The 57671-nt window shown below is 71.6% G+C and carries 50 protein-coding genes and 1 riboswitch (2 of these 51 only partly in view); of the genes, 37 read left to right on the top strand and 13 right to left on the bottom strand.

Features of this window, described 5'->3' with window-relative positions; all coding sequences use genetic code 11:
- Positions 1-2214 carry the 5' portion of a valine--tRNA ligase gene (valS, locus tag KSO98_RS14785; RefSeq protein WP_225286429.1) on the bottom strand. It extends 408 nt beyond the left edge of the window, so 2214 of the gene's 2622 nt are visible here — the first part of the coding sequence; its start codon is at positions 2212-2214; its stop codon lies off the left edge, out of view.
- Between the two features lie 76 nt (positions 2215-2290).
- Here valS and KSO98_RS14780 point away from each other — a divergent pair, with 76 nt between their 5' ends.
- From KSO98_RS14780 to KSO98_RS14720, 13 genes are all read left to right on the top strand, one after another.
- Positions 2291-3187: a GNAT family N-acetyltransferase gene (locus KSO98_RS14780; RefSeq protein WP_225286428.1), complete on the top strand. Its 897-nt coding sequence runs from the start codon at positions 2291-2293 to the stop codon at positions 3185-3187.
- A 168-nt stretch (positions 3188-3355) separates the two neighbouring features.
- The gene (locus KSO98_RS14775) at positions 3356-4729 is read left to right on the top strand and encodes a bifunctional folylpolyglutamate synthase/dihydrofolate synthase (protein ID WP_225286427.1); all 1374 of its coding nucleotides are present in this window, start codon (positions 3356-3358) and stop codon (positions 4727-4729) included.
- Positions 4726-5163 (top strand): DUF4233 domain-containing protein, encoded by a 438-nt coding sequence (locus tag KSO98_RS14770; protein WP_225286426.1) that lies wholly within the window; start codon positions 4726-4728, stop codon positions 5161-5163. The genes KSO98_RS14775 and KSO98_RS14770 overlap by 4 nt, the downstream gene beginning before the upstream one ends.
- A gap of 9 nt (positions 5164-5172) precedes the next feature.
- Complete coding sequence (gene ndk / locus KSO98_RS14765; protein ID WP_225286424.1) at positions 5173-5601, top strand: nucleoside-diphosphate kinase; 429 nt, start codon at positions 5173-5175, stop codon at positions 5599-5601.
- 350 nt (positions 5602-5951) lie between these two features.
- Positions 5952-6980 (top strand): rod shape-determining protein, encoded by a 1029-nt coding sequence (locus KSO98_RS14760; RefSeq protein WP_308012773.1) that lies wholly within the window; start codon positions 5952-5954, stop codon positions 6978-6980.
- A complete protein-coding gene (gene mreC / locus KSO98_RS14755) occupies positions 6980-7930 on the top strand; it encodes a rod shape-determining protein MreC (protein ID WP_225286423.1) in 951 nt (316 codons plus the stop codon). The genes KSO98_RS14760 and mreC overlap by 1 nt, the downstream gene beginning before the upstream one ends.
- Positions 7927-8448 carry a rod shape-determining protein MreD gene (gene mreD, locus KSO98_RS14750; RefSeq protein WP_225286422.1) on the top strand — a complete coding sequence of 174 codons (522 nt, stop codon included), beginning with the start codon at positions 7927-7929 and terminating at the stop codon, positions 8446-8448. The genes mreC and mreD overlap by 4 nt, the downstream gene beginning before the upstream one ends.
- A 22-nt stretch (positions 8449-8470) precedes the next feature.
- Positions 8471-10600, top strand: a complete 2130-nt coding sequence (gene mrdA / locus KSO98_RS14745) for a penicillin-binding protein 2 (RefSeq protein WP_225286421.1) — start codon at positions 8471-8473, stop codon at positions 10598-10600.
- Positions 10597-11772: a rod shape-determining protein RodA gene (gene rodA, locus KSO98_RS14740; RefSeq protein WP_225286420.1), complete on the top strand. Its 1176-nt coding sequence runs from the start codon at positions 10597-10599 to the stop codon at positions 11770-11772. The genes mrdA and rodA overlap by 4 nt, the downstream gene beginning before the upstream one ends.
- Positions 11773-11783: 11 nt before the next feature.
- Positions 11784-13526 (top strand): MDR family MFS transporter, encoded by a 1743-nt coding sequence (locus KSO98_RS14735; RefSeq protein ID WP_225286419.1) that lies wholly within the window; start codon positions 11784-11786, stop codon positions 13524-13526.
- Between the two features lie 24 nt (positions 13527-13550).
- Positions 13551-15512 carry a TIGR03960 family B12-binding radical SAM protein gene (locus tag KSO98_RS14730; protein WP_225286418.1) on the top strand — a complete coding sequence of 654 codons (1962 nt, stop codon included), beginning with the start codon at positions 13551-13553 and terminating at the stop codon, positions 15510-15512.
- Between the two features lie 8 nt (positions 15513-15520).
- On the top strand, positions 15521-15973 hold the full coding sequence (locus tag KSO98_RS14725) for an SRPBCC family protein (protein ID WP_225286417.1): 453 nt from the start codon (positions 15521-15523) through the stop codon (positions 15971-15973).
- Between the two features lie 367 nt (positions 15974-16340).
- Positions 16341-17060 (top strand): class I SAM-dependent methyltransferase, encoded by a 720-nt coding sequence (locus tag KSO98_RS14720; protein ID WP_225286416.1) that lies wholly within the window; start codon positions 16341-16343, stop codon positions 17058-17060.
- 43 nt (positions 17061-17103) lie between these two features.
- Here KSO98_RS14720 and KSO98_RS14715 read toward each other — a convergent pair whose 3' ends face one another.
- Positions 17104-18318 carry a CynX/NimT family MFS transporter gene (locus KSO98_RS14715; protein ID WP_225286415.1) on the bottom strand — a complete coding sequence of 405 codons (1215 nt, stop codon included), beginning with the start codon at positions 18316-18318 and terminating at the stop codon, positions 17104-17106.
- The gene (locus tag KSO98_RS14710) at positions 18305-19489 is read right to left on the bottom strand and encodes an MFS transporter (RefSeq protein WP_225286414.1); all 1185 of its coding nucleotides are present in this window, start codon (positions 19487-19489) and stop codon (positions 18305-18307) included. The genes KSO98_RS14715 and KSO98_RS14710 overlap by 14 nt, the downstream gene beginning before the upstream one ends.
- Positions 19490-19543: 54 nt before the next feature.
- On the opposite strand from KSO98_RS14710, the gene KSO98_RS14705 reads away from it, so the two are divergent.
- The 9 genes from KSO98_RS14705 (at position 19544) to KSO98_RS14665 (ending at position 29416) form a co-directional block, all read left to right on the top strand.
- The gene (locus KSO98_RS14705; protein ID WP_225286412.1) at positions 19544-20281 is read left to right on the top strand and encodes a TIGR03936 family radical SAM-associated protein; all 738 of its coding nucleotides are present in this window, start codon (positions 19544-19546) and stop codon (positions 20279-20281) included.
- A gap of 326 nt (positions 20282-20607) precedes the next feature.
- Positions 20608-23841, top strand: coding sequence for an Rne/Rng family ribonuclease (locus KSO98_RS14700; RefSeq protein WP_225286410.1), 3234 nt, complete (start codon positions 20608-20610; stop codon positions 23839-23841).
- A 186-nt stretch (positions 23842-24027) separates the two neighbouring features.
- Positions 24028-24330 (top strand): 50S ribosomal protein L21, encoded by a 303-nt coding sequence (gene rplU / locus KSO98_RS14695; RefSeq protein ID WP_225286409.1) that lies wholly within the window; start codon positions 24028-24030, stop codon positions 24328-24330.
- Positions 24331-24372: 42 nt separating this feature from the next.
- Positions 24373-24627, top strand: coding sequence for a 50S ribosomal protein L27 (rpmA, locus tag KSO98_RS14690; RefSeq protein WP_225286408.1), 255 nt, complete (start codon positions 24373-24375; stop codon positions 24625-24627).
- A 111-nt stretch (positions 24628-24738) separates the two neighbouring features.
- A complete protein-coding gene (gene obgE, locus KSO98_RS14685; RefSeq protein WP_225286407.1) occupies positions 24739-26322 on the top strand; it encodes a GTPase ObgE in 1584 nt (527 codons plus the stop codon).
- Complete coding sequence (gene proB / locus KSO98_RS14680) at positions 26319-27440, top strand: glutamate 5-kinase (protein ID WP_225286406.1); 1122 nt, start codon at positions 26319-26321, stop codon at positions 27438-27440. Before obgE ends, proB begins: the two co-directional genes overlap by 4 nt.
- A gap of 82 nt (positions 27441-27522) precedes the next feature.
- A complete protein-coding gene (locus KSO98_RS14675) occupies positions 27523-28779 on the top strand; it encodes an inorganic phosphate transporter (RefSeq protein ID WP_225286405.1) in 1257 nt (418 codons plus the stop codon).
- On the top strand, positions 28776-29099 hold the full coding sequence (locus KSO98_RS14670) for a hypothetical protein (protein WP_225286404.1): 324 nt from the start codon (positions 28776-28778) through the stop codon (positions 29097-29099). Before KSO98_RS14675 ends, KSO98_RS14670 begins: the two co-directional genes overlap by 4 nt.
- Positions 29096-29416 (top strand): DUF3349 domain-containing protein, encoded by a 321-nt coding sequence (locus tag KSO98_RS14665; protein ID WP_225286403.1) that lies wholly within the window; start codon positions 29096-29098, stop codon positions 29414-29416. The genes KSO98_RS14670 and KSO98_RS14665 overlap by 4 nt, the downstream gene beginning before the upstream one ends.
- Before the next feature lie 31 nt (positions 29417-29447).
- Here the strand turns inward: KSO98_RS14665 and ppk2 are convergent, their stop codons facing one another.
- On the bottom strand, positions 29448-30338 hold the full coding sequence (gene ppk2, locus KSO98_RS14660; protein WP_225286402.1) for a polyphosphate kinase 2: 891 nt from the start codon (positions 30336-30338) through the stop codon (positions 29448-29450).
- A gap of 74 nt (positions 30339-30412) precedes the next feature.
- On the opposite strand from ppk2, the gene KSO98_RS14655 reads away from it, so the two are divergent.
- The 4 genes from KSO98_RS14655 to KSO98_RS14640 are packed head-to-tail and all read left to right on the top strand — an operon-like array spanning position 30413 to position 34312.
- Positions 30413-31600 (top strand): cysteine desulfurase family protein, encoded by a 1188-nt coding sequence (locus KSO98_RS14655; protein WP_225286401.1) that lies wholly within the window; start codon positions 30413-30415, stop codon positions 31598-31600.
- A gap of 10 nt (positions 31601-31610) precedes the next feature.
- Positions 31611-32729 (top strand): tRNA 2-thiouridine(34) synthase MnmA, encoded by a 1119-nt coding sequence (gene mnmA / locus KSO98_RS14650; RefSeq protein WP_225286400.1) that lies wholly within the window; start codon positions 31611-31613, stop codon positions 32727-32729.
- Positions 32726-33718: a uroporphyrinogen decarboxylase/cobalamine-independent methonine synthase family protein gene (locus KSO98_RS14645; protein ID WP_225286399.1), complete on the top strand. Its 993-nt coding sequence runs from the start codon at positions 32726-32728 to the stop codon at positions 33716-33718. Before mnmA ends, KSO98_RS14645 begins: the two co-directional genes overlap by 4 nt.
- A gap of 54 nt (positions 33719-33772) precedes the next feature.
- Positions 33773-34312 carry a type 1 glutamine amidotransferase domain-containing protein gene (locus KSO98_RS14640; RefSeq protein ID WP_225286397.1) on the top strand — a complete coding sequence of 180 codons (540 nt, stop codon included), beginning with the start codon at positions 33773-33775 and terminating at the stop codon, positions 34310-34312.
- Positions 34313-34393: 81 nt separating this feature from the next.
- On the opposite strand, the gene KSO98_RS14635 is transcribed toward KSO98_RS14640, so the two are convergent.
- From KSO98_RS14635 to KSO98_RS14625, 3 genes are all read right to left on the bottom strand, one after another.
- Positions 34394-36040 carry an MFS transporter gene (locus KSO98_RS14635; protein WP_225286396.1) on the bottom strand — a complete coding sequence of 549 codons (1647 nt, stop codon included), beginning with the start codon at positions 36038-36040 and terminating at the stop codon, positions 34394-34396.
- Between the two features lie 3 nt (positions 36041-36043).
- A complete protein-coding gene (locus KSO98_RS14630; RefSeq protein WP_225286395.1) occupies positions 36044-36655 on the bottom strand; it encodes a TetR/AcrR family transcriptional regulator in 612 nt (203 codons plus the stop codon).
- A 110-nt stretch (positions 36656-36765) separates the two neighbouring features.
- Positions 36766-37080: a MerR family transcriptional regulator gene (locus tag KSO98_RS14625; protein ID WP_225286394.1), complete on the bottom strand. Its 315-nt coding sequence runs from the start codon at positions 37078-37080 to the stop codon at positions 36766-36768.
- Between the two features lie 86 nt (positions 37081-37166).
- On the opposite strand from KSO98_RS14625, the gene KSO98_RS14620 reads away from it, so the two are divergent.
- A complete protein-coding gene (locus KSO98_RS14620; RefSeq protein WP_225286393.1) occupies positions 37167-37625 on the top strand; it encodes an Hsp20/alpha crystallin family protein in 459 nt (152 codons plus the stop codon).
- Positions 37626-37710: 85 nt separating this feature from the next.
- Positions 37711-39915 carry an NAD-dependent DNA ligase LigA gene (gene ligA, locus KSO98_RS14615; protein ID WP_225286392.1) on the top strand — a complete coding sequence of 735 codons (2205 nt, stop codon included), beginning with the start codon at positions 37711-37713 and terminating at the stop codon, positions 39913-39915.
- Between the two features lie 54 nt (positions 39916-39969).
- On the opposite strand, the gene KSO98_RS14610 is transcribed toward ligA, so the two are convergent.
- The 3 genes from KSO98_RS14610 to KSO98_RS14600 form a co-directional block, all read right to left on the bottom strand.
- Positions 39970-41118 carry a hypothetical protein gene (locus KSO98_RS14610; RefSeq protein WP_225286391.1) on the bottom strand — a complete coding sequence of 383 codons (1149 nt, stop codon included), beginning with the start codon at positions 41116-41118 and terminating at the stop codon, positions 39970-39972.
- Positions 41111-41629 (bottom strand): SigE family RNA polymerase sigma factor, encoded by a 519-nt coding sequence (locus tag KSO98_RS14605; RefSeq protein ID WP_225286390.1) that lies wholly within the window; start codon positions 41627-41629, stop codon positions 41111-41113. Before KSO98_RS14605 ends, KSO98_RS14610 begins: the two co-directional genes overlap by 8 nt.
- A 223-nt stretch (positions 41630-41852) precedes the next feature.
- Complete coding sequence (locus KSO98_RS14600) at positions 41853-44621, bottom strand: FAD/NAD(P)-binding protein (protein ID WP_225286389.1); 2769 nt, start codon at positions 44619-44621, stop codon at positions 41853-41855.
- A gap of 102 nt (positions 44622-44723) precedes the next feature.
- Here KSO98_RS14600 and gatC point away from each other — a divergent pair, with 102 nt between their 5' ends.
- The 8 genes from gatC (at position 44724) to KSO98_RS14560 (ending at position 54494) form a co-directional block, all read left to right on the top strand.
- Positions 44724-45023, top strand: a complete 300-nt coding sequence (gene gatC / locus KSO98_RS14595) for an Asp-tRNA(Asn)/Glu-tRNA(Gln) amidotransferase subunit GatC (protein ID WP_225286388.1) — start codon at positions 44724-44726, stop codon at positions 45021-45023.
- On the top strand, positions 45020-46531 hold the full coding sequence (gatA, locus tag KSO98_RS14590) for an Asp-tRNA(Asn)/Glu-tRNA(Gln) amidotransferase subunit GatA (RefSeq protein ID WP_225286387.1): 1512 nt from the start codon (positions 45020-45022) through the stop codon (positions 46529-46531). Before gatC ends, gatA begins: the two co-directional genes overlap by 4 nt.
- Before the next feature lies 1 nt (position 46532).
- Complete coding sequence (gene gatB / locus KSO98_RS14585; protein ID WP_225286385.1) at positions 46533-48026, top strand: Asp-tRNA(Asn)/Glu-tRNA(Gln) amidotransferase subunit GatB; 1494 nt, start codon at positions 46533-46535, stop codon at positions 48024-48026.
- A 93-nt stretch (positions 48027-48119) separates the two neighbouring features.
- A riboswitch (cobalamin riboswitch) is annotated at positions 48120-48266 on the top strand.
- Positions 48267-48343: 77 nt separating this feature from the next.
- Positions 48344-50011: a prenyltransferase/squalene oxidase repeat-containing protein gene (locus KSO98_RS14580; protein ID WP_225286384.1), complete on the top strand. Its 1668-nt coding sequence runs from the start codon at positions 48344-48346 to the stop codon at positions 50009-50011.
- On the top strand, positions 50008-50898 hold the full coding sequence (locus KSO98_RS14575; RefSeq protein ID WP_225286382.1) for a hypothetical protein: 891 nt from the start codon (positions 50008-50010) through the stop codon (positions 50896-50898). Before KSO98_RS14580 ends, KSO98_RS14575 begins: the two co-directional genes overlap by 4 nt.
- A gap of 10 nt (positions 50899-50908) precedes the next feature.
- A complete protein-coding gene (locus KSO98_RS14570; protein ID WP_225286381.1) occupies positions 50909-52069 on the top strand; it encodes an energy-coupling factor transporter transmembrane component T in 1161 nt (386 codons plus the stop codon).
- Positions 52066-53700, top strand: coding sequence for an ABC transporter ATP-binding protein (locus KSO98_RS14565; protein WP_225286380.1), 1635 nt, complete (start codon positions 52066-52068; stop codon positions 53698-53700). Before KSO98_RS14570 ends, KSO98_RS14565 begins: the two co-directional genes overlap by 4 nt.
- On the top strand, positions 53697-54494 hold the full coding sequence (locus tag KSO98_RS14560) for an ECF transporter S component (protein ID WP_225286379.1): 798 nt from the start codon (positions 53697-53699) through the stop codon (positions 54492-54494). Before KSO98_RS14565 ends, KSO98_RS14560 begins: the two co-directional genes overlap by 4 nt.
- Here the strand turns inward: KSO98_RS14560 and KSO98_RS14555 are convergent, their stop codons facing one another.
- From KSO98_RS14555 to KSO98_RS14545, 3 genes are all read right to left on the bottom strand, one after another.
- Complete coding sequence (locus tag KSO98_RS14555; RefSeq protein WP_225286378.1) at positions 54495-55427, bottom strand: alpha/beta fold hydrolase; 933 nt, start codon at positions 55425-55427, stop codon at positions 54495-54497.
- A 56-nt stretch (positions 55428-55483) separates the two neighbouring features.
- Positions 55484-55630, bottom strand: coding sequence for a hypothetical protein (locus KSO98_RS14550; protein ID WP_225286377.1), 147 nt, complete (start codon positions 55628-55630; stop codon positions 55484-55486).
- 230 nt (positions 55631-55860) lie between these two features.
- On the bottom strand, positions 55861-56736 hold the full coding sequence (locus KSO98_RS14545; RefSeq protein ID WP_225286376.1) for an EamA family transporter: 876 nt from the start codon (positions 56734-56736) through the stop codon (positions 55861-55863).
- A 93-nt stretch (positions 56737-56829) separates the two neighbouring features.
- Between KSO98_RS14545 and KSO98_RS14540 the strand changes: the two genes are divergently transcribed.
- Positions 56830-57671: the 5' portion of a WD40/YVTN/BNR-like repeat-containing protein gene (locus KSO98_RS14540; RefSeq protein ID WP_225286375.1), read on the top strand. 253 nt of this gene lie beyond the right edge of the window; the window shows 842 of its 1095 coding nt (coding positions 1-842); it begins with the start codon at positions 56830-56832; the stop codon falls past the right edge of the window.

Genomic DNA, 57671 nt, shown 5'->3' with positions numbered 1-57671 from the left:
GATCGCCAGCGCGGCCTTCGCGGACAGGGTGCCCGGGTCGGACGGCTCGCCGTACGCGCGCTCCTTCACCAGCTCGACGTAGTCGTCGCAGAAGTCCCAGAAGAACTTCTCGGCCGACTCCAGCGCGGTGGTGTAGTCGTAGGCGTCGAAGGCCTCGGTCGCCTTGGTGACGACCCCGGCCAGGCGGCCCAGCAGGGCGCAGTCGACCGGCTCGGAGACCGCGAAGGTGTCGAGCGAGGTCGCCTCGAGGTTGCCCAGGACCAGCTTCGCCGCGTTGAGCACCTTCATCGCCAGTCGGCGCCCGACCTTCATCTGGGTCTCGTCGAACGGCGAGTCCATGCCCGGCCGCGACAGGGCCGCGCGCCAGCGGACGGCGTCGGCGCCGAACTTGTCGAGGATCTCGGTCGGGACGACCACGTTGCCCTTCGACTTCGACATCTTCTTGCGGTCCGGGTCCAGGATCCAGCCCGAGAGCATGGCGTGCGACCACGGGACGGCGCCGTTCTCGAAGTGGGCGCGCACCACGCGGGAGAAGAGCCAGGTCCGGATGATGTCGTGACCCTGGGTGCAGAGGTCCATCGGGAAGACCCGGTTGAACAGGTCGTCATCGGTACCCCACTTGGCCGCGATGTGCGGCGTCAGCGAGGAGGTGGCCCAGGTGTCCATCACGTCCGGGTCGCCGATGAAGCCGCCCGGCACGCCGCGCTGGTCCTCGGTGAAGCCGGCCGGTGCGACCGTCGACGGGTCGAGCGGCAGCTGCGCCTCGTCCGCGACGATCGGGTTCGCGTAATCGGGGTTGCCCTCGGCGTCGAGCGCGTACCAGACGGGGAACGGGATGCCGAAGTAGCGCTGACGGCTGACCAGCCAGTCGCCGTTGAGGCCGCCGACCCAGTTGTCGTAGCGGTGCTTCATGTGCTCGGGCAGCCAGGTGATCGAGGACCCGTCGTCGAGCAGCGCGTCGCGCAGGCCGGCGTCGCGGCCGCCGTTCTTGATGTACCACTGTCGGGTGGCGACGATCTCGAGGGGCTTGTCGCCCTTCTCGTAGAAGTTCGCCATCCGCTGGGTGGGCTTCGGGTCGCCGACCAGGTCGCCGGTCTCGCGCAGCCTGGCGACGATCGCCTCGCGCGCCGAGTGGGTGGTCTTGCCGGCGAGCTCGCCGTAGAAGTCGGCCTCGACGAGCCACTCCGGGGTCTCAGCGGTGAAGCGGCCGTCGCGGCCGATGACCGTCCGGACGGGAAGGTTGAGCTCACGCCACCACTGCACGTCGGTGAGGTCACCGAAGGTGCAGCACATCGCGATGCCGGCGCCCTTGTCGGGCTCGGCCGCGGCGTGGGCGAGGACCGGGATCTCGACGCCGAAGATCGGCGACTTCACGGTGGTGCCGAACAGCGGCTGGTAGCGCTCGTCGTCCGGGTGCGCGATCAGCGCGACCACCGACGGGATCAGCTCCGGTCGGGTGGTCTCGATGTGGATCGGGCCGGTGGCACCGTGGAACGCGACGCGGTGGTAGGCGCCCGGGTACTCGCGCGCCTCGAGCTCGGCCTGGGCGACGGCGGTCTGGAAGGTGACGTCCCACAGCGTGGGCGCCTCCTGGAGGTACGCCTCGCCGCGGCTGAGGTTGCGCAGGAACGCGCGCTGGCTGACGGCGGTCGCGTCCTTGCCGATGGTCGTGTACTGCAGCGACCAGTCGTAGGACATGCCGAGGGTGCGCCACAGCGACTCGAAGACCTTCTCGTCCTCGACGACCAGCTGAGCGCACAGCTCGATGAAGTTCGGCCGCGAGATCGGGATCTGCCGCTTCGGGTCCGGCTTCTCCGGCGGCGTGAAGTCGGCGTCGTACGGCAGCGACGGGTCGCAGCGCACGCCGAAGTAGTTCTGCACGCGACGCTCGGTCGGCAGGCCGTTGTCGTCCCAGCCGATCGGGTAGAAGACCGACTTGCCGCGCATCCGCTGGAAGCGCGCGACCAGGTCGGCGTGGGTGTAGCTGAAGACGTGGCCGACGTGCAGCGAGCCCGAGACGGTCGGCGGGGGAGTGTCGATGGAGTAGACGTTCTCGCGCGGCTGGGTGCGGTCGAACGCGTACGTGTCGTCGGCCTTCCACTGCTCCGACCACTTGGCCTCCAGCCCCTCCAGCGCCGGCTTCTCCGGTACCGATACGCCGGCGCTGCGCTGCGTCGACGCGTCGGGGCTCTGGCTGCTGGTGGGCTCACTCATGAGGAAATCCTAGGGTCGCCCGCCGACGGGCGCGAAATGGGTTGAGGATACGGCCCGTGGGCGGTGAGGATCGAGCATGCTCCCCGATGACTACACGGTCGCGATGTTCGACGATCCGCGCGCGTTCCTCGCGGCTGGGGAGGCGTACTTCCGCGAGCACCGGGTCGAGGCCGCCATGATCGCCGTCACCGCCGATCGCGCCGTCCGCGACGGCCGCCCGGAGCGCTCCCCGTACTTCTGGTTCGCCCTCGTGCGTGATCCCTCCGGAGACGCGGTGGGCGCGGCGATGCGGACCGCGGCGTTCGCGCCGTACCCGCTGTACGTCACCTCGATGCCCGACCCGGCCGCGAGGCTGCTCGGGAGCTGGGCGGTCGGGCTGGGGGAGGACCCGGGCGGCGCCAACGGCACCTTGCCCGCTGCCGGTGTCGTCGCCGAGACGATGGCCGCGGCGCTCGGTCGAGATGTCGAGATGACCATGGCGACCCGGCTGTGGGAGCTCGGGACGCTGGTCCCGCCGACCGGCGTCCAGGGCCGCGGTCGTCTCGCGACCGAGACGGACCTGGACCTGTGCCTGGCCTGGTTCAACGACTTCCGTCGCGCCGCCGACGAGCAGGCGGGCCGCCCCTCCGGCTCACACGAGGGCGAGGCGCTCACCCCCGCCGACATGCGGGCGCGGATCGATCAGCGTCGCGTCGTGCTGTGGGAGGCCGACGGCGTGGTCGTGCACCTGACGGGCCTCGACCATCCCGTTCTCGGAGTCGGGCACGTCGGCCCCGTCTACACGCCGCGCGAGCACCGCGGGTACGGCTACGCCGCCGCGGGTGTCGCGTACGCCTCGCAGCTGATCGTGGAGGCAGGGGGCCGGTCCACGCTGTACACCGATCTCGACAACCCGGTCTCCAACGGCGTCTACGCCCGGCTCGGCTACGAGCCGGCGTACGACACAGCCAACTTCGAGCTCGTCGCGCGCTGACGCCCGGCTCCCGCGCTCGCGGCCAGCGCCCGAGCTCGTCCCTCGCTCGCGCTGTCGCTCGCTTGGTCGCCTGGCCGCTGCGCGGCCGGCTCCCGCGCTCGCGGCCAGCGCCCGAGCTCGTCCCTCGCTCACGCTGTCGCTCGCTTGGTCGCCTAGACTCGCGGGGCGATGAGTGAGACCCCCCAGGCCCGTCCGGCCCACACGATCCAAGAGGCCGAGGAAGCACTGCTCTCCCGGTGGCCTGAGACCCGCCTCGAGCCGAGCCTCGACCGGATCCGCGCCTTCACCGAGCTGCTCGGTGACCCCCAGCACGCCTACCAGGTGGTGCACCTGACCGGCACCAACGGCAAGACCTCCACCGCCCGCATCATCGAGACGCTGCTGAGCACCCTCGAGCTGCGCACGGGACGGTTCACCAGCCCGCATGTGGAGCGGATCAACGAGCGGATCAGCATCGACGGTGAGCCGCTGAGCGACGACGACTTCGTCGCCGCGTTCAACGACGTCGCGCCGTACACGCACCTCGTCGATGAGGACCAGCCGCACCCGCTCTCCTTCTTCGAGACCGTGGTCGGGATGGCGTTCGCGAAGTTCGCCGAGACCCCGGTCGACGTCGCCGTCGTCGAGGTGGGCATGGGCGGCTCGTGGGACGCCACCAACGTCGCCGACGGTGCCGTGGCGGTGATCACCCCGATCGGCCTCGACCACGCCCAGTACCTCGGTGACACGCCCGTCGCGATCGCCACCGAGAAGGCCGGGATCATCAAGCCCGGTGCGGTCGTCGTGATCGCCAAGCAGCTGCCCGAGGTGCGCGAGGTGCTGCTGGCCCGCGCGGCCGAGGTCGGCGCCACCGTGGTGGAGGAGGACGTCGACTTCGGCGTGCTCAGCACCACCGCGGCCGTCGGTGGACAGCTCGTCAGCCTCCGCGGTCTGCGCGGTACGTACGAGGACCTCTTCGTCCCGCTCTACGGCGCCCACCAGGCCCAGAACGCCGCCCTGGCGCTGGCCGCCGTCGAGGCACTGCTCGGCGACCAGGACAGCGACCCGCTCGACGCCGAGCTCGTCACCGACGCGTACGCCCGGGTCAGCTCGCCGGGCCGCCTGGAGATCGTCCGCTCCAGCCCGACGATCCTGCTCGACGCCGCGCACAACCCGCACGGCGCGGAGGCGACCGCGGCCGCCCTGGAGGATGCGTTCAGCTTCGAGTCGGTCATCGGCGTCGTCGGCGTGATGGGCGACAAGGACGTCGAGGGGCTGCTGGCCGTCTTCGAGCCGCACCTGTCCCACCTCATCGTCACCCAGAACAGCACCGAGCGCGCGATGTCGGCCCGGCGTCTGGGCGAGCTCGCGATCGAGATCTACGGCGAGGACCGCGTCACCGTCGTGCCGCGCCTCGACGACGCCATCGACGCGGCATCGGCATTGGCGGAGGACACGGACGGCTCGGGGTCCTCCATCAGCGGGGGAGCGGTCCTGGTCACCGGCTCCGTCGTCACCGTCGGCGAGGCCCGTGTGCTGCTGCGCCGCAAGGGCGCGCGATGACGACCCCGGACGACCACGACGCGGAGGTGCCGATCGCGGTCCCGCAGATCGCCTACACCGATGACCGCGACAAGTCCCCGCGCCGGGGCATGGCGGCCGCCATCCTGGTCCTGCAGGGCATCACCCTCGGCCTGGTCGCCCCGGTGATGATCTCGGTCGGCGACGTCTCCGCGAAGGTCGCCGTCCCGCTCGCCGTCGGGCTGTGCCTGATCTGCATCCTGCTCTCCGGCATGCTCCGCCACCGGTGGGCCTACGCGGCGGGCTGGCTGGTGCAGGTCGCGACCCTGGCTCTGGCGATCTGGGTGCACCTGGTGCTCGTGCTCGCGATCGTCTTCCTGGCGCTGTGGTGGGGCGCGATGGCGCTCTCCACCAAGATCGAGCGGGAGAAGGCCGCCGCGTACGCGGAGTGGGACCGGCTCCAGGGCAACGGATAGCCTCACGCCATGACTGTCGAGCTTCAGCGCACTCTCGTCCTCGTCAAGCCCGACGGCGTCCGTCGCGGCCTCACCGGTGAGATCGTCCGCCGCATCGAGGCCAAGGGCTACACGCTCGCCGCCCTCGAGCTCCGCGCGGCGACCCCCGAGCTGCTCGCTGCGCACTACGCCGAGCACGAGGGCAAGCCCTTCTACGCTCCGCTGGTGGAGTTCATGCTGTCCGGTCAGGTCGTGGCCATGGTCGTCGAGGGCCACCGGGTGATCGAGGGCTTCCGCTCCCTGGCCGGCACCACCGACCCGACCACCGCCGCGCCGGGCACCATCCGCGGCGACCTGGGCCGCGACTGGGGCCTCGCGGTCCAGCAGAATCTGGTCCACGGCTCGGACGCGGTCGAGTCCGCCGAGCGCGAGATCGGCATCTGGTTCCCCAGCCTCTGACCTTCGGTCTCGGAGCCCTCAGGGCTCGCTGCCTCCACCGCCCGTCGGCTCTGCCGGCGGGCGGTTTCTCTCTCCCGCGACGTTCCGAAGTCTCGTTGAGAGACTCCGAGATTGCTCCTTCTCCACGCTCCGAGGACTCGTGCGAAGCACGGCGCGCCTCACAGACACCGGCGCATCGATCTGGCCACCGACCTCGTCGTGCGGGAGAGCACCGCCCCGCCCCGCTCCTGAGGAGGGCCCGCCGCGCCCGGCGTGCCTCACCAGAAACACCAGTCACGCCGCCTAGCCTCGTGATCGGGTAGGCCAGTGGGAGTCTGCCCGCTTCCCCAGCACAGCAGCGAGGCAGATCCGTGGCGAACAGCTTGATCGGTCGTGACATGGCCGTCGATCTCGGCACCGCCAACACGCTCGTCTACGTCCGGGGCCGCGGCGTCCTGGTCGACGAGCCGAGTGTCGTCGCGCTCAACCAGACCACGGGCGAGGTGCTCGCCGTCGGGCACGAGGCCAAGCGCATGCTCGGCCGTACGCCCGACAACATCACCGCCATCCGCCCGCTCAAGGACGGCGTCATCGCCGACTTCGAGGCGACCGAGCAGATGCTGCGCTACTTCATCCAGCAGGTCCACAAGCGCCGCTACTTCGCCAAGCCGCGGATGGTCATCTGCGTCCCGTCGGGCATCACCGCCGTCGAGACCCGTGCGGTCAAGGAGGCCGGCTACCAGGCCGGCGCCCGCCAGGTCTACATCGTCGAGGAGCCGATGGCCGCCGCGATCGGCGCCGGGCTCCCGGTGCACCTGCCGACCGGCAACATGGTCGTCGACGTGGGCGGCGGCACCACCGAGGTCGCCGTCATCTCGCTCGGCGGCATCGTCACGAGCCTGTCCGTCCGCACCGCCGGGGACGACCTGGACAACGCGATCGTGCAGTGGATGAAGAAGGAGCACGCGCTGCTCCTCGGCGAGCGCACCGCGGAGGAGGTCAAGATGAGCCTCGGCTCGGCCTGGCCCGCCGCCCAGGAGCCGGAGGCCGAGATCCGCGGCCGCGACATGGTCAGTGGCCTGCCGCGGACGGTCACCGTCTCCAGCGCCGACATCCGGCACGCCCTCGAGGAGCCGGTCAGCGGCATCGTCGACGCGGTCCGCGCCACCCTCGACCAGACCCCGCCCGAGCTCGCCGGCGACATCATGGACCGCGGCATCGTCCTCACCGGCGGGGGAGCGCTGCTCAAGGGCCTCGACGAGCGCATCCGCCACGAGACCGGCATGCCGGTCCATGTCGCCGAGGACCCGCTCACCTCCGTCGCGCACGGCGCCGGCCGCTGCGTGGAGGAGTTCGAGGCGCTGCAGAAGGTCCTCGTCACCGAGACCAGGCGCTGGTGATGACCCAGCTCCAGAGCCGCCCGGCCGCGGGACGCGAGGGCATCAACCGCCGCGGCAGCCTCGAGCCCCGCGACCCGCGCTCGCCGCGCCGCTCCACCGCGGTCGCGCTGCTGCTCGCCTGCGCCACCCTCATCACGCTCGACAAGACCGGCGGCGTGCTGGACCCCGTCCGCCGGGTCACCGGCGAGGTCCTCGGCCCCGCCGAGTCCGCCGTCTCCACGGTCGCGCGCCCGATCACCTCGGTCCCCGGCTGGTTCCACACCCGCGACGGGCTCAAGAGCCGCATCGCCGATCTCCAGGAGCAGAACGCCAAGCTCCAGGAGCAGGTCCGCACCAGCGACCTCGACCGCAACCGCCTGGCCGAGTACGACGGCCTGACCCGTACGGCCGAGAGCATCGGCTACGCCGTCGTGCCGTCCCGCGTGATCGCGCTCGGCCCCGCCCAGTCGTTCCACCGCACGGCGACCATCGACGCCGGCTCGGCCTCGGGCGTCCGGCCCGACATGACAGTGGTCGCGGCCCAGGGCCTCGTCGGCCGGGTCCTGCGGGTCACCAGCACCACCGCGACCGTCCTGCTGATCACCGATGGCGACTCGACCGTCGGCGGCCGCGTCGGCTCCTCGATGAAGGTCGGCTTCGTCCACGGCGACAGCGACCTGGGCGACGGCGGCGCCAACCAGCTCGAGCTGCAGCTCGTCGACCGCTCCTCGATCCCGCGCCGCGGCGACACCGTGGTGACCTGGGGCTCGGCCAAGGCCGCCCCGTACGTCTCCGGCGTGCCGATCGGTCAGGTGACCTCGGCCTACGCCAGCGTCCGCGACTCCTCGACCACCGCAGCGATCGCCCCGTTCGTCGACTTCGGCGCCCTCGACCTGGTCGGCGTCGTCGTGCCCAGCGGCACCAGCAGCGACCGCGCGATCATCGACGCGGACGGAAGGCTGAAGAAGTGAGCGCGCGACTGTGGGCGATGAGCGGGCTGCTCGTCGCGATCGGGCTGATCCTGCAGGTCAGCCTCTTCGACGCCTTCGCGTGGCAGGGCGTCGTGCCCAACCTCGTCCTGATGGTCGTCGTCGCCGGTGCGCTGTCGCGCGGCGGCCAGGCGGGCATGGTGCTCGGCTTCACGGCCGGCCTGCTGATGGACCTCGCCCCGCCCGCCGACACCGTGGCCGGGCGCTGGGCGCTCGCGCTGCTCGTCGCCGGGTACGTCGCCGGCCGCTTCCGCCAGGACACCCCGACCGGGCGACCGAGCGTCACCGCGGTGGTGGCCACCGTGGCGACCTGCTCCTTCGTGGCGACCAGCATCTTCGCGCTCACCGGCATGATCCTGCAGGACCCGGCGATCGGCTTCGGCGAGGTGCTGCGCGTGATCGGCATCGGCCTGTTCTGGGACGTGCTGCTCACGCCGCTGTTCCTGCCGGTGCTGCTGACCCTCTACGCCCGCGCCGACGCCGAGGCGCGCCGCGCCTGATGATGCCGATGAGCCGCTCCTGATGACGACCGCCACCCGTACCAACCGCACCAGCAAGCTGCGCCTGATCGTCCTGCAGGCGCTGGTGTTCTCCCTGTTCGCCACCCTCGGTGTCCGGCTCTGGTACCTGCAGGTCACGCACGGATCCACCTACCGCGCCGCCGCGGCCTCGCAGTCGGTCCGTGACGTCATCCAGCAGCCTACGCGCGGCCTGATCGTCGACGACATGGGCCGCCCGCTGGTCTCCAACCGCACCTCATGGGTGGTCAGCATCGACAAGACCACGCTCGCCGGGCTGCCCCCCGCGGACCAGGCGACCCTGCTCGACCGGGTCGCCACGGCGACGGGGGAGAAGGTCAAGGAGATCAAGCTCGCGCTCGCCGGCTGGAACGGCTCGCGCTACCAGCCCGTCCCGATCGCCGAGGACGTGCGCCAGCAGGTCGCGCTGCGCATCCTCGAGCAGCCCGAGGACTACCCGGGCGTCGTCGCCGACCAGCAGACGGTCCGCTCCTACCCCCGCCCCTACGGCGTCAACGCGGCCGGCGTCCTGGGCTACCTCAGCCCGATCACGGCCGACGAGTACGACCAGGCGAAGGCCGACAAGGACCGCTCCCTCAACGCCACCTCCGTCGTCGGGCGCGCCGGCGTGGAGAAGGAGTACGACAGGTGGCTGCGCGGGATGCCCGGCCACACGTCGGTCGCCGTGGACTCCCTCGGCCGCGAGCTGGGCGACACCGCCGAGGTGCCCTCGCAGCCCGGTGACACGCTCGTGACCAGCATCGATGCGAAGGTGCAGGCCACCGCCGAGAGCGAGCTGCACGACGCGATCATGACCGCGCGGGCCACCTACGACCCGGTCACCCACAAGAACTACGTCGCGGACTCCGGTGCCGTCGTGGTGATGGAGGCGAGGACCGGCCGCGTCGTCGCGATGGCGAGCGAGCCGACGTACGACCCGGCCGAGTGGGTCGGCGGGATCACCCAGAAGCAGCTCGACGCGCTCTACTCCAAGAAGTCCGGCGACCCGCTGCTCTCGCGGGCGACCCAGGGCCAGTTCGCTCCCGGCTCCACCTGGAAGCCGATCATGACCACCGGCGCCATCACCGGCGGGATGGGGCCCGACACCCACCTGACCTGCGGCCCGGGCCTGCAGATCGGCAACCGCTACTTCAAGAACTACGAGTCGGAGTCGTACGGCTCGATCTCCTTCGCCGAGGCGCTCAACGTCTCCTGTGACACGTTCTTCTACCAGGTCGGCCTGCACTACTGGAACAAGTACGGGTCCGACCCCGCGAACGCCCACGCCAAGGACCCGCTGGCCGCTGCTGCGCACTCCTTCGGCTTCGGCAAGCCCACCGGGATCGACATCCCGGGGGAGGCCGGCGGCCGCGTCGGCGACCGGGTCTGGCGTGCCGACTACTACCAGGCGATGAAGGGCTACTACTGCACGATGGACAAGAAGGGCACCGCGACCACGCCCTTCCTCAAGCTCTTCGCGCACGAGTTCTGCCTGCAGGGCAACTACTTCCGCCAGGGTGACGCCGCGAACTTCACCATCGGCCAGGGCGACACCATGGTCACGCCGCTGCAGCTGGCGCGGGCGTACAGCGCCTTGTCCAACGGCGGCACCCTCTACGCACCGACCATCGGCAAGGCGATCGTCGCCGCCGACGGCACCGTGCTGAAGAGGATCAAGCCGAAGGTCGTACGCCACGTCGCGGTCTCCAAGCAGGCCATCGACTACGTCGACACCGCCCTCCTCGGCACCCTGACTCCGCACGGCAGCTTCAACGGCACCCTGGCCTGGAAGTTCGGCGGCTTCCCGCTCGACCGGATCCCGCTGCGCGGCAAGACCGGCTCGGCCGAGGTCGAGGGCAAGCAGTCCACCTCGTGGGTCGCAACCTACGACAAGGACTACGTCGTGATCATGGTCGTCACCCAGGCCGGCACCGGCTCGGGCACGTCCGGCCCGGCGGTGCGCGCGATCTGGGAGAGCCTGTACGGCGTCCAGGGCGAGCAGACCACCACCCAGACCGTCGACGAGTCGAAGGCGATCATCCCCGGTGTCACCCCGCCGTCCGGGCTGCCGACGTTCGCGAAGGACGGCTCGATCCTGCCGCCCGTACGAGAGAAGAAGGGCGCCCACCGGTGAGCCGACTCCTGCTGCGCCCCTTCCTGCGGGTCGACCTCGTGCTGGCCGGCGCCGTCGCGGCGCTGCTCGTCCTGTCCACGCTGCTGGTGTGGTCGGCCACGGCCCACCACCCGGACCTCACCGGCGGTGACTCGAGCGCCTTCGTGCGCAAGCACGTCGTCAACATCGCGATCGGGCTGGGGCTCATGGCCGCCGTCTTCGCCACCGACCACCGCTGGGTGCGGATCCTGACCCCGCTGGTCTACGTCGCCTCGCTCGGAGGACTGGTCGCCGTCCTGGTCATGGGCAGCACGATCAACGGCTCCAAGTCCTGGATCAACCTCGGCGGGATGTCGATCCAGCCCAGTGAGTTCGCCAAGCTCGCGGTGGTGATCGGGATGGCGCTGGTGCTGGCCGAGCGCACCGAGGGCCGCTGGCGCACCCGGGTCGGCACCGGCGACGTGATCGCCATGCTGCTGGTCGCCGCCGTCCCGGCCGTGCTGATCATCCTGCAGCCCGACCTCGGCACCATGCTCGTGCTCTCGGCGACGGTCTTCGGCGTGCTCGCGGCGGCCGGTGCGCCGCGCCGGTGGCTGGCCGGCCTCGCGGTCGGCGGCGTCGCGGCGGCGACCGCCGTCGTGATGGGCGGGCTGTTGAAGGAGTACCAGATCCACCGGTTCATGGCCTTCACCGATCCCACCCTCGACCCCAAGGGTGCCGGCTACAACGTCCAGCAGGCGCGGATCGCGATCGGCGACGGCGGCCTCTTCGGGCAGGGCCTGTTCCACGGCACCCAGACCCGCGGCGGGTACGTCCCCGAGCAGCACACCGACTTCATCTTCACCGTCGCGGGGGAGGAGCTCGGCCTGGTGGGCGCGGGCCTCCTGATCGCACTGCTGGCCATCGTGATCTGGCGCGCGCTGCGGATCGCGTCGCGTACCGACGACCTCTTCGGTCGCGTCGCGGCCGCCGGCATCGCGTGCTGGTTCGGCTTCCAGGCCTTCCAGAACATCGGGATGTGCCTGGGCATCATGCCGGTCACCGGCGTGCCGCTGCCGTTCGTCTCCTACGGCGGCTCTTCGATGTTCGCCGGGCTGCTCGCCATCGGGCTGCTGCAGAACATCCACGCCCGGACGGTCGCGCCCGCCGCCGTGCGCCGCGCCAGCGCGCCGGGACTGCTCGCTGTACGGTAGATTGGTTGTCGATGACAACCAACACTGGCAACTCGGACACGGACTCCGTGTCGGCTGGCACCCACGCCGTACCGGGTGAGTACAGCCACAAGCAGGTCCTCACCATCCTCACCGGCCTGCTGCTCGGGATGTTCCTGGGCTCGCTCGACCAGACGATCGTGTCGACATCGATCCGTACGATCGCCGACGACCTGCACGGTCTGGCCGCGCAGGCCTGGGTCACGACCGCGTACCTGATCACGAGCACGATCACCACGCCGATCTACGGCAAGCTCGGCGACCTGTGGGGTCGCAAGAAGCTCTTCATGTTCGCGATCAGCGTCTTCATCGTCGGCTCGGTGATGTGCTCCTTCGCCACCTCGATGTACCAGCTGGCCGCGTTCCGCGCGTTCCAGGGCCTCGGCGCCGGTGGTCTCTTCACCCTGGTGCTCGCGATCATCGGCGACATCGTCAGCCCGCGCGAGCGCGCCAAGTACACCGGCTACTTCATGGCCACCTTCGCCACCTCGTCGGTGCTCGGCCCGGTCATCGGCGGCTTCTTCGCCGGCGCTCCCACGATCCTCGGCCTGACCGGTTGGCGCTGGGTCTTCATGGTCAACGTGCCGATCGGCATCGTGGCACTCATCGTCGTCTTCCGCACCCTGCACGTGCACCACGTCCGCCGCCCGGCGCCGATCGACTGGATGGGCGCCGCCGCGCTCGTCGTCGCGCTGGTGCCGCTGCTGACCGTCGCCGAGCAGGGCCAGAAGTGGGGCTGGGGCACCGGACGCTCGATCGCCTGCTTCGTCATCGGCGCCGTCGGCGTCATCGCCTTCCTCGCGGCCGAGGCCAGGATGGGACGCAACGCGCTGATCCCGCTGGGCCTCTTCAAGATCAAGGCCGCCTCCGTCACGGTGGTGGCCAGCGTCGTGGTCGGCGCCGCGCTCTTCGGCGGCATGATGATGCTCCCGCTCTACCTCCAGATCGTGCACGGCGCCTCGCCGACGAAGTCCGGGCTGCTGATGCTCCCGATGGTGCTCGGCATGATGACCGCCGCGCTGATCTCCGGAAAGATCACCTCGGTCACCGGCAAGCCCCGGATCTTCCCGATCTTCGGCTCGGCGATCTTCACGGTCGGCATGCTGCTGCTAGCCCAGATCACCGCCGACACGCACCTGTGGCTCGTGATGGCCTTCATGCTGATCCTGGGCTACGGCGTAGGCAACTGCATGCAGCCGCTGCTGCTGACCATGCAGTCCGCGGTCCCGCCGCAGGCGATCGGCATGGCGACCTCCTCCGCCACCTTCTTCCGCCAGATCGGCGGCACCATCGGCGTCGCGGTCTTCCTCTCGATCCTCTTCGGCACCGTCGGGTCGCACATCGGCGACGCCTTCGGCGACGCGGCCAGGACGCCGGCGTTCTCCGCCGCGATGCAGAAGTACGGCGAGCAGGCGCAGGCCGGTCACCAGAGCCCGAACACCGAGCTGGTCCGCGAGCTGAAGCTGCAGCAGGAGGGAAGGCCGCTGCCCTCGGACGGCATCTTCGCGACCATCACCGACGACTCCTCGGTCATCAACGGCCTCGACCCCGTCCTGGCGCACCCGTTCAAGGTGGGCTTCGCCCAGTCGATCGTGAAGGTCTTCTGGATCGTCAGCGGGATCGGCGTCCTCGCCTTCCTCGTCCTGCTGCTGATGCCGGACGTCGAGCTGCGCGACCAGTCCGCCGCCGCGGCCGCCGCGGCCCAGCGGGCGGCCGCCGCGGAGTCTGCCGGCTGAGCCCTGCGCGGGTAGCATCGTGGGGTGTCCAGCAGCGTCTTCCCCCGTCTCGAGCCCCGTCTGACCTCGGTCTCCAAGCCGATCCAGTACGTCGGAGGCGAGCTCAACTCCACCGTGAAGGATTGGGTGGGGCCGGAGGGGGAGGCAGGGACGGTCCGCTGGGCCCTCATGTACCCCGACGCGTACGAGGTCGGCCTGCCCAACCAGGGCGTCGCGATCCTGTACGAGGTGCTCAACGAGCGTGACTGGATCGTCGCCGAGCGCACCTACTCGGTGTGGCCGGACATGGAGCAGGTCATGCGTACGGGCGACGAGCACGGCCCGATCCCGCAGTTCACCGTCGACGCCCACCGCCCGGTCGGCGACTTCGACCTCTTCGGGCTGAGCTTCTCCACCGAGCTCGGCTACACGAACATGCTCAACGCGCTCGACCTGGCGCTGATCCCGCTGCACGCCGCCGACCGCGGCCTCGACGACCCGATCGTGGTGGCCGGCGGTCACGCGGCGTTCAACCCCGAGCCGATCGCGGACTTCATCGACTGCGCGGTCCTGGGTGACGGCGAGGAGATCGTGCTGGCGATCTCCGAGGTCGTGAAGGAGTGGAAGGTCGAGGGCCGGCCCGGCGGGCGCGACGAGGTGCTGCGTCGCCTCGCGGTCTCCGGAGGCGTCTACGTCCCGCGCTTCTACGACGTCACCTACGCCGAGGACGGCGCCATCGAGGCCGTCGTCCCCAACCGTCCCGGCATCCCGTGGCGGATCAGCAAGCACACGCTGATGGACCTCGATGCCTGGCCGTACCCGGCGAAGCCGCTGGTCCCGCTCGCCGAGACCGTGCACGAGCGTTTCTCGGTGGAGATCTTCCGTGGCTGCACCCGCGGCTGCCGCTTCTGCCAGGCGGGCATGATCACCCGCCCGGTGCGCGAGCGCTCGATCAACACCATCGGCGCGATGGTCGAGAACGGCATCCGCAAGTCCGGGTTCGAGGAGGTCGGGCTGCTCTCGCTGTCGAGCGCTGACCACACCGAGATCGGCGACATCGCCACCGGTCTGGCCGACCGCTACGAGGGCCAGAACGTCTCGCTCTCGCTGCCCTCGACGCGCGTCGACGCCTTCAACATCACGCTGGCCAACGAGTTCTCCCGCAACGGCCGCCGCTCCGGGCTGACCTTCGCCCCCGAGGGCGGGTCGGACCGGATGCGCGCCGTGATCAACAAGATGGTGTCGGAGGAGGACCTGATCCGTACGGTCTCCACCGCGTACGCGCACGGCTGGCGCCAGGTGAAGCTCTACTTCATGTGCGGCCTGCCGACCGAGACCGACGAGGACGTCCTGGCCATCGCCGACCTGGCGAAGAAGGTCATCGCCGAGGGCCGCGCGGTCACCGGCCGCAACGACATCCGCTGCACCGTCTCCATCGGTGGCTTCGTGCCGAAGCCGCACACGCCGTTCCAGTGGGCGGCCCAGCTCGACGTGGAGACCACCGACTCGCGGCTGAAGAAGCTGCGCGACGTGGTGCGTGAGGACAAGCGCTTCGGCCGCGCCATCGGCTTCCGCTACCACGACGGGAAGCCCGGCATCGTCGAGGGCCTGCTCTCGCGCGGTGACCGCCGCGTGGGCCGGATCATCGAGGAGGTGTGGCGCGACGGCGGCCGCTTCGACGGCTGGAGCGAGCACTTCTCGTACGACCGCTGGATGACCTCGGCCGAGAAGGGCCTCGAGGGCACCGGCATCGACCTCGACTGGTACACCACCCGTGAGCGTGAGTACGACGAGATCCTGCCCTGGGACCACCTCGACTCCGGTCTCGACAAGGACTGGCTGTGGGGTGACTGGGAGGACGCCCTCGCGGCCGCCCGCGGCGAGGACGTCGAGATCGAGGACTGCCGCTGGACCCCCTGCTACGACTGCGGCGTCTGCCCGGAGATGGGCACCGAGATCCAGATCGGCCCCACGGGCCAGAAGCTGCTCCCGCTCTCGGTCGTCTGAGGTCGTCCGTGGCTGGGCGAGAGTCGCTCGTCGTCATCGGCGAGCGCGCGATCCCCGCGACTGCGGCCGCTGTGTGGCGGGTCGTCGCCGACCCTGCGGTGCTGGCGAGCCTCGACCCTCGCCTGCGCCTCAAGGCATCGGTGGGGGAGCCGGCTGCCGTCGGCTCTGCCTACGACATGTCGGCCAGAGGCCCGCTGGGGATCCGGCTGACGACACACACGACCGTCACCGAGGCGGAGCCGGGGGTACGGATCGCGCACGAGTCGACCCTCCGCGGTCGCCCGGTGAGCAAGCAGCGCGGTGACATCCTGCCAGCCGGAGACGGCGTCGTCCTGCGCTGGACGGTCGAGCAGTGGCCGCCCCCGCGATCGCGCCGCGCGATCGAGCGCCTCGTCGGGCGTGAGCTGGAGATATGGCTCGAGGCCGTCGGGCGCGAGGCCCTCACGACCGCCGGCCGCTGACAGCCCACCCCGGAACAGGTGAGGAAGGCCTCCTGCCGACCGGACGGTCGAGGCCGTTCTCACCTGTTTCCGCCGGCCCTCACTCGTGCGCGTCCATGTTGCGGCCGCGCTTCGGCCGCCCGGTGTGCGGAGCAGCAGACGCTCGGTGCGCAGCGACTCGTTGGGAGCAAGGAATGGCGCCGGGTACGGCGTCGGTAGGCGGCCACGTGGGAATCTGCGAACGTCCCATCTGCGGCCGGAAACTGCTCCCGCTCTCGGTCGTCTGACGACTCACCGCGGCCCGAGCGCGCCTGGATCGCCGCCGCCGGAGGCGAGCCGCGGCTGACGGTGCCGGATCTGCAGCCGGAGCGGCGCTACCTTGGTCTGCGTGGTCCAGCTACTTGCGGAGTCCGAGCGCTCGCCGTCGCTGCAGTACCCCGACTACTGGTGGTACCGCGCGCGGTCCGAGATGCTGCGGACGGTCATCGCGCCCGTGATCGGCACGCCGGAGCGGATCCTGGACGTCGGGAGCGCGGACGGGCCGTCGGTGGACTGGATGTGCGATCTCGGGACCCGGACGGCGGTCGATCTCGACCCGGCCGCGCTCCGGCCGGGCGACGTGCAGGCCTCGGCGCTGGATCTGCCGTTCGGCGACTCGACGTTCGACGCGGTGACCGCGTTCGACGTGATCGAGCACTGTGCCCCGGAGAGCCGGGCGGTCGGCGAGCTCGCCCGGGTGCTGCGGCCCGGGGGCCGGATGTTCCTGACCGTGCCGGCCTACCAGTGGGCGTGGAGCGAGTTCGACAGCGAGCAGGGCCATCACCGCCGCTACACCCGCGCGCGGCTCCTGGCGGCGCTCGCCCCGCACGGGCTGGTCGTCGAGCGTGCGACGTACCTCTTCGCCGGCACGCTGCCGCTCTTCGCTGCCGAGCGGATCAGCCGCCGCTGGCGTCACCTCGACGCCGAGGAGGCGACGAAGCCTCCCGAGGTCTCGCCCCTCCAGGAGCGCATCCTGATGGGGCTGTGCCGCCTCGACGCGAAGGTCCTCGGTCGCGGCGACCTGCCGTTCGGCTCCTCCGTGCTCGCGATCGCGACCAAACCCGGCTGAGGCCGCTCCGCGCTCCGAGCCGCGGCAGGGCACAGGGGGAGGCTCAGCGCCCCGGGAGCTCGTCCTCGAGATACCGGTGCCGGCAGGCCACCAGCCCGACCACGTACTGCGGGACGCACAGAATGAGCAGCGCGAGGATCGGGACGTTCCAGCCACCGGTGGCGTCGTGCAGGACGCCCACCCCGAACGGGCCGACCACAGCGAGCAGGTAGCCGACCGACTGGGTGAAGCCCGAGAGCGCCGCGGTCCCGGCCGAGCTGCGGGCGCGCAGCCCGATGAGGGTGAGCACCATCGGGAAGGTCGTGGTGCCGGCGCCGATCAGGAGCGCCCAGGCGACCGCGCCACCGTGCGGAGCGACCAGCATGCCGACGTACCCGAGGAGGTAGCACAGCATCAGCGCGGTCAGCAGCCGGCTCGGGTCGCCCGACCGGGCGGTCATCCGAGGGACCAGCCACGAGAGCGGGATCGAGATCCCGGTCACGACGCCGAGCAGCAGACCGGCGGTGTGCGCGCTGTAGCCGCTGTCGCGGAAGATGTCGGCGAACCACCCGAAGATCGCGTACGCCTGCATCGACTGCAAGCCGAAGAACGCCGCCATCGCCCAGGCCAGGCGCGTGCGCGCCATGTCGGCGAAGCGCAGCGCCGCCGCCCCGGCGCCGTCCGTACGCTGATCGTGGGCGAGGAGGCCGACCCATGGCACCGCGGCGATCGCCGCGGTGATCGCCCACGCGACGAGCCCGCGGCGCCAGTCGATCTCGCCGTGGACGCGGTGATGCTCCGCGATCGGCACGCTGAGCGTCGAGGTGGCAGTGATGCCGATGGCGAGGGCGGTCGAGTAGAGCCCGGTGACCTGGCCGATCCGGTCGGGGAAGTGGAGCTTCACCAGCGAGGGGAGCAGGACGTTCGAGGCCGCCATGCCGGCAAGGGCCAGGAAGGAGAGCGCCAGGAACGTCCACACGCCGTCGACGTGGGCGCGGGCGTAGAGGCCGACCGTCATGGCGATCAGCCCCAGCATGATCGAGCGGTGCAGTCCGAGCGCCTTCCCCAGGCGCGGCGCCACGCCGCCGACGGAGGCGAAGCAGAGCACCGGCAGCGAGGTCAGCAGGGCGGCCTGGGTGCCGCTCATGCCGAGACCGTCGGTGATCTCGTCGAGCAGCGGGCCGACAGAGACCGCGGCCGGGCGCAGGTTGAACGCCAGGACGACGATGCCGATCAGGACGAGCGCGCGCTGGGCGCGCGACGACTCAGGCTGAGACACCGAGCTGATCCTCCACGGAGGCGGGCGAGGCCGCGCGGGCGGCGAGCAGCGGGATCGGCAGGGCGAGGATGAACAACGCGAGCATCGGCCAGCCCCACGACGAGAGGCGCAGGTGGAGCAGGCCGAAGCCGAGCACTCCGAGGCCGGCGACCAGGAAGCCCACGGTCTGCGCCACGCCGGCCAGCGAGAGCGCGACGTCCCGCGAGTGGGCGTGGCGGGCGATCAGCGACAGCGACATCGGGAAGCCGATGGTTGCGACGCCGAGCACGATCGCGGCCGGGACCGCGGCACCGCGCGGCGCCAGCAGGATGAGGGCGTCGGCGAGCGGGAAGCAGAGACCGACCAGCACCAGTGCGCGGCGAGGGTCACGCCGGGTGCCCACCAGGGCGGGCAGCCACAGCGTGAACGGCAGCCCGCACACCGCCAGCGCCGCCATCAGGACGCCGGCGCTGGCCGGATGGTAGCCGTGGCTGCGCCACAGGGTGGGCAGCCAGCCGAGCATCACCCAGGTCTGCAGCAGCTGCAGCGAGTAGAGGGCGGCGAGCTTCTGACACGACCGGGTGCGGATCATCTGCGCCAGCGTGATCGTGCGGGGGATCGGGGCGAGAGCCAGGTCCTGCCGGATCAGCGGGAGCCAGGGGATCGCCGCGAACAGCGCGAGTGCGCCCCAGAACCCGACGCCCGTACGCCATCCTCCGTCGCTGTGCGCGATTGGGACGGTGAAGGCGGCCGCGACCGCGAAGCCGATCGAGAGCATCCGCGAGTACGGGGCCGCCAGCGTGCCCAACCGGTCGGGGTAGTGCAGCAGCACCAGCACCGGGAGGAGGTTGCTGGCGGCCGCTGCGCCGCCCAGCGCGATCGTGGACAGGAGCAGGAAGACGCGGGCGTCGTCGGCCAGCACCCGGGCGAAGAGCCCGATCGCGATCGCGAAGAGCGCGAGCAGCGTCGCCCGGTGGACGCCGAAGCGCCGTGCGAGAGCCGGGCCGGTCATCGAGAAGAAGGCGAACGCGAAGGCCGGCAGCGCGACCAGGAGGGCCGTCTGGAAGTCGCCGAGGTCCATGCCGTGCCTGATCTCGGGCAGCAGCGGACCCACGCTGGCGGCGGCAGGGCGCAGGTTGAGCGCGAGCAGCACGATGCCGGCGAGGACCAGGGGGGATGGGCGACGGTTCACTTCCCGCATCTTTGCACTTCGTTCGCCGGGCGTGTCGGCGGGTAGCATCGCCGGGTGCGTGAACAGCCCGAACAGCAGGCCCCACCGGTCCAGCGCCTCCGTGTCCGGTACGCCAAGCGGGGACGGATGCGGTTCACCAGCCACCGCGACTTCAGCCGCGCCTTCGAGCGGGCGGTCTTCCGCGCCCGGGTGCCGATGGCGTACTCCTCGGGCTTCAACCCCCACCCGCGCATCTCGTACGCGGGCGCCTCGCCGACCGGCGCCGCCAGCGAGGCCGAGTACCTCGAGCTCGCGCTCGCCCAGGTCGTCGACCCGGCCGACATCCAGGCGCAGCTCGACGAGGTGATGCCCGACGGGCTGGACATCGTCGACGTGGTCACCTCGCCGGGTGGCGCGCTCGCCGACGTGCTCACCGCCAGCACCTGGATGATCGACATCCCGATCGACCCGGCCGTCGCCGAGAGCGCGGTCAGCACCTTCCTCGCCGCCGAGTCGGTGCCGGTCGAGCGGATGACCAAGCGCGGCCTGCGCGAGTTCGACTGCCGTGCCGCGGTGCTCGCGCTCACCGCCGGTCCGGCGCCGGAGGGCACCCCGGGCACCCGGCTCGCGCTCACCCTGCGCCACGTCGAGCCGGCCGTACGCCCCGACGACGTGATGACCGGCCTGCGGTCGGTGGCCGACCTCGATCTCGGATCGGCGGCGCCGCTGCTCACCCGCCTCGAGCAGGGCCTCCTCGATGAGGAGACCGGCGCGATCGGCGACCCGCTCAGGGCCGACGTCAAGCGGATTTGACGAATGGTGTGCGATACTCGCCACGGTTGCTGACGGGCCGGAGCGTGTGACAGACGCTCGCCGACAACGATCCGACGACGTTCTCGCCGGTGCACATCCACAAGATGGTGCTCCGGCACACCGGGACGGTGACGTGCACCAGCCCGCGACGCGGCCTCACAGCCTGCGACCGCGGTAGGTGGATGTTCCCCGTTGCGTTGACGCATACAGCGGAGGGGTCGCCGCCACCGACAAGCTTTGCGTCTCGTGTCCGACCTCTGGCCGGCGCGACGGCGTCCTGACACGTCCGGTGCGCGCGCCGCGCGACCCGGGCCGAGGAGTACGGCATGGCCGAAGAGTCCACCGTCGAGAACACCCCCACGACCGAGAGCGCAGCGCCCGCCAAGAAGGCAGCGAAGCGCGCTCCCGCCAAGAAGGCGAGCGCGGCAAGCAGCGCCGCCTCCGACGCCCCCGCGGCGAAGAAGGCACCCGCGAGACGGGCGGCCAAGAAGACCGCCCCTACCGCCGAGGCGCCGCTCGAGGCCCCGGCCGCCGACGTCGCCGCAGAGACGCTCACCGAGAGCGCCGCGCCGGCGAAGAAGGCCGCTGCGAAGCGGGCGCCCGCCAAGCGCACCACGGCCAAGAAGGTCGCGGCCGCCGAGGCGCCCGAGCAGACCCCCGCCGACGTCCCGGCGGACGTCCCCGCCGAGGTCGCCGAGACCGCGCCGGCGAAGAAGGCCGCGACGAAGCGTGCGCCCGCCAAGCGGACCGCGGCGAAGAAGACCGTCACCGAGACGCCGGAGCAGGCACCCGCCGAGGCATCCGATGAGGCGGCCCCCGAGGCCGCTCCTGCCAAGAAGACCACGAAGCGCGCGCCCGCCAAGCGGACCGCCGCCAAGAAGGCCGCCGCCCCGGCCCCCGAGGCCGCTGAGCCGGCTGCGGTCGAGGCCGCGGACGCCGAGCAGACCACCGAGGCCGCCTCGAGCGCGCCGGGCGTCCTGTTCCAGGCGCCGAAGAAGACCACGCGCACCCGCGCCCCCCGCAAGGCGAAGGTCGAGCCGGTGGTCGAGGAGCCCGCCGAGGACGAGGAGCTCGCCGAGGCCGCGGCCGACGCGGAGACCACGGACGAGATCGAGTCCGCCGACGCCGCCGAGTCCGCCCAGGGCGCCGACGAGGACGGCGACAGCGAGGACGGCGACGACAGCGACGAGTCCGGCACGCCGGCCCGTCGCCGCCGTCGCCGCGGCGGCCGCCGCCGCCGCAAGCCGGCCGGTGAGGGCAATGGCGACGCCGAGGGCGACGAGAGCAACGACTCCGACGCCGAGGGCGAGAGCGACGCCTCCGCCGAGAGCAACGACGAGCAGGCCGACGACAGCGACGAGCAGGGCGAGGGCGGGACCTCGCGCCGTCGCCGTCGCCGCCGCCGCGCCGGGGAGGCCGGCACCGACAACGACGACGAGCCCAACACCGTCGTCAAGGTGCGCGAGTCGCGCCCGCTGGATCAGCAGATCACCGCCGTCTCGGGCTCGACCCGCCTCGAGGCCAAGAAGCAGCGCCGCCGCGAGGGCCGCGAGGCCGGCCGTCGTCGCGCTCCGATCGTGAGCGAGGCCGAGTTCCTGGCCCGCCGCGAGTCGGTCGAGCGCGTCATGGTCATCCGCCAGCGCGACGACCTCACCCAGATCGGCGTCCTCGAGGACAAGGTCCTCGTCGAGCACTACGTCGCCCGCGAGTCGCAGACCAGCCTGATCGGCAACGTCTACCTCGGTCGCGTGCAGAACGTCCTGCCGAGCATGGAGGCCGCCTTCGTCGACATCGGCAAGGGCCGCAACGCCGTGCTGTACGCCGGTGAGGTCAACTGGGCCTCGCTCGGCTGGAAGGAGGGTCAGCCGCGCAAGATCGAGTCGGTCCTCTCCTCGGGCCAGACCATCCTGGTGCAGGTCACCAAGGACCCGGTCGGCCACAAGGGCGCCCGCCTGACCAGCCAGGTCAGCCTCGCCGGCCGCTTCCTGGTCTACGTCCCGGACGGCACCACCAGCGGCATCTCGCGCAAGCTGCCCGACACCGAGCGCAACCGCCTCAAGGCGCTGCTCAAGGAGATCGTTCCGGACACCGCCGGCGTCATCGTCCGTACCGCCGCCGAGGGTGCCTCCGAGGAGGAGCTCACCCGCGACGTCGAGCGGCTGAAGGCCCGCTGGGAGGACATCGAGGCGAAGACGTCCGGCAAGGGCAGCGGCAACCCGCAGCTCCTCTACGGCGAGCCCGACCTCACCCTCAAGGTCGTCCGCGACCTGTTCACCGAGGACTTCGCCAAGCTGGTCATCCAGGGCGACGAGGCCTGGGAGACGGTCAAGGGGTACGTCGAGCACGTCGCTCCCGACCTCGGCGAGCGGCTCCAGCGCTTCGTCCCGGGCCAGGACGGCCGGGACGCCTTCCAGACGTACCGGATCGAGGAGCAGATCTCCAAGGGCCTGGACCGCAAGGTCTGGCTCCCGTCGGGTGGCTCGCTCATCATCGACCGCACCGAGGCGATGACGGTCGTCGACGTCAACACCGGCAAGTTCACCGGCTCCGGGGGCAACCTCGAGGAGACCGTCACCAAGAACAACCTCGAGGCGGCCGAGGAGATCGTGCGCCAGCTGCGGCTGCGTGACATCGGCGGCATCATCGTCGTCGACTTCATCGACATGGTCCTCGAGTCCAACCGCGACCTGGTGCTGCGCCGCCTGGTCGAGTGCCTGGGCCGTGACCGCACCCGACACCAGGTCGCCGAGGTCACCTCGCTCGGCCTGGTCCAGATGACCCGCAAGCGGATCGGCACCGGCCTGCTCGAGGCCTTCTCCGAGACCTGTACGCACTGCCAGGGCCGTGGCGTCATCACCCACGAGCACCCGGTCGAGGAGGGCAAGAGCTCCGGCGTCCTGCCCGACGAGCCGCGACGCTCGCGCCGCCGCGGCGGCAAGGGCCGTGGCAACGGCGGCGACGGCGGCGACGAGCAGTCGACGCAGTCCTCCGAGCAGGCTGAGCACTCCCAGCCGTCCGGCCACGCCGAGGAGCACCACCACCCGACGCCGGCCGAGTTCGCCGCGATGGCGCGCCATGAGGAGGAGGCGGCCGCTCAGGCCGCCGCCGACAAGGCCGCCGAGGCCGATGAGGCTGCCGCGGCCATCGACGCCAGCGATGTGGTCGAGGCCGCTGAGCCGGCCGAGGCCGTGGTCGTGGAGGACTTCGAGGAGGCCCCCGTGGCCGCCCCGGAGGCGCCCGAGGAGCCCGAGCAGCCGGCCGAGCCCGCAGCGCCCTCGACGCCGACCGTGGTCACCCGTACGCGCGGCCGCCGGGGCGCCAGCCGCCCTGCCGGCGTCACGCCGGTGGTGACCGAGCCGGTGCCCGTGGCGATCGTCGTCGAGCCCGCTGCCGCGGCGCCCGCGGAGATCTCCACGCCGGAGCCCCCGAAGGTGATCACCCGGACCCGTGGCGGCGCCAGCCGTGCGGTGACGAGCGCGGAGCCGGACGCTGGCGCGTCCACCGACGAGCACCCGATGGAGCACGTCCCGGTCAAGAAGAAGGGCGCGCGCAAGCGCTGACCCTGCTCCAGAGCACGAACGGATGGCCGTCGCTCGCCGCGTTTTGCGGTGATCGGCGGCCATCCGTACTATTGCTCTTCGGCGTGTGTTGCACGTCTTCTGCGAGCATCCCACCTCTTTGTCGGGGTAGACGTGTGCCGCAGATCCCCAGGATTTGAGTTCGGCAAGCAGATGAAGGAGACCGCGGTGTACGCGATCGTGAAGGCTGGCAGCATCCAGCAGAAGGTTGCCGTCGGCGACGTCATCGAGATCGACCTGGTCGAGACCGGTGTCGGCGAGTCCCTGACCCTGCCGGTCGTGCTCGTGGTCGATGGCGAGAAGGTCAGCTCGACTGGCCTCGACAAGGCTTCGGTCACCGCTGAGGTCCTCGGCGGCACCAAGGGCCCGAAGATCATCATCCAGAAGTACAAGAACAAGACCGGCTACAAGAAGCGCCAGGGTCACCGCCAGAAGTACACCCAGGTGAAGGTCACCGCGATCAACGCCTGAGCGTTGCGCGACTCTTTCTTCGAGATCCCAAAGGACTGAATCATGGCTCACAAGAAGGGTGCGGCGTCCACCAAGAACGGCCGCGACTCCAACTCCCAGCGCCTCGGCGTCAAGCGCTTCGGCGGCCAGCTCGTCAACGCCGGCGAGATCATCGTCCGCCAGCGTGGCACCCACTTCCACCCGGGCGCCGGCGTGGGTCGGGGCAGCGACGACACCCTGTTCGCGCTGCAGCCGGGTGCCGTCGAGTTCGGCACGCGTCGCGGTCGCCGCGTCGTCAACATCGTCGCGCAGGGCTGATCCCAGCTCCGCTGACGCAGCACTTCCCCGCAGGGCGCCCCTAGGATTGGGGGCGCCCTGCGGCATTTCCGGCTGTCGCAGGCCGACTCATCACCACCGAAAGTTGAAATCATGGCTGTGCCCTCGTTCGTCGACCGCGTCACGCTGCACGTCAGCGGGGGACGCGGTGGCCACGGCGTGGCCTCGGTCCACCGGGAGAAGTTCAAGCCGCTCGGCGGCCCCGACGGTGGCAACGGCGGCCCCGGCGGCTCGGTGATCCTGCGCGTCGACGGCGACGTCAGCACGCTGATCGACTACCACCACAGCCCCAAGCGTCGCGCCGGCAACGGCGGCCAGGGCGCCGGCAACTTCCGCAACGGCGGCCACGGCGAGGACATCGTCCTGTCCGTGCCGGACGGCACCGTCGTCACCGACATGGAGGGCAACGTCCTCGCCGACATGGTCGGCCTCGGGACCGAGCTGGTCATCGCCGAGGGCGGCCGCGGCGGCCTCGGCAACGCCGCGCTGGCCTCGGCCAAGCGCAAGGCCCCCGGCTTCGCGCTGCTCGGCGAGCCGGGCGAGGAGCGCCAGATCGGCCTCGAGCTCAAGGTCGTCGCCGACATCGGCCTCGTCGGCTACCCCAGCGCGGGCAAGTCCTCGCTGATCGCCGCGATCTCGCGGGCGCGTCCCAAGATCGCCGACTACCCGTTCACCACCCTCGTCCCCAATCTCGGCGTCGTCCAGGCCGGTGACATGACGTTCACCGTCGCCGACGTGCCGGGCCTGATCGAGGGTGCCGCCGAGGGCCGCGGCCTGGGCCACGACTTCCTGCGCCACATCGAGCGCTGCGCCGCCCTGCTGCACGTCATCGACACGATCAACATCGAGCCGGGCCGCAACCCGCTCGACGACCTCGACGTGATGGAGGACGAGCTGCGCCGCTACGGCGGCCTCGACGACCGTCCCCGCCTGGTCGCGCTCAACAAGGTCGACGTGCCGGACGGCCGCGAGATGGCCGAGATCACCCGCGCCGACATCGAGGCCCGCGGCTTCCGCGTCTTCGAGATCTCCGCCGCCTCCGGCGAGGGCACCCGCGAGCTGATCTTCGCGATGGCCGAGCTCGTCTCCGCCGCTCGCGTCGAGAAGCCCGTCGTGGAGGCGCAGCGGATCGTCCTGCGCCCGCACGAGGACAAGCGCGGCGCCGAGTTCACCATCACCCGCACCAACGACGGCTACGTCGTGCGCGGCAACAAGCCCGAGCGCTGGGTGCGCCAGACCGACTTCAACAACGAGGAGGCCGTCGGCTACCTCGCGGACCGGCTCAACCGGCTCGGCGTCGAGACGGAGCTGGCCACGATGGGTGCCGAGGAGGGCGACGCCGTCATCATCGGCGACCCCACCGGCAACGCGGTCGTCTTCGACTTCAAGCCCTCCATCGAGGCCGGCGCCGAGATGCTCGGTCGCCGTGGCGAGGACGAGCGCCTGCGCGAGGACCGGCCCGCTGCCCGGCGCCGTCGCGACATCCAGGAGCTCATGCCCGAGCGCGGCGAGAACGAGACCCGTGCCGACGTCGCGCGCCGTCTCGACAAGAACAACTACGTCGATGGCACCTACGGCTACGAGATCGGCTCGGAGGAGGACCCGGACGTGGATCTGTTCGACCTCTCGGAGAGCGACCCCGGCGAGGCCCCCGAGGTTGCCGAGGGCCAGGAGTGAGCCTGCGCCCTGAGGTGACCGGCGCCAAGCGGGTCGTGGTCAAGGTCGGCTCGTCCTCGCTGACGACGGTCGACGGCGGCATCGACCCGGCCCGGCTCTCCGCGCTGGTCGACGTGCTCGCAGGCGTACGCGCTCGTGGCACCGAGGTCGTCCTGGTCTCCTCGGGCGCGATCGCAGCCGGCCTGGCCCCCCTCGGGCTCAGCAAGCGGCCCAAGGCGCTCGCAGCCCAGCAGGCCGCCGCGTCGGTCGGCCAGGGCCTCCTGGTGCACCGCTACACCGAGGAGCTGGCCCGGCACGGCCTCATCGCCGGCCAGGTGCTGCTCACCGTCGACGACGTGACCCGTCGGGGGCACTACCGCAACGCCACCCAGACGCTCTCCACCCTGCTCGAGCTCGGCGTCATCCCGATCGTCAACGAGAACGACACGGTGGCGACCTCCGAGATCCGGTTCGGCGACAACGACCGGCTCGCCGGGCTCGTCGCCCACCTGGTCCGCGCGGACCTGCTGGTCCTGCTCAGCGACGTCGACGGCCTCTACGACGCGCCGCCGTCCGAGCCGGGCTCCCGGCTGATCGCCGAGGTCGCCGACCTCAACGAGGTGGCCGGCGTCAAGGTCGGCGCCGCGGGCGCCGCCGGCGTCGGTACGGGCGGCATGGTCACCAAGCTGCAGGCGGCCCGGATCGCCGTGGCGGCGGGCATCCCGGTCGTCCTGACCGCGGCCCCGTACGCCGCCGATGCCCTGGCGGGGAAGCGGGTCGGCACCCTCTTCCACGCCACCGGCAGGCGCCGAGCCACCCGGCTGCTGTGGCTCGAGCACGCCACCGAGCCGACCGGCGCGATCACGCTCGACGAGGGTGCGGTGCGTGCCCTGCGCGAGCGGGGCGCGTCGCTGCTCGCCGCCGGCATCACCGGTGTGCGGGGCGAGTTCCATGCCGGCGACCCGGTCGACCTGGTCGGTCCCGACGGCACCGCCATCGCGCGTGGGCTGGTCAACTTCGACGTGGACGAGGTGCCCCGGCTGCAGGGCCGCTCCACCCAGGAGATCGCCACCGAGATCGGCTCCTCGTACGCCCGGGAGATCGTCCACCGCGACGACATGGTGGTCTTCTCCGCCTGAGCGGTGAACCGGAGTTGAACACTCGGCAAACTGGCCCTCCGCGATGTGGAGGTGGAGGCGCAGTGCCGTCACGCTCGTAGTCGTGAGCGCAGAGACTCTGGTGCTGGTGCTGGTCGTCGTGACCGCACTCGGCTTCGACTTCACCAACGGCTTCCACGACACCGGCAACGCCATGGCGACCTCGATCGCGACCGGGGCCCTCAAGCCCAAGGTCGCCGTCGCGCTCTCCGCGGTGATGAACCTGATCGGTGCCTTCCTCTCGGTCGCGGTGGCCCTCACGGTCACCAACGCGGTCGTCAAGACGTTCTCCGCGGCGGTGAAGGATCCCGCCACCGGGCAGGTGACGGCCCCGGCCCACCTCACGATGGGCGGCGACGCGCTGCTGATGATCGTCCTCGGCGGTCTCATCGGCGGCATCGTGTGGAACCTCCTGACCTGGCTCCTCGGCCTGCCGTCCAGCTCCTCGCACGCGCTGTTCGGTGGCCTCATCGGCGCCGCGATCACCGCGAACGGCTGGGACGGCGTCAACTGGGTCGGCGACGGCACCAAGCTCGACGGCGTCGTCGGCAAGGTGCTGCTGCCCGCGGTCGCCTCGCCGATCGTGGCGGCTCTCGTCGCCGGACTCGGCACGTGGGTGATCTTCAAGATCATCGCCGGCATCTCGCACCGCACCAGCGAGGAGGGCTTCCGCTGGGGCCAGATCGGCACCGCGTCGCTGGTCAGCCTCGCCCACGGCACCAACGACGCGCAGAAGACGATGGGCGTCATCACCCTCGCGCTGATCGCGACCGGCCACTGGAGCGCGGACGCCTCCACGATCCCGTTCTGGGTCAAGCTCGCCTGCGCCGTGGCCATCGCCGCCGGCACCTACCTGGGCGGCTGGCGCATCATCCGCACGCTCGGCAAGGGCCTGGTCGAGATCGAGTCGCCCCAGGGCATGGCCGCCGAGGCCTCGTCGGCTGCGGTCATCCTCGCCTCGAGCCACCTCGGCTTCGCGCTCTCCACCACCCACGTGGCCACCGGCTCCATCCTCGGCACCGGCCTCGGCCGTCCCGGCGCCGAGGTGCGCTGGGGCGTCGCCGGCCGGATGGTCGTCGGCTGGCTGCTGACCCTGCCCGCCGCCGGCTTCGTCGGCGGCGTGATGTGGAGCATCGGTCACGTGCTCGGCAACACCGGCGGTGCGATCGTCGAGTTCCTCATCCTGATCGGTCTGGCCGGATACATGTTCCAGCGCTCGCGGCACAACGCCGTCGGGGCGCACAACGTCAACGACGACTGGTCGGGCATGCCGGCCGCCTCGGGCGTCCCGTCCGAGCTCGCCACGGGAGGTGTCGCATGAGTGGAGGCTCCGCCTTCGTGAAGGACCTGCACTACGCCGGAACGGCGATCTGGCAGGTCCTGCTGGCCAGCGTCGTGCTGGGCGCCGGTCTCCCGGTGATCTTCGCGCTCGGCGTGCGCTCGTTCGCCTGGGGCTCCGGCGGCCAGAGCGCCGAGGGCGCTCCTCGTCCGGGCAACCCGGCCGGCAAGGCCCTCGCGATCCTGCTCTTCGCCGTCGTGCTCTACGTCCTGGCGCTCGGGATCTACTACATCGTCGTCGGCGGCCACGGCAAGGAGCTGGAGTTCCACGGCCTCTGGCCCGAGCAGGTGGCGAAGAAGTGACCTCGCCTGTCGGCCGGATCATCTCCTGGCTGAAGGCGGGCTACCCCGACGGGATCCCGCCGGGCGACTACCCGCCGGTCCTCGCGGTGATGCACCGCCAGCTCGGCGAGGAGGAGCTGATCGCGATCGCCGACGAGCTCGCGATGCAGTCGATCTCGCTGGGCGACGTCCCGACCACGGCGGACGACATCAAGACGCTGGTGCGCGAGCACGCCTACCAGCGCTGCACGCCGGACGACCTGACCCGCGTCTCCGCGCTGCTCGCCCGTGGCGGGTGGCCGCTCGAGGCCGACCTCGAAGCCGACCTCGAGGGCTGAGACGGCCGCTGCAGGCTCGCGCCGCGGCTGGTCAGTCGCCGACGGCCCGCTTGCCCCGCTTGACGATGAGCGGGTCCGGGCGACCCACGACGGCCTCGTCCTTGCCGTCGTACTCGACGGTGGACAGGAAGTGGCGCATCGCGTTGAGCCGCGCGCGCTTCTTGTCGTTGGACTTGATGGTGATCCACGGCGCCGAGCGGGTGTCGGTGCGCTGGAACATCTCCTCCTTGGCCCGGGTGTAGGAGTCCCAGCGGTCGAGGGACTCGAGGTCCATGGGGGAGAGCTTCCACTGCCGCACCGGGTCGATCTGGCGGATGATGAAGCGGGTGCGCTGCTCGGACTGGGTCACCGAGAACCAGAACTTCGTCACCGAGATGCCGGACTCGACCAGCATCTTCTCGAAGCGCGGCGCCTGGTCGACGAACTGCTCGTACTGCTCGTCGGAGCAGAAGCCCATCACGCGCTCCACCCCGGCCCGGTTGTACCAGGAGCGGTCGAACAGGACGAGCTCGCCGGCGGCCGGGAGGTGCTGGGCGTAGCGCTGGAAGTACCACTGGGTCTGTTCGCGCTCGCTCGGCTTCACCAACGCGACCGTGCGGGCGTACCGCGGGTTGAGGTGCTCCATGAAGCGCTTGATCGTGCCACCCTTGCCGGCCGCGTCACGTCCCTCGAAGATCACCACGTGCCGGTGACCGGTGCGCTGCTGCCAGTTCTGGAACTTGATCAGCTCGACCTGCAGCTCGTACTTCTGTAGGTCGTACTCCGTGCGGTCCATGCGCTCGTCGTACGGGTAGTTCTCGCGCCACGTGTCGACCGCCTTGCCGGCCGGGTCGATCAGGATCGGGTCGTCGTCGTGATCGTCGCCGATCGTGTGACCCTCCACCTGGAGACGGTCGATGTAGGCCCGCAGGTCGTCGATCATGCTCGGAGGCTAGAGGCATCGGTTGAACGCCGGGTTACAGAGCGTCACCCGGTGCGCCGTACCCTGGGGGCGTCATGAATCGTGCGCCGCGGACCGTCTACCTCGACCACGCTGCCACCACGTCGATGGTGCCCGCGGCCGTGGACGCGATGAGCGCCCACCTGCACGAGGTCGGCAACGCCTCCTCGTTGCACGCCTCCGGTCGCCGAGCGCGCCGGGTGGTGGAGGAGGCCCGCGAGTCGATCGGTGCCGCCCTGGGCGCGCGACCGGGGGAGGTGGTCTTCACCTCCGGTGGCACCGAGGCCGACAACCTGGCGCTCAAGGGGGCGTACTGGTCGCGGCGCGCTGCCGATCCCCGCCGGGTGCGGATCCTCAGCACCGGCATCGAGCACCACGCCATCCTCGACCCGCTCGAGTGGTTGGAGCGTCGCGAGCGGGCCGTCGTCGAGCTGCTGCCCGTCGAGCGCGACGGCCGGCTGTCGCTGACCGCTCTGCGCACGGCGCTGGAGACCCATGCCGACGAGATCGCGCTGATCTCGGTGATGTGGGCGAACAACGAGGTCGGCACGGTCCAGCCGATCGCCGAGGTGGTCGCGCTCGCGGCCGAGCACGGAGTCCCGGTGCACACCGACGCGGTCCAGGCCGTGGGCGCGGTCCCGGTCGACTTCGCCGGCGTCGGCGTCGACGCGCTCTCGCTGACCGGGCACAAGCTCGGCGGCCCGTACGGCGTCGGCGCGCTCATCGCCCGGCGCGAGCTGGAGCTGACGGCGCTGCTGCACGGTGGCGGCCAGGAGCGTGACGTGCGCTCGGGCACCGTCGACGTCCCCGCGATCGCGGGCTTCGCGGCCGCGGTCGAGCTTGCGGTCAAGGAGCAGAGCACGTACGCCGCCCGCGTCGGGACGCTGCGCGACGAGCTGATCCGCGGCGTGCTCGAGGTCGTCCCCGATGCCGTGCTCAACGGCGCCCGGCCGGGACCCGAGCGGCTCCCGGGCAACGCCCACTTCTCCTTCCCCGGTTGCGAGGGCGACTCGCTGCTGATGCTGCTCGACGCCCAGGGCATCGAGTGCTCCACCGGCTCCGCGTGCTCGGCCGGTGTCCCGCAGCCCTCCCACGTCCTGCTGGCGATGGGTCGCTCGGAGGCCGAGGCCCGCTCCTCGCTGCGCTTCTCCCTCGGTCATGGCTCGACGTCGGACGACGTGGCCGCGCTGCTCGCCGCCCTCGGGCCGTGCGTCGAGCGCGCTCGCGCCGCCGGGTCCCGATGAGGTCGCCGCGGTGAGGGTCATCGCCGCCATGTCCGGCGGGGTCGACTCGGCCGTCGCCGCCGCGCGCGCGGTCGAGGCCGGCCACGATGTCACCGGCATCCACCTCGCCCTCTCGCGCAACCCCGCCTCGTACCGCTCCGGCGCGCGCGGGTGCTGCACGATCGAGGACAGCAACGACGCCCGCCGCGCGGCGGACATCATCGGCATCCCGTTCTACGTCTGGGACCTCTCCGAGCGCTTCCACGAGGACGTGGTCGAGGACTTCAAGGCCGAGTACGCCGCGGGTCGTACGCCCAACCCGTGCCTGCGCTGCAACGAGAAGATCAAGTTCGAGGCCGTGCTCGACCGGGCGCTGGCGCTCGGCTTCGACGCGGTCGTCACCGGGCACTACGCGGAGGTGCGACCGGCCGCCGACGGCGACGGCGTCGAGCTGCACCGCGCCCAGGACGGCGCCAAGGACCAGAGCTACGTGCTGGGCGTCCTCACCCAGGACCAGCTCCGGCACGCCCTCTTCCCGCTCGCGGACACGCCCAAGCCCCTCGTGCGCGAGGAGGCGGCTCGTCGCGGGCTGCTCGTGGCCGACAAGCCGGACTCGCACGACATCTGCTTCGTCGCGGACGGCGACAGCGCCGGCTGGCTGCGCGAGAAGATGCCCGACATCGTGGGCACCGCGCCGGGCGCGATCGTGGACGAGAGCGGTGCGGTCGTCGGGTCGCACGAGGGGACGCTGGGAATGACGATCGGGCAGCGCCGCGGCCTGCGTCTCGGCGTGCCCGCTGCCGACGGGAAGCCGCGCTTCGTCCTCGACATCGAGCCGGTCTCCGGCGTGGTGACGGTCGGCCCGCGCGAGCACCTCGCGGTCGATCGGATCACCGGTATCAAGCCGCGCTGGTGCGGCACCGTCCCGACGCGCCTGGAGGGCGCGGGCGTCACCGTCCAGTTGCGCGCCCACGGCGACGAGCACCGCGCGGTCGTGGTGGTCGGTGGCGACGGCTCCGAGGTGGCGATCGAGCTGCTCGACCCCGCGTACGGCATCGCGCCCGGCCAGGCTGCGGTCATCTACGACGGCACCCGCGTCGTCGGCTCGGCGACCATCGCCGCGACCGGCCGCGAGCAGGGAGCGCGATGAGTGTCGTCGCCACCGGCATCGGGTCGCTGCCGGGCACCGACTTCGCCGAGTCCGTGAAGGTCGTCCTCGACGAGCTGCCCGACCTACCGCACCTGCCGGAGCTGCCCGCCCGCGGCGTCGGCGCCGACATGGTCGGACGGGCGCTCGCGATCCTCGACGGCCTGGACGCCGACCTGCAGCCGGCCGGCTGGCGGCTCACCGGCTCGGCCGGCTCGCCCGGCGTCGACCAGCGCCGCGCCCGGTCGCTGCTCGCACAGGACCTCGACGTCCTCGAGGAGCTCGCGGACGGCTACACCGGTGCCTTCAAGATCCAGGTCGCCGGGCCGTGGACGCTGGCCGCCACCGTGGAGCGCCCGCGCGGCGACCGGCTGCTGGCCGACCACGGTGCCCGCCGCGAGCTCGCCCAGGCGCTCGCGGAGGGCGTCCGCACCCACCTGCGCGACGTGCGCCGGCGCCTCCCCGGTGTCGAGGCCCTGATCGTCCAGGTCGACGAGGCCGCGCTGGACGCCGTCCTCAACGCGAGGATCCCGACGGCCAGCGGGTACGGCCGGCACCGCTCCATCGACCTCCCCGAGGCCTCCCAGGCGCTGCAGTGGGTGCTCGAGGCGATCGCGGACGAGGGCGCCGAGCCGTGGGTGCACTCCTGCGCGGCGGCGACCCCGTGGGACCTGGTGCGCGGCGCCGGGGCGAAGGGGCTGGCCGTCGACATGGCCCAGCTCACCGCGCGCGACCTCGATCACCTCGCGGCCGCGCTGGAGGCGGATGAGACGGTGGCGCTCGGCGCCGTACCGTCGCTCGACCCCGAGGACCGGCTCTCCGACAAGCAGGTCACCGAGCAGGTGCTGCGCTGGCTCGACATGGTCGGCCTCGACCCGCACGAGGTGTCGCTGGCGATCACTCCGTCGTGCGGCATGGCCGGCGCCAGCGTGGCGTGGAGTCGGCGTGCGATGGCGCTGGCGCGCACCAGCGCCGGATCCCTGAGCGGCTGAGCCGGATCGTGGGTACCTGAGGGCGTCACCCACCGACGACCCCAGGAGGTTGCCATGCCCGGCTTGGCCGGAAAGCGGATCGCCATCATCGCCACCGACTTCTTCGAGGAGGCGGAGCTCGTCGTCCCACGCGACCGGCTGCGCGAGGCGGGCGCCAGCGTCAGCGTCTACTCGACCAAACGCGAGGCGATCCAGGCGACCGAGGGCGACACCGAGCCGACCCGGAAGGTCGACGTCGACGGCACCTTCGACGACCTGGACATCGAGAGCACGGACGCGCTCGTCGTACCGGGTGGCACGGTCAACGCCGATCGGATCCGGGTGGAGGCCGCGGCCCAGGAGCTGGTCCGGGCGTTCGACGAGGCCGGTAAGCCCCTGGCGATGATCTGCCACGGCCCGTGGCTGCTCATCTCCGCCGGCCGCGCCCAGGACCGCCGGCTGACGAGCTGGCCGAGCCTGGCCGACGACCTGCGCAACGCCGGCGCGACGTGGGTGGACGAGGAGGTCGTCGTCGACGGCAACCTCATCACCAGCCGCAAGCCCGACGACCTCGACGCCTTCGTCGAGGCGATCCAGAGCGCCCTGGCCGCCTGAGCCGGCCGAGTCGCCCCAGACGCACGAGTGCCCCACGACCCGGTCGGGTCGTGGGGCACTCGGACGTACGAGCTGGGACGGTCAGCCGACGTGGACCGGGGCCTCCGGGCCGTCGGTGGCCAGCTCCTCCTTCTTGACGTTGAGGAAGAGCCAGACGATCGCCGAGGTGGCGAGCATCATGAAGCCGCCGACCAGGAACGCGTGGGTCGCGCCCTCGGTGAAGCTGGCCTGGAAGATCGAGCCCTGGAGGAACGTCAGATCCGTGCCGGGGATGACCTTGTTCGGGTCGATGCCCGCCTGGGTCAGACCCTGGCTGAGCGCCGGCGCGACCTCGGCGGTGCGGCTGTTGGTGAAGTGCAGGGCGACCGTGCTGAGCGTCGCCAGGCCGAGCGCGCCGCCGACCTGCTGCATGGTGTTCAGGACGCCCGAGCCGATGCCGGAGTCCTCGGTGCGGACGTGGTGGACGGCCGTCAGCATGAGCGGGACGAACACCATGCCCATGCCCACGGACATCAGCACGATGAACGGGAAGATGTGCGCCCAGTAGTTGACGTTGGTGCCGGCGGTCGAGCCCTTCGCCATGGCGGCGAGCACCTGGCTGGGGGCGTCGTGAGCGGAGATCCGCGAGAAGGCGAACAGCGCGACGGCCGCCATCAGGGTGCCGGTGCCGGCGATGAAACGGGCGTTGACCTTGGCCACGAGATTGGAGGAGATCGTGGCACCCGTGACGACACCGAAGGAGAACGGCAGGAACGCGAAGCCGGCGCGCAGCGGGCTGTAGCCCATGAGCTGCTGGATGAACAGGCTGAGGAAGTAGAACATCGCGAACATCGCGGCGGGGGCGATCATCATGGCGATGAAGCTCGTCGCGCGGGTCTGGTTGGCGAAGATACGCATCGGCAGCAGCGGGTGCTCCACCCGGGACTCGACCACCGCGAAGGCGACGAGCAGCAGCACGCCGGCGACGAGGGAGCCGATGGCCTGGCCGGAGCCCCAGCCGTAATCCGCCTCGCCGGCCCGGGTGAGGCCGAAGACGATCGCGAGCAGGCCGAGCGTGCCGGTGATCGCGCCGGGGATGTCCAGCTGTCCGTGGTGCGGCTCCGACTCGGTCAGCACCCGCGGGGCGAGCGCGGCCGCGACGAGGCCGATCGGGACGTTGATGAGGAAGGTCAGACGCCAGCCGTGGACGTCCAGCCCGGCGATCCCGTCGAGGCCGGTCAGCCAGCCACCGAGGATGAGGCCGACGGCCGCGCCGGCACCCGACATGGCGCCGTACATGGCGAACGCGCGGTTGCGCTGCGGGCCGGCGGGGAAGGTGGTCGTGATCAGCGCGAGCGCGGCCGGGGCGGCGAGTGCGGCACCGAGGCCCTGCAGGCCGCGGGCGCCCAGGAGGAGGGCCTCGTTCTGCGCGAGTCCGCCGAGCAGCGACGCGATCGCGAAGGTGCCGAGACCGAGCATGAACATCCGGCGGCGACCGTAGAGATCGCCGAGCCGGCCGCCGAGGAGCAGCAGGCCGCCGAATGCGAGCGAGTAGCCAGTGACGATCCAGGTCAGGTTCGCCTGGGAGATCTCCAGGTCCTGGCCGATGTACGGCAGCGCGATGTTGGCGATGGTGGCGTCGAGCACCACCATCAGCTGGGCGATGAGGATGAGGACGAGCGCGAACCCCAGGTTGCGGGAGCCGGTCGGCGCCTCGACAGGCGGGTCCGCCTGAGCGATGGAAGACATGGGTCAGTCCTTGTTGGTCGTGGTGATAGGGCCGGATGCGGCCGGAATGACGATCTGGTCGATCACGCGGGTGACGAGGTCCTCGGTAGCGGTCTCGCCGAGCATGAAGACGCGGTGCAGCACCACGCCGGGCATGGCGTGGCTGATGAGGTCGATGTCGAGGTCGGGACGGAGCTCGCCTCGGGCGGCGGCGCGGTCCCAGATGATGCGGCTGAGCTCGACCTTGGCGGCGATGAACTGCTCGCGGAACTCGCGGGCGAACTCAGCGTCGCGGCTGATGGCGGTGATGACGCTACCCATGGTGGCGACCATCTCCGGGTCGGTGAGGCCACCGAGCCCGCAGAACGCCGCCTGGAGGTCGCCGCGCAGACTGCCGGTGTCCTCCGGGATCGGCCCGTGGTCCTTGGTGGCGTGAAGCGCGTCGATGACGAGCTTGGCCTTGGTGGACCAGCGCCGGTACAGCGTCGCCTTGGAGGCCTTCGCCCGAGCGGCGACGGCGTCCATGGTGAGCCGGTCATAGCCGACCTCACCGAGGATGGTGAGGGCGGTCTGGAGGATCTCCTGCTCCCGGTCACCCTCGATACGAGGGCGGGCGAGGGGGCGTGGAAGGTTCACCGGAGACTCCTGGAGTTAACGTCGTGTTCACAATGAAACGAAACCGTTTCGTTTCATCCAAGACAGTACGACGACGTTTCATTCCCGCCAAGCCGGTTTTTCCGACTGGACTAGACCGGAGCGTCCCCGGCCTGCTCGCGCAGCTGCCGGATCTCCGCGCGCAGGAGGGCGTTCTCGCGCTCGAGGGCGAGCACCGACTCGACGCCGGCGAGGTTGTGGCCGGCGCCGAGGAGCTCGGTGATGCGACGCAGCCGGTCGATGTCCGCGGGTGCGTACAGGCGGGTGCCGCCCGGCGTCCGCTGTGGCTCGACGAGCCCGCGGCGCTCGTACGCGCGTAGGTTCTGCACGCCGGTGCCGACCAGGTCGGCAGCCACCGAGATGGCGAAGAGGGCGCGGCTCTCGGTCAGGGGATCGATCGACTCCATCCGACTTGCCTCCTTGTCTGCGGCGCGCTATAAGAAACCTATAGCGATCACTATAGATCGCCGACCCACTACATCGGAGGTGAACCATGTTGATGCGTACCGACCCGTTCCGTGACTTCGACCGGCTCGCCCAGCAGCTCCTCGGCACGGGCACGACCTCGCGACCCGCGATCATGCCGATGGACGCCTGGCGTGAGGGCGAGACCTTCGTGGTCGAGTTCGACCTGCCCGGCATCGCGCCCGACACGCTCGACCTCGACGTCGAGCGCAACGTGCTCACGGTCAAGGCCGAGCGCCCCGCCCGCAACGGCGACTGGGAGCTGCTCGCGTCCGAACGGCCTCGCGGCCTCTTCAGCCGCCAGCTCGTCCTGGGCGACAACCTCGACCTCGAGCGGATCGAGGCGGCGTACGACGCCGGCGTCCTGCGGCTCCGGATCCCGGTCGCGGAGAAGGCCCGCTCGCGCAAGATCACGGTCCAGGGTGTCAGCACCACGCCGCACCACACGGCCGAGCTCAACGCCTCGGAGGAGAGCGCCTCGGCCTGATCGGCGGCCTCGTCCGAGGCCTGATCGCACGCACAACCGCTTGCCGCGTCCCCACCTGTCGGTGGGGCGCGGCAAGATGTGCTCTATGAACGACGAGCGCGCCGTCCAGCACCCCGCGAGCATCCACGCCGAGCTCGCCGCGCAGATCGAGGCGGCCTCGGACGCCTACTACCGCGACGGCTCCACCCCGCTCTCCGACGCCGAGTACGACGCGCTGCTGCGCCGCCTCGGCGAGCTCGAGGAGCAGTACCCGGAGCTCGTCACGCCCGAGAGCCCCACGCAACGGGTGATGGGCAAGGGCACCTACGAGGGCACCGCCTTCGCCTCGATCGACCACCTCCAGCGGATGGAGTCGCTCGACAACGCCTTCTCCGCCGACGAGGTCACCGCCTGGCATGAGCGCGTCGTACGCGACGCCGGCACCACGCCGGAGCTGCTCTGCGAGGTGAAGTTCGACGGCCTCGCGATCAACCTGCTCTACGAGGACGGACGGCTGACCCGGGCCCTGACCCGCGGTGACGGCCGTACGGGCGAGGACGTCACCGCCAACGTGCTCACCATCGAGGGCATCCCGCAGCGCCTCACCGGCTCGGCCGAGCACCCGGTGCCGGCGCTGGTGGAGGTGCGCGGCGAGGTCTACCTGCCCACGAAGCGCTTCGAGGAGATCAACGCCGAGCAGGAGGCGGCCGGAAAGCCGCTCTACGCCAACGCGCGCAACACTGCGGCCGGCTCGCTGCGGCAGAAGGACCCGGCCATCACCGCATCGCGCCGCCTGCGGATGACGTGCCACGGCATCGGCGCTCGCGAGGGCTTCGAGGCCACCTCGCAGTCGGGTGCCTACGCCGCGCTCTCGTCGTGGGGCCTTCCGATCTCGCCGCTGGTCAAGGTCGTCCCCGACCTGGCGGGCGTCGAGGAGTTCATCGCCTACTTCGCGGAGCACCGGCACGACCCGGAGGTGCTCACCCACGAGATCGACGGCGTGGTGATCAAGGTCGACGACGTCTCGCTCCAGCGCCGCCTCGGCTCCACCTCGCGGGCGCCGCGCTGGGCGATCGCGTACAAATACCCGCCCGAGGAGGTCAACACCCTCCTCAAGGAGATCGCGGTCAACACCGGCCGTACGGGCCGGGTCACGCCGTTCGGCGTGATGGAGCCGGTCAAGGTCGCGGGCTCCACGGTCGAGATGGCGACGCTGCACAACTTCTACGAGGTGGCCCGCAAGGACGTGCGCCCCGGCGACACCGTCGTGCTGCGCAAGGCCGGCGACGTCATCCCCGAGATCCTCGGCCCGGTGCTGGCGCTGCGCCCCGACGGCCTGCCGGAGTGGACGCCCCCGACCGAGTGCCCCGCCTGCGGCACGCCGCTGGTCGAGCAGAAGGCCGGCGACAAGGACCGCCGCTGCCCCAACCACCAGTACTGCCGCGCCCAGGTGACCGAGCGGGTCAACCATGTCGCCGGCCGCGGCTCCTTCGACATCGAGGGGATGGGATACGAAGCCTGCGTCGCGCTGCTCGAGTCCGGTGCCCTGCGCAACGAGGGCGACATCTTCGACCTCGACGAGGCGAAGCTCGCCGCGACGCCGCTGTTCACCCGAGCCCCCAAGAAGGGCGAGGACGGGCCGCAGCTCACCGCCACCGCGCACAAGCTGCTGAGCAACCTCCAGGAGCGGAGGTCCGTGCCGCTGTGGCGCGTCCTGGTCGGGCTCTCCATCCGCCACGTCGGCCCGACGGCCTCGCGTGCGGTCGCGGGGGAGTTCGGCTCGATGGAGGCGCTGCGCGAGGTCGTGCGGGCGGCGGACCCGGCCGTCTCGGCGGAGGTCGATCCCGACGCGGACGAGGCCGCCGAGGTGAGCGGCGAGGCGGTGGAGTCGGCGTCGGCCGGCGCCCTGGCCGCCCGCGCCCGGCTCGCCGAGATCGAGGGTGTGGGCGGGGTGATCGCCGACTCGCTGATCGCGTGGTTCCGCGAGCCGTGGCACGCCGAGATCGTCGACAAGTGGGCAGCGGCCGGCGTGGTGATGGCCGACGAGCGCGACGAGTCGATCGAGCGCACCCTCGAGGGGCTGACGATCGTGGTCACCGGCTCGCTCGAGGGCTTCTCCCGCGACTCGGCGAAGGAGGCGATCATCAGCCGCGGAGGCAAGGCCGCCGGCTCGGTCTCGAAGAAGACCGACTACGTCGTCATCGGCGAGAACGCGGGCTCCAAGGCCGACAAGGCCGAGGAGCTCGGGCTCACCATCCTCGACGAGGCCGGCTTCGCGAAACTGCTCGAAGCCGGCCCCGACGCCCTCTGAGGTCGAGAGGTCACATATCGCGGGTCGAGAGGTCAGTTCCTGCGGGTCGAGTGGTCAGGACTCGTTGTTGTTCCCGCTGACCCGGATCGGGCCGGTGCCGTCCAGGGTGACGGGGGTGCTGGTGCACGCCATCGTGTCGGGATCGCACGACTTCACCGAGGCCCCATCGACGACGAGCAGGCGACCGGTCGCGGTCCACCCGAACGCGCCGTACTCCAGCGAGGTGGTGCGCGATGCACCGGTGGCGAGGTCGATGATCCTGGCCGACCTGCCCTCATAGCTGCAGGATCCGTCGTCGGTGCACATCGCGTACGGCAGCAGCGCCAGGTGGGTGCCGTCCGTGGAGAGTTGCGGGTAGCGCTCCACTCCGACGCTCGGGTCGTACGTGATGGTCTTGAGCACCGCGCCGGAGGCGAGGTCGACCACCTGGATCCTGCCCTGTGCGTCGTTGCTGACGATCTCGCGTCCGCCGCGCGTCTCGGGCATGTGCTCGGGCACGGTCGTCTCCTCGACCCGGCCGGTGCGCCAGCGCACGTCCAGCAGGGTGCCGTCGACACCGATGTACGCGTGGTCGCCGGACAGCGAGACCGGCGGAGCGGCCCAGCCGTTCCAGGTCGAGGTGCCTCGGAACGGGATCTCCCGCACCGTGCTGCCGTCGCGGACGTCGCGGATCACGAGCATCCAGTGCTCGTCGTCCGCGCCCTTGTCGGCATAGGCGAGGTAGGGGAGCGACGGATCCGAGCCCGGCACGCGGTCGTTGAGACTGAAGCGGAGGTCGGTCAGGGTCCCGTCCGGGCGCGCGAGCCAGTAGCTCGAGCCGCTGGTGTGCGGACCGTCGGTGTAGGGGGAGGCGCCGAACCGCAGCAGCGTGCCGGCCGACGTGTAGTACATCGACTTGACCTGACCCGGCACCTTCACCGTGGCGCCGGTGCCGAGGTGCACGACCGAGCCCTGCGCGACCGCCCAGTCGGTGGCGGCCGGCGCGGTCGCGGGGTCGAGGACGACGGGCGTACGAGCCCTGGCGCCGGCGACGTGCACCAGCGCGCCACCGGTGATCACGGCGGCAGCCGCGATCGACACGACGGCGGTGCGCCGGCGGCGGACGCGCCGGCGGCCCGCGGTCAGGATCGCGCCCGTCGGGGCGTCGGGGATGGCGAGGTCGTGGGCCTCGTCGTGCAGGAGAGTGCTCAGGCGGTCAGTCATGGAGGGCTCCTTCGGGAAGGATGGCGTCGCCCAGGAGGCGGCGCAGCTTGGTCGGTCCGGCGGAGGTCTGGCTCTTGACCGTGCCGGCGGAGCAGTCGAGGAGCGCTGCGGTCTGCTCGACGTTCAGGTCCTCGTAGAACCGCAGCGCGATCACGGCCCGCTGCCCCGCAGGCAGCTCGCGCAGCGCCGCCAGCACGGTCGGACGGTCGGACGGATCGACACCGTCCGCGGGCGGTGGCTCGGGGAGGTCGCCGGAGGCGAGCTCGCGTCGCCACGACGCCTTGCGGAAAAGCGTGCGGGCCTCGTTGAGGAGCGTGGTGCGGGCGTAGCCGTGGGCGGCCGCGGTCTCACGGATGCGCGGCCATGCCGCGTACGTCTTGGTGAGGGCGGCCTGCGTCAGGTCCTCGGCGGCGGTGTGCTCGCCGAGGAGCAGGTACGCCGTCCGGTAGAGCGGTCTCCAGGCGTCGGTGACGAACGCGTCGAACTGCTCGTCGGTGGGTCTGCGGGTCATCCACACTCCCTGTCTCGGTGGTCACCCTGACAGATGCGGTGAGGTCGCGTCCGGTTGGTCGCAGGTTTTCAGAGTCCACTCGGATGGGGGCGATCACGCGGGTCACGGTCGCGACGATGAACGCGCCACGTCCGACTACTCCTGCAAGCTCGTGCACGGCGACAACGTCTGCAAGAGCGCCATGCACCGGGCGATGGGTCGCCGCGGTCGATGCCGCAGTCGGTCACCGGGTGAGCAGCTCGGCCCGGTCGGCATCCAGCTTGCAGGAGCGGCGTTCGAGACGGGCCTCCAGCAGGGTGCGGGCCTCCGCGACCAGGCCGGCGCGCTGCTCGCACAGCAGCAGCGACTCCTCGATGACCTCGCGCTGAGCGGCCGAGCCGCCCACCGTCACCAGCGCCGGGATGACACCGGACAGGATCTCGGCGGCGTCGGCCCAGCGGTCGTCGGCGGCAGCGACGAGTGCATCGACGATCGGAGCGACGACCTCCCGGGTCGGGGACTCCGCGGCCGAGCGGCACCACTCGCCGAGCGCGACCAGACGGGCCCGGTCGCCGGTGGCGGCGATCGCCAGCGCGGCGTGCAGCGCGATGAACGGCGTGCCCGGTCGATCGAGCAGCTCCTCGCCGACCGCGGCGAGCACCGGCTCGATCGGCGGCGGGTCGGTCTCGGCCGGGTCCCACGAGGAGATCGTGATCCGCCAGCGCCACAGCAGCGAGGCGGAGTCGACCAGCGCGCGTACGCCCGTGACCGCCGGCGGCGCGAGCTGGGAGTAGTAGCGGGCGCGGACGGCCTCGGTGTCGCCGAGCGCGAGCTCGTGCAGCGCGGCGTGCCAGGAGAAGTGCGCCCGGTGGCTGGCCGAGCGACCGCTCGCCGCCACCCAGTGGTCGAGCCACTCGCGGCCGGTCTCGTGCTGCCCGGTCTCGTAGAAGACGTGGGTGAGCGCGTGCACGGCGTGCCCTGACGAGGGCTCGCACGACAGCGCGCTCTCGGCGAGCAGTCCGGCCTCCTCGTACCGGCCCTGGTCCTGGCGGATGAAGGCGAGCAGCGAGATGTACCACCAGTGGTCGCCATAGGCGGGCGCGAGCCCCTCGACCAGGTCCCAGGCCTCCTGCTGGACGTCGATGAGGCCGGAGAAGGCGATCGTCGGCACGGCTGCGGAGACCGCGAGGACGTCGCGCGGGTGCTCGGCGACGTGGCGGCGCAGCGCGATCGCGCCCTCGTGCCGGGCGTCGCGGACGCGCTGGGCGACCATCTCGACGAAGCTGCGCTCGCGGTCGTCGCCACGGCGCCTCGCTGCGCGCTGGGCCGCGCGCAAGGAGGCCTGTACGTCGGCCGACGCGCCCGCCTCGTGGCCGAGCATCGCCAGCGCGGCATGAGCGATCGCGAAGTCCGGGTCCAGGCGAGTGGCCTCGCGGATCAGGTCCTCGCCGCCGGACTGCAGCCGCATGACGCGCTCCAGGCCCGCGTTGTAGGCGGCGGCGGCCTCCGCGGTGGTCGACAGCGGGAGGCCGAGCGGGTCACGCGGCCGGGCCGCCGGGTGGGTGCCGGGCACGACGGTGCCGTCGGCGAGGCGACGGGGCAGCGGTGCGACGGCGTCGAGCACGCCGGTGGCGAGCGCCAGGGCCTGCGTACGGATCTCGGGCACGGCTGTCGACTCCCACAGCTCACCCTTGCGCAGCGCGCCCAGCGTCCATAGCGGTGCGGCGGTGGAGCCGACCTCGTCGACGAGACGGCCGTGATCGGTCCGGACGCCCATCCCGGCGGTGGCCAGCGTTGCGAGGGCGCCGCCCTTGCGGTCACGGAGGAGGTCGTCGAGCAGCGGGTTGCCGAGTGTGCGGATGTCGAGCCGCGGGCCGGTGCAGTTGACCACCCAGCCGACGTCGAGGGTGCGGTCGTCGCTGAGCGTCACGCGCAGGCCGCCGCGCGGCAGCGGCTCGGCGCTGCGGACCTCGCCGACCAGCTGGTCGAGCCGGCCGACGTGGGTGAGCTCGCGGATGACGACGTCGCTGGAGGGCGCCATCCGGTGACGGACGACGTTCCACTCGCCGGCGTCGGTGGCCAGGAACGCCGCGCGGTCCTCCTCGGTGAGCCGGCCCCAGAGGGTGGCGAGCTGGAAGCGGAGGCCGTCGACGGCGGGGCGCCAGTCGCCCGCGCTCTCCCAGACGCGGTGGAGGTGCTCGTGGGTGCGCTCGCGGATCGACGCCAGGTCGGCGCCCCAGTCGCTGACGTCGGGGATCGCGGCCGGCTTGAGGGCCGGGGCGTGCGGGTGGGGGAGCCGGCCCGAGCGGGAGAGGGCGTGCAGGACCCGGTCCGTACGCGCGTCCTCCCCGGTGAGGCTCAGGGTCAGGTCCACCATGGTCAGGCCGGCGCCGACCAGCAGGACGTCGGCGGGGCCGGTGCGGTCGCGCCGGACGACGTCGATGGCGCCGGGCGCCCACGGATCCGGGACGAAGAAGGGCGAGTCCGCCAGCTCGGGCGGCGCCCAATGGTGGCCGGCGGCGGGCAGGCCGGTGGCGACGATGACCGCCTGACACGCGATCTCCTCACCGTCCGAGGTGGTCACCGCTGCGCCGCAGGTGTGGCGTCGTACGCCCACCGCCCGGGTGCGGCGATGCTCGACGGTGACCTCACCGCCCGCCTGGCGCACGGCCTCGGAGAGGGTCTCGTCGAGGTAGCGCGCCCACTCCCGGCGCGGGGCGAAGACGTAGCCGTCGGGCGAGCCGCCGTTGCGGCGCCGCCAGGCGACGAAGTGGGTCGGGTCCTCGGGCAGGGCACTCATCCCGGAGGCTGGCACGTTGAGGAGGTGCTGGTCGTCGGCGGTGCCGAAGGCGGTGCCGCGCGCCCAGCGGTCGGCGGGGTCGAGAAGGACGATCTCGACGGCCGTCGAGCGCCGGCCCGCCTCGCGCGTCAGGTGCAGGGCGCTGAGCGCGCCGGCGGCTCCCGCGCCGACGATGACGATGCGCGGCTTGTGCGTGGCGTTCGCTCGGGTCATGGCCACCCCTCCGATTAAGTCAAGTAAGTAACATGACTATATCCACGGAGGTGGGTGACGGGCGGCATCGGCGCGCAGATCCGGCCCACTAGACTCAGCGCTATGCCTGAACTCTCCCGTGACGAGGTGCGCCATCTGGCCGACCTCGCCCGGATCGACCTGAGCGACGCCGAGCTGGAGCACCTCGCTCCACAGCTCAACGTGATCCTCGAGTCGGTCGCCTCGATCCAGGGCGTGGCCGGCCCCGATGTGCCCGCGACGTCCCATCCCATCCCGATGACCAACGTCTTCCGTGAGGACGTCGTCGTGCCGGGCCTGACGCCGCAGCAGGCGCTCGCCGCCGCGCCGGCGCAGGAGGACGACAAGTTCTCCGTGCCGAGGATCCTGGGGGACGAGCAGTGAGCTGGATCCACAGGACCGCCGCCGAGCAGGCCGCGGCACTCGCCTCCGGTGAGGTCACCTCGGTCGAGCTGACCCAGGCGCACCTCGACCAGATCGCCGCCACGGATGGCGAGCTGCACGCCTTCCTGCACGTCGACGCCGAGGGCGCGCTCGCCCAGGCCCGCGCCTCCGACGAGCGTCGCAAGGCGGGCAACCCGCTGCACGAGCTCGACGGAGTCCCGATCGCGATCAAGGACGTCCTCACCACCGAGGGTCTGCCCACCACCGCGGGCTCCCGCATCCTCGAGGGCTGGATCCCGCCGTACGACGGCACCGTCACCGCGAAGATCAAGGCCGCCGGCCTGCCGATCCTCGGCAAGACCAACATGGATGAGTTCGCCATGGGGTCCAGCACCGAGAACAGCGCGTACGGCCCGACCCGCAACCCGTGGGACCACGACCGGATCCCCGGCGGCTCCGGTGGCGGCTCCGCGGCCGCGGTCGGAGCCTTCCAGGCCCCGCTCGCGATCGGGTCCGACACCGGCGGCTCGATCCGCCAGCCCGGCGCCATGACCGGCACCGTCGGCGTGAAGCCGACCTACGGCTCGGTCTCGCGCTACGGCGTGATCGCGCTGGCCAACTCGCTCGACCAGCTCGGTCCCTGCACCCGTACGGTCCTCGACTCGGCGCTGCTGCACGAGCTGATCGGCGGCCACGACCCGCGCGACTCCACCTCGGTCCCCAACGCCGTCACCGGCCTGGCCGACGCAGCCCGTGCCGGTGCCGCCCGTGACCTCAACGGACTCCGGGTGGGCATCGTCAAGGAGCTCCAGGGCGATGCGTGGAACGCCGACGTCGTGGAGCGCTTCGACGAGTCGGTCGCCCTGCTCAAGGAGATGGGCGCCGACGTCGTCGAGGTCAGCCTCCCGAGCTTCGTGCACGCGATGGCGGCCTATTACCTGATCCTCCCGGCGGAGTGCTCCTCCAACCTCGCCAAGTTCGACGCCATGCGGTACGGCCGCCGAGTCACGCCCGAGGGCAGCCCGAGCGCCGAGGAGGTCATGAAGGTCTCCCGCGACGCCGGCTTCGGCGACGAGGTCAAGCGCCGCATCATCATCGGCACGTACGCCCTCTCGAGCGGCTACTACGACGCCTTCTACGGCCAGGCCCAGAAGATCCGGACCCTGATCATCGAGGACTTCAAGAAGGCCTTCGAGCAGGTCGACGTGCTGGTCAGCCCGACCGCGCCGTCCACCGCGTGGCCGATCGGTGAGAAGGCCGACGACCCGCTGGCGATGTACCTGCAGGACCTCGCCACCATCCCGGCGAACCTCGCCGGCGTCCCGGGCATCTCGATCCCCTCGGGCCTCTCGTCCGCCGACGGTCTGCCGACCGGCATCCAGTTCCTCGCGCCCGTGCTCGAGGACGCCCGCCTCTACCGCGTGGGTGCCGCGCTCGAGTCGGCCCTGTTCGAGCAGTGGGGCGGCCAGATCACCCCGGCCGCGTACGCCCCGAAGGGAGCGAACTGACATGACGGAGACGCTCATCGACTTCGACGAGGTCCTGGAGAAGTTCGACCCGGCCATGGGCCTCGAGGTCCACGTCGAGCTCAACACGAACACCAAGATGTTCTGCGGCTGCCCGGCCGTCTTCGGCGGTGCGCCCAACACGAACGTCTGCCCGACCTGCCTCGGCCTGCCCGGCGCCATGCCGGCGGTCAACGCCAAGGCGGTCGAGTCGGCCATCCGGATCGGTCTCGCGCTCAACTGCGAGATCGCGGAGTGGTGCCGCTTCGCGCGGAAGAACTACTTCTACCCGGACATGCCGAAGAACTTCCAGACCAGCCAGTACGACGAGCCGATCGCCTTCGAGGGCTACCTCGACGTCGAGGTGGAGGGTGAGACCTTCCGCATCGAGATCGAGCGCGCGCACATGGAGGAGGACACCGGCAAGGCCACCCACGTGGGTGGCTCCACGGGTCGCATCCAGGGCGCCGACTACTCGCTGATCGACTACAACCGCGCGGGCATCCCGCTGATCGAGATCGTCACCAAGCCGATCCTGAACACGGGCGCGAAGGCGCCGCTGGTGGCCAAGGCGTACGTCTCCGCGCTGCGCGACCTGGTCAAGGCCCTGGGCGTCTCCGACGTCCGGATGGACCAGGGCTCGATGCGCTGCGACGTGAACCTGTCGCTGGCCCCGAAGGGCTCGGACAAGCTCGGCACCCGCTCGGAGACGAAGAACGTCAACTCCCTGCGCTCGGTGGAGCGCGCGGTGCGCTACGAGATGTCGCGGCACGCCGGCATCCTGCTCTCCGGCGGCTCCGTGCTGCAGGAGACGCGCCACTTCCACGAGTCCGACGGCACCACCTCGTCGGGCCGCGAGAAGTCCGACGCCGAGGACTACCGCTACTTCCCGGAGCCCGACCTGGTGCCGGTCGCGCCGTCGCGCGAGTGGGTCGAGGAGCTGCGGGCTACCCTGCCCGAGCCGCCGGCCGAGCGCCGGGTCCGCCTTCAGGCCGACTGGGGCTTCACCGATCTCGAGATGCGCGACGCCATCAACGCCGACGCGATCGACCTGATCGAGGAGACCGTCGCTGCCGGCGCTGCTCCGCAGGCCGCCCGCAAGTGGTGGCTCTCGGAGATCTCCCGCCGGGCCAACGAGGCCGGTGTGGACCTGGTCGATGCGGGCGTCTCGCCGGCCCAGGTCGCCGAGGTCCAGAAGCTCATCGACGCGGGCACCCTCAACGACAAGCTGGCGCGCCAGGTCTTCGACGGCCTCTTCGCCGGCGAGGGCACACCGGCCGAGATCATCGAGAAGCGCGGTCTCGCGCTCGTCTCCGACGACGGCCCCCTGCTGGCCGCCATCGAGGACGCGCTCGCCGCGCAGCCCGACATCGCCGAGAAGATCCGCGGCGGGAACGTGAAGGCCGCCGGCGCCATCGTCGGCGCGGTCATGAAGGCCACCCGTGGCCAGGCCGACGCCGCTCGGGTGCAGCAGCTGATCGTCGAACGGCTGAGTTGAGCCGCCGCGCGTAGCGCGGCAGAAGCTCAGCTGACGTACCGACTCTGACGGTCACGACCGCCGCACTGTGGGATTCCCCATGGTCGCGGCGGTCGTTCCTCTGCGGGCACGGGTTAGGCTGCGCCGTACTCAAATTCCATATGCGCCCGTAGCGGGGGAAGCCGGTGAGACTCCGGCGCTGACCCGCAACCGTGACCCCCTGAGGGAAGCCGGAGCACCTGCCACGGAGCGTCTTGACCACATCGCTGCCGAGGTTACGCAGCGGGTCGACCACGTCTGAGGACCGGTCCACCCGCCGCACGCAGCGGGAAGGACCCATGAACACCCTGCTCCGGCGCACCAGCGCCCTCGCCGCCGCGGCTCTCGCCGCCGGCGCCCTCACCCTCCCGGCCGGTACGGCCCAGGCCGCGACGGCTCAGCCGGCCGGTCTGAGGGATGCGATCTCCTGGCTCCACGGCAACCTGGGCCAGACCGGCCTTCTGCCGGGCTTCGACGGCACGACGCCCAGCATCAGCGCCACCGCCGACTTCGCCAAGGGCCTCTCCGAGGTCGGCTCGCCGGAGCTTTCGACGGTCGCGGGGTCGATCACGACCGCCGCGGCGGCCGCGCTCGGTGACGACCACCGCTCCGCGCAGGAGACGGCCGAGGGTGCCTGGGCCTCCACGCTGGGTGGCGCGGCGAACGCGCAGCTCACCAGCGACCTCGAGGCGCACATCGCGCAGGGCGGCGAGACCGTGCAGGTCGCCACTACCACCTACGGCCCGGGGCCGGACTACACGCCCACGACCACGGTGACGCCGACGACCTCCGCGCCTGCCGCGAAGGGCCGTCTCCTCGACCAGACGTTCAGCGAGTGGACCGGCACGGACGCCCAGTCCTGGGCCGTGGAGGCTCTCGGTGCGACCGGTTCAGCTTCGCTCGGTGATGCGCTGGGCTATCTCCTCCACCAGCAGTGCGCCGACGGTGGCTTCCGGTCGAAGTTCGACGCGGTGGACGCCGCGACCCAGGACTGCGTCGGTGCGACGGGGAGCACCGAGCAGACCGCGTCCAGCCCCGACGCCACCGCCAGCGCGGTGATCGCGCTCAGCACCCTCGCGACGCCGAGCACCGCCGTCACCACCGCGATCGGCAAGGCGGCGACCTGGCTGTCGACGCATCAGAAGGCTGACGGCAGCTACAGCGAGCCGTCGAGCTACGGCGACTACACCAGCACCAACTCCGCCGGTCTCGCTGCGCGCGCTCTCCTCGTCAGCGGCCACGCCTCCGCGGCAGCGCCGACCGTGGCGCTGCTGCGCTCGCTGCAGATCGCCCCGATCGCCGGCTGCGCGAGTGGCCTCGCTGCGGACCGCGGCGCCGTCCTCTACGCGAGCGACAACTACGACGCCGCGTTGGCCTCAGGCATCGGCACCGGCCAGAAGCTGGGCTCGGCGCTCTCGGTCACCTCGCAGAGCCTCGGTGCGCTCACCGCCCTGCCGGCCGCGACGGCCCTCAAGATCAGCCAGACGCCTGCCGCGGTGAAGCCCGGCGCCAAGGCGACGCTCAGCCTCGCCGGCGTCGCGGCCGGTGAGCGCGTCTGCGTCACCGGCGCCGGTGCTGCCCGCCTCCTGGCCCCGGGCACGACCTCCTTCACGGTCACGGCTCCGGCCAAGGGCGCCGCGGCCTCCGTGACGGCGTCGACCGCCTCGGGCACCACGGCGACCGCCGCGCTGAAGATCGACACCGCCACGACCCTCAAGGTCGCCGCCCCGAAGAAGGCTCACCGCGGCCAGCGGATCACGGTCCGGATCAAGGGCCTCTGGGCGGGGGAGAAGGTGACCCTCAAGCTCGCCAAGGCGAAGCTCGGCAAGGCCACCGCGAACGCCAACGGAACCGCCGTGTTCAAGGGCCGGGTCGCGAAGCGGAACGCACCGGGCAAGAAGAAGCTCGTCGCCACCGGCGCCTTCGCCGATCGCACCGGCGCGACCGCGCTCAAGGTCGTCCGTTGATCCAGCGTTGTGCCGGCCTGATGGCGGCGGCGGTCCTCCTGGCCACCGCCGCCATCGGCCTGTCCGTTCCGTTCGGCCCGGCCGCGCAGGCCGCCTACTGCTCGAGCTCCGGGGTCGGCGTCGTCGTCGACTTCGGCGCTCTCGGCGGCGGGGTCGGCACCGGGTGTGGGAGCGGCTCCGATGCGGCCGCCGCGTTCGACAGCGCCGGAGTCACCCTGACCAACGACCCCAACAACCCCGGTTTCGTCTGCCGCGTGCAGAGCATGCCGGCCCCGGGCTCCCCGTGCATGGCGACGGATGCGTACTGGGGACTCTTCATCTCCAAGCAGGGCGGCGCCTGGGCCTACGCAAGCCAGGGCGTCTACACCCAGCCGGTCCGCGCTGGGGACAGCGTCGCTTTCGTCTGGCAGTCCTCCAACACCCGCAAGCAGCCCGGCACCGCTCCGCAGCCCGTCCGGGTGACGCAGCCCAGCCCGACCCCGAGCGCGAAGACGGCATCGGCCCCGGCGAAGTCGGGCACCAGGAGCACGAAGGCGACGAAGCCAGCCCCGAAGGCGGCCCCTGCGCCCTCCGCCTCTGCGAACGCGGTGAGCACTGCGACGAGCACGACGGCCTCGGCCTCGTCGGCTGCCACGTCGAGCGCCTCCGCCAGTGCCTCCACCAGTGCCTCCGCCAGCGCACCGGCTGCATCGCCGAGCGCGTCGGCATCTGCCCAGGCCGCGACGTCGTCCGGCGGAGCGACCCCGGGGACCGGTGACATCACGCCCGTGACCTCGACCGAGGCCGCTGACACCGGCGGCCTGCCCGGGTGGGTCCCGCCCGCCGTCATCGCAGTCCTCGCGGTCGTGGCCGGCGGCATCGCGCTGGCCCGGCGCCGGAAGGTCTGACCCGTACGACATGGCGCGACTGGCACGCGACCTCCACCCGATCGCCTGGTGGCTCTGGGCGATCGGGCTGGCGTCGTACGCGTCGCAGACCACCAACCCGTACCTGCTCCTGCTGCTGATCGGGGTGGCTGCGCTCGTGGTGAGCGCGCGCCGCTCCGATCAGCCGTGGGCGCGCACCTTCCGCCTCTACGTCGCGGCCGGGGTGGTGATCGTGGTGATCCGGGTCGGGTTCCGGATCCTGCTCGGTGGCGGCTTCGGCGGCACGGTCCTCTTCACGCTGCCGCAGATCCCGCTGCCCGACTGGGTCCTCGGGATCACCCTGCTCGGCCCGGTCACGCGCGAGTCGCTGCTGGCCGGGCTCTACGACGGCCTGCGGCTGGCCGCGATCGTGATCGCGGTCGGCGCCGCGAACGCGCTGGCCAACCCGAAGCGCCTGCTCCGCTCGATGCCGAGCGCGCTCTACGAGGTCGGCACCGCCGTGGTCGTGGCGATCAGTGTCCTGCCGCAGCTGGCCGAGAGCGCCCAGCGCGTGCGTCGCGCCCAGCGGCTGCGGGCGGGGGAGACCGGCCGTCGCGGCCGGTTGCGCCGCTTCGTGGTCCCCGTGCTCGAGGACGCCCTCGAGCGCTCCCTCAGCCTGGCCGCCGGCATGGACACGCGCGGGTACGGCCGCGCCGGCACCGCCACCCCACGCGAGCGACGGGTCACCGGCGCGCTGATGATGCTCGGTCTGTTCGGCGTCTGCGCCGGGGCGTACGCGCTGCTCGACCAGACCTTCCTCGGCGGGCCCTGGCATCCGGCGGTCGCCGGCATGCGACTGCGCATCAACCGTGGCGCCGTGGTGATCGTGGTCAGCGTCACGGTCTGCGTCGCCGGGATGGCGGCCGCGGGTCGCCGCGTCGGACGGACGGTCTACCGCCCCGACCCGTGGCGCTGGCCCGAGACCGGGGTCGCGCTGGTCGCGGTCGCCCTCGGCCGCGTCGGCTCGTGGGTCGCGCAGAACCAGTACGCGATCGCCGGGCCGGACCTCGGGCTTGCCCCGCAGATCAGCCTCACCGCACTGATCGGCATCCTGATCGGCCTGCTGCCGGCCGTGATCGCCCCGGCCCCGCGCCTGACCGACGCAGCCCAGCCGAGCGAACGAGAGCCCCGGACGATGCAGGCCGCCGCATGAACCTCCTCGAGCTCCGCGGCATCACCGTCACCCTCCCCGAGCGACCGCGGCCCGTCCTGGCCGGCGTCGACCTGGCGATCGAGGAGGGCGAGCTGGTCGTCGTCTCCGGGCCGACCGGCGCGGGCAAGTCCACCCTCCTCGGCGTGATCAGCGGCCTGGTGCCCCGCTTCAGCGGCGGCACCCTCGCTGGCGACGTGCTGCTCGAGGGCACCTCGATCGTGCATCGCCCGCCGCGCGAGCGCGCCGCCGAGATCGGGTACGTCGGCCAGGACCCGGCCGCCGGCTTCGTCACGGACACGGTGGAGGAGGAGCTCGCGTACGGCATGGAGCAGCTCGGCCTCCCGCCGGCGACGATGCGTCGCCGGGTCGAGGAGACGCTCGACCTGCTCGGGATCGCCGAGCTGCGCGACCGCGACCTTCGCAGTCTCTCCGGCGGGCAACAGCAGCGGGTCGCCATCGGCTCGGTGCTCACCATGCACCCGCGCCTGCTCGTCCTCGACGAGCCCACCTCCGCCCTCGACCCGACCGCGGCCGAGGACGTCCTCGCGACGCTCACCCGGCTGGTGCACGACCTCGGCGTCAGCGTCCTGCTCGCCGAGCACCGCCTGGAGCGGGTGGTGCCGTTCGCGGATCGGATCGCGCTCCTCACCGGGGACGGGGGCCTGCGCGTCGGTGATCCGGCCGAGGTCCTCGCCGACTCCCCGGTCGTGCCGCCCCTGGTCGAGCTCGGCCGCGCCTTGGGCTGGGATCCGCTGCCGTTGACCGTACGAGACGCCAAGCGCCGTGCCCGGGCGCTCGACCTCGAGACGGTCACTCCCGACGCGCCTCGCTCGTCCGTCGCGACGCAGCCGAGCAGCAGCGCTGGGCGTATCGAGACACCGACAGCCGCCCTGTCGGTGCGCAAGCTCGCCGTCGCCCGTGGCTCTGTGACCGTGCTCGACCGGGTCTCCCTCGCCCTGCACGCCGGCTCGATCACCGCGCTGATGGGTCGCAACGGCGCCGGCAAGTCGACGTTGCTGTGGACGATCCAGGGCAGCCAGAAGCGCGCCGGCGGTTCCATCACGGTCGACGGCTCCGACCCGGCGACGCTGAGCGCCGAGCAGCGCCGCTCCCACGTCGGGCTTCTGCCCCAGACCGCCTCCGACCTGCTCTACCTCGAGACCGTCGGCGCGGAGTGCGCCGCCGGTGGTCCGCGGACCCGGCAGATCCTCGACCGTCTCGTCCCCGGCATCCCTGACGACCGGCACCCGCGTGACCTCTCCGAGGGCCAGCGGCTGGCGCTCGCGCTCAGCCTGGTGCTCGCGGCCGACCCTCCGGTGCTCCTGCTCGACGAGCCGACCCGCGGCCTCGACTACGCGGCCAAGCGCTCGCTCGCCGGGATCCTGCGCGAGCAGGCCGCCACCGGCCGGACCGTGCTGGTCGCGACCCACGACGTGGAGTTCACCGCCCAGGTCGCCGACGCGGTCATCGTCCTCGCCGAGGGCGAGGTCGTCTCCGACGGTCCGGTACGCGACGTGGTGGCCGAATCGCCGTCCTTCGCCCCCCAGGTGATGAAGGTCGTCGGCACACCGTGGCTCGTGGTCGACGAGATCGTCGCCGCGCTCGCCCGCGAGCCGGAGCCGCAGCCATGATCCGGATGACGTCGCGCTCGGTCGTGGTCCTGCTGATCGCCAGCGCCATCGGCCTGGTCACGCTGATCTGGCCGCTGCTGCTCAACGACCCGTCCAGCACCCGGGTGCAGCCGCCGTTCGTCTTCCTGGCGCTGCTGCCGGTCGTCGTCGCCGTGGTGCTCGCCGAGCTCTCCCAGGGCGGCCTCGATCCACGCATCCTGGCGATCCTCGGGGTGTTGACCGCCATCGACGCGGTGCTGCGCGGCATCTCGGCCGGCACCGGCGGAGTCGAGTTGGTCTTCTTCCTCATCATCCTGGCCGGGCGCGTCTACGGGCCCGCCTTCGGTTTCGTACTGGGCTGCACCAGCCTCTTCGTGAGCGCGCTGGTCACCGCCGGCGTCGGCCCCTGGCTTCCGTACCAGATGCTCTGCTCCGCCTGGATCGGTCTGGGGGCCGGCCTGCTGCCGCGCGCCACCGGCCGCACGGAGATCGCCCTGCTCGCCGCGTACGGCGTGGTCGTCTCCTACCTCTACGGACTGCTGCTCAACCTGCAGGGCTGGCCGCTGCTGGCCGGCGTGGCGATCCCCGGCCACCACGAGCAGCTCGCCTTCGACCCGTCGGCGAGCCTGGGCGCCAACCTGCTGACCTTCGGCAAGTACACGCTGATCACCTCGACGACGAGCTACGACTCGGTGCGCGCCATCACGACGGCGATCGCCATCGTCGTCCTCGGGGGAGCGGTGCTCACACCGCTGCGTCGCGCCGCTCGCCGCGCCAGCGTCACCGGCACGCTCGAACCCGTCGACGCACGCTAGTCAGCGCGAGCTGGTCGAGGCCTCGGCGGGCAGCCGCTGCAGGAACTCCAGCAGCAGCCGGTGCACCCGCTCGGGCTGCTCCATCTGCACGAAGTGGGTGCCGTGCAGCTGCACGTACCGCCCGTTCTGGACCCGCTCGGCCGCGCTCGCCATGTGCCGTGCGCCTGCCAGCATGTCCCAGGACCCGCCGACGAAGACGGCCGGGACCTTGATGCGGCGCAGCGAGACCCGGCCGTGCGCCGAGGTGCGGATGGCGAGGTGGAAGTACCACTCGATCGGCGTCCGCAGGAACTCCTTCAGCGCCAGCGCTGCGAGCTCGGGGTCGGGGACCGGGAAGATCAGGCCCGTACGGGACAGCGCCTCGATCGTCCGCACGCCGATCGGCAGCCGCGCCGCCACCGGCGAGATCGCCCGCCCGGTGGCACGCAGCGCCCGCGACGTGCCCACCGTGAGCGCACGCGCCACCGGCCGCGGCAGGTGGAACGGGCCGAGCATCGTGGAGAAGGTGTCGCCCGGCACCCCGGCGACGGCGAAGAGACCGGCGACCCGCTCGGGGTGCTGGGCGGCCAGCTCGAACATGATGTTCACGCCGATCGACCAGCCCATCACGACCGGGCGGGTGAGGCCGAAGTGGTCCATCACCGAGAGCGCGTCCTCGACGAACTGCTGGACGCCGACGTCGTCGAGATCGATCGGGCGATCCGAGCCGGAGGTGCCGCGGTGCGACCAGGAGACCACGCGGACGCCGCAGTCCGTCGTCAGCAGCGCCGGCCAGTTCCACGGCGAGGTGCCGAGGCCGTTGCACAGCAGGACGGTGGGGCCGTCGATGAGTCCGTCGGGATCGTTGGTCCACGCTCGCAGCAGGGTGCCGTCGTCGGAGAGGACGTCGCGGAAGGCGACCGAGGACTCGGTGACAGCGCGCGGGATGGACATGGGGTGATTGTTCCGCAGCCGGCCGTTCCCCGGCAGGCTCCCGCCTGTGGAATCGATCACCGCGCGATGGGGGTCCGCTCGGTGCGCGGCTCGGGGACGTCGATGGCGCGCTTGCTCAAGAAGTTGTCGACGTCTTCGCGCTCGGCGCGGCGGACGGCGAGCGCCGCGGTCGCGGCGTAGGCGTTGTGACGTGCCTGTCGCACGGAGTCGATCGGCCAGCGGAGTGGCTTGGACAGGACACGGGGCAACACGAGGAAAGGTGACATTCGTGAACTCCCGGAGGGCCGGTCGGTGGGGGCTTCGCCTCCACGGTACGAGCGTTTACCCCAACGCGGGAGGGCAAACGCGTGAGTGATTCTTCAACCGCAGGCGACCGCCACGTGAACCAACAAAACTGGACGTATGTCCAGGTCAGGCCGGTTGTAGCCGGTGATCAGGCGAGTGGCTCCGGGCCCCAGTCGCGGGTCGCCCCGGTGGAGGCGACGATGACGCACAGCAGCGCTGCCCACTGCACGCTCGCGAGGGTCTCGCCGAGCACCACCCAACCGGCCAACGCTGCGGCGGCGGGCTCGAGGCTCATCAGGATCCCGAAGACCGACGGGCGCAGCGATCGCAGCGCGACGAGCTCGCAGCTGTACGGGATCACCGAGCTCAGCAGGCCGACCAGCGCGCCCAGCAGCAGCACCCTGCCCGAGCCGAGATCAGCGGTGTGCGCGATCGCAGCCGGCGTGAGCAGGAGGGCCGCGATGGTGGAGGCGACGGCGAGGCCGTCCATCCCCGGCCAGCGGGCGCCGGTCGACCGGCTCAGCAGGATGTACGCCGCCCAGGCCGCGCCGGCCAGCAGCGCGAACCCGATCCCCGCCGCAGTCAGGTCGCCCGGCTCCAGACCGAGCAGTGCGACGCCGAGGCCGGCCAGGGCGACCCAGAGCAGGTCTCGCGCGCGTCGCGAGCCTGCCACCGCGAGCGTCAGTGGCCCGATGAACTCGAGCGTCACCGCGATCCCCAGCGGGATGCGGGCGAAGGACTGGTAGATCGCCCAGTTCATCGTCCCGAGCGCGAGACCGAAGCCAGCCACGACCAGCCAGTCGCCGCGGCTCCGTCCGCGCAGCCGTGGGCGGACCCAGACCAGCAGCACCGCCGCCGAGGTCACCAGCCGCAGCCACGCCAGCGCGGTCGGGTCGACGCTGTCGAACAGCGACTTCGCGATGCCGGCGCCGAGCTGGACCGACACGATCCCGACCAGGACCAGCAGCACGGGCGAGGGCGCCCGAGGCGGCATCGTTCCGGGTGCTGACAAGGGCGCGGTCACAGGAGCAGGCTAGGCGCAGCGAGCGAGGCCGCCGAGCTTGCTCGTGCGCGCTGAGCGAGACAGCCAGCAGGTGCGAAGCGCATGCTAGGGAGCATGACGACGCAGCTGATGGTCGGCACCCGCAAGGGGCTGTGGCTGGGCACGTCCGACGACGCCCGTACGACGTGGCGCTTCGACGGTCCTCACTTCGACGTCGAGGAGGTCTACTCGACGATGGTCGATCGCCGCGCTGGCCGGAACCGGCTGCTCGCCGGCTGCTCCAGCCTGTGGCTCGGCCCGCTGGTCCGGCGCAGCGACGACGGCGGAGCCAGATGGCAGGAGGCCTCGGTGAAGTTCCCCGCCGACATCGACGAGAGCGTCGCGCGGATCTGGCAGCTGGCTCCCGGCGCCGACGACCGTACGGTGTGGGCCGGCACCGAGCCGGGCGCGGTCTTCCGCTCCAGCGACGCGGGGGAGAGCTTCGAGCTGGTCCGCGGCCTGTGGGAGCACCCGCACCGCGCCCAGTGGGGTGCCGGCTTCGGCGGGCAGGCCTTCCACACGATCCTGCCGCACCCGACCGACCCGGACTCGGTGACCGTGGCGATCTCCACCGGAGGCGTCTACCGGACCCAGGACGGCGGCGAGACCTGGGAGCCGCGCAACCACGGCGTCCAGGCCGGGTTCCTGCCCGAGGGCCAGCAGTACCCCGAGTTCGGCCAGTGCGTGCACAAGGTCGCCCGGCATCCTGCTCGGCCCGAGCGGCTCTACCTGCAGAACCACGGCGGTGTCTACCGCTCCGACGACGAAGGCGCCTCCTGGACCTCGATCGCCGACGGACTGCCCACCGACTTCGGCTTCGCGATGGTGGTCCACCCCCAGGAGCCGGACACCATCTTCACCTTCCCGATCGGAGCCGGTGAGAGCCGTTACCCGCCGGAGGCCAAGGCTCGCGTCTG

This window comes from Nocardioides nematodiphilus (genome assembly GCF_020216525.1).
Classification (GTDB): Bacteria; Actinomycetota; Actinomycetes; order Propionibacteriales; family Nocardioidaceae; genus Nocardioides; species Nocardioides nematodiphilus.
Note: the sequence above shows the minus strand (reverse complement) of the source record. Positions and strands in the feature narration are given on the sequence as shown.

Bases quoted from the DNA above. Each gene is read 5' to 3' on its own strand.
- KSO98_RS14605 (WP_225286390.1), bottom strand. From the start codon at position 41,629: ATGACCCGCAGACCCACCGACGAGCAGTTCGACGCGTTCGTCACCGAC.
- KSO98_RS14700 (WP_225286410.1), top strand. From the start codon at position 20,608: ATGGCCGAAGAGTCCACCGTCGAGAACACCCCCACGACCGAGAGCGCA.
- KSO98_RS14670 (WP_225286404.1), top strand. From the start codon at position 28,776: ATGAGTGGAGGCTCCGCCTTCGTGAAGGACCTGCACTACGCCGGAACG.
- ndk (WP_225286424.1), top strand. From the start codon at position 5,173: ATGACTGTCGAGCTTCAGCGCACTCTCGTCCTCGTCAAGCCCGACGGC.
- KSO98_RS14625 (WP_225286394.1), bottom strand. From the start codon at position 37,080: ATGGAGTCGATCGATCCCCTGACCGAGAGCCGCGCCCTCTTCGCCATC.
- KSO98_RS14655 (WP_225286401.1), top strand. From the start codon at position 30,413: ATGAATCGTGCGCCGCGGACCGTCTACCTCGACCACGCTGCCACCACG.
- mreC (WP_225286423.1), top strand. From the start codon at position 6,980: ATGACCCAGCTCCAGAGCCGCCCGGCCGCGGGACGCGAGGGCATCAAC.
- gatC (WP_225286388.1), top strand. From the start codon at position 44,724: ATGCCTGAACTCTCCCGTGACGAGGTGCGCCATCTGGCCGACCTCGCC.
- KSO98_RS14565 (WP_225286380.1), top strand. From the start codon at position 52,066: ATGAACCTCCTCGAGCTCCGCGGCATCACCGTCACCCTCCCCGAGCGA.
- rpmA (WP_225286408.1), top strand. From the start codon at position 24,373: ATGGCTCACAAGAAGGGTGCGGCGTCCACCAAGAACGGCCGCGACTCC.
- KSO98_RS14600 (WP_225286389.1), bottom strand. From the start codon at position 44,621: ATGACCCGAGCGAACGCCACGCACAAGCCGCGCATCGTCATCGTCGGC.
- KSO98_RS14570 (WP_225286381.1), top strand. From the start codon at position 50,909: ATGGCGCGACTGGCACGCGACCTCCACCCGATCGCCTGGTGGCTCTGG.
- obgE (WP_225286407.1), top strand. From the start codon at position 24,739: ATGGCTGTGCCCTCGTTCGTCGACCGCGTCACGCTGCACGTCAGCGGG.
- KSO98_RS14775 (WP_225286427.1), top strand. From the start codon at position 3,356: ATGAGTGAGACCCCCCAGGCCCGTCCGGCCCACACGATCCAAGAGGCC.
- KSO98_RS14645 (WP_225286399.1), top strand. From the start codon at position 32,726: ATGAGTGTCGTCGCCACCGGCATCGGGTCGCTGCCGGGCACCGACTTC.
- KSO98_RS14555 (WP_225286378.1), bottom strand. From the start codon at position 55,427: ATGTCCATCCCGCGCGCTGTCACCGAGTCCTCGGTCGCCTTCCGCGAC.
- gatB (WP_225286385.1), top strand. From the start codon at position 46,533: ATGACGGAGACGCTCATCGACTTCGACGAGGTCCTGGAGAAGTTCGAC.
- KSO98_RS14735 (WP_225286419.1), top strand. From the start codon at position 11,784: ATGACAACCAACACTGGCAACTCGGACACGGACTCCGTGTCGGCTGGC.
- KSO98_RS14620 (WP_225286393.1), top strand. From the start codon at position 37,167: ATGTTGATGCGTACCGACCCGTTCCGTGACTTCGACCGGCTCGCCCAG.
- KSO98_RS14640 (WP_225286397.1), top strand. From the start codon at position 33,773: ATGCCCGGCTTGGCCGGAAAGCGGATCGCCATCATCGCCACCGACTTC.
- mrdA (WP_225286421.1), top strand. From the start codon at position 8,471: ATGACGACCGCCACCCGTACCAACCGCACCAGCAAGCTGCGCCTGATC.
- KSO98_RS14580 (WP_225286384.1), top strand. From the start codon at position 48,344: ATGAACACCCTGCTCCGGCGCACCAGCGCCCTCGCCGCCGCGGCTCTC.
- ligA (WP_225286392.1), top strand. From the start codon at position 37,711: ATGAACGACGAGCGCGCCGTCCAGCACCCCGCGAGCATCCACGCCGAG.
- ppk2 (WP_225286402.1), bottom strand. From the start codon at position 30,338: ATGATCGACGACCTGCGGGCCTACATCGACCGTCTCCAGGTGGAGGGT.
- KSO98_RS14770 (WP_225286426.1), top strand. From the start codon at position 4,726: ATGACGACCCCGGACGACCACGACGCGGAGGTGCCGATCGCGGTCCCG.
- KSO98_RS14635 (WP_225286396.1), bottom strand. From the start codon at position 36,040: ATGTCTTCCATCGCTCAGGCGGACCCGCCTGTCGAGGCGCCGACCGGC.
- KSO98_RS14610 (WP_225286391.1), bottom strand. From the start codon at position 41,118: ATGACTGACCGCCTGAGCACTCTCCTGCACGACGAGGCCCACGACCTC.
- KSO98_RS14560 (WP_225286379.1), top strand. From the start codon at position 53,697: ATGATCCGGATGACGTCGCGCTCGGTCGTGGTCCTGCTGATCGCCAGC.
- KSO98_RS14780 (WP_225286428.1), top strand. From the start codon at position 2,291: ATGCTCCCCGATGACTACACGGTCGCGATGTTCGACGATCCGCGCGCG.